Annotated in this window: 38 protein-coding genes, 1 tRNA gene and 7 pseudogenes; 12 read left to right on the top strand and 34 right to left on the bottom strand. The window is 36.4% G+C overall.

The genetic code is table 11. The annotated features are described in order from the left end of the window. Both ACFINA_RS07535 and ACFINA_RS07530 read right to left on the bottom strand, forming a co-directional pair. A partial coding sequence (locus ACFINA_RS07535) for a filamentous hemagglutinin N-terminal domain-containing protein (RefSeq protein ID WP_375615354.1) occupies positions 1-4,571 on the bottom strand: 4,571 nt, incomplete at its 3' end. A 25-nt stretch (positions 4,572-4,596) separates the two neighbouring features. Continuing rightward, positions 4,597-6,393, bottom strand: coding sequence for a ShlB/FhaC/HecB family hemolysin secretion/activation protein (locus tag ACFINA_RS07530; RefSeq protein WP_375615353.1), 1,797 nt, complete (start codon positions 6,391-6,393; stop codon positions 4,597-4,599). A gap of 957 nt (positions 6,394-7,350) precedes the next feature. Between ACFINA_RS07530 and ACFINA_RS07525 the strand changes: the two are divergent. Further along, positions 7,351-7,806 (top strand): annotated as a pseudogene (locus tag ACFINA_RS07525) (type ISP restriction/modification enzyme); the annotation flags it as partial. Positions 7,807-8,745: 939 nt separating this feature from the next. Here the strand turns inward: ACFINA_RS07525 and ACFINA_RS07520 are convergent. From ACFINA_RS07520 to ACFINA_RS07500, 5 genes and pseudogenes are all read right to left on the bottom strand, one after another. Next, positions 8,746-9,216 carry an SMI1/KNR4 family protein gene (locus ACFINA_RS07520; protein WP_375615352.1) on the bottom strand — a complete coding sequence of 157 codons (471 nt, stop codon included), beginning with the start codon at positions 9,214-9,216 and terminating at the stop codon, positions 8,746-8,748. A gap of 271 nt (positions 9,217-9,487) precedes the next feature. Beyond that, positions 9,488-9,838, bottom strand: coding sequence for an HNH/ENDO VII family nuclease (locus tag ACFINA_RS07515; protein WP_375615351.1), 351 nt, complete (start codon positions 9,836-9,838; stop codon positions 9,488-9,490). A gap of 87 nt (positions 9,839-9,925) precedes the next feature. Then, a pseudogene (locus ACFINA_RS07510) lies at positions 9,926-12,479 on the bottom strand (DUF6990 domain-containing protein). A gap of 97 nt (positions 12,480-12,576) precedes the next feature. After that, entirely contained in the window at positions 12,577-12,840 is a 264-nt protein-coding gene (locus ACFINA_RS07505) for a hypothetical protein (RefSeq protein WP_375615350.1), read from the bottom strand. 883 nt (positions 12,841-13,723) lie between these two features. Next, positions 13,724-14,656 (bottom strand): annotated as a pseudogene (locus ACFINA_RS07500) (DUF637 domain-containing protein); the annotation flags it as partial. 1,028 nt (positions 14,657-15,684) lie between these two features. Between ACFINA_RS07500 and ACFINA_RS07495 the strand changes: the two are divergent. After that, a complete protein-coding gene (locus ACFINA_RS07495; protein WP_375615349.1) occupies positions 15,685-16,215 on the top strand; it encodes a hypothetical protein in 531 nt (176 codons plus the stop codon). Here ACFINA_RS07495 and ACFINA_RS07490 read toward each other — a convergent pair. Continuing rightward, positions 16,208-17,065, bottom strand: a complete 858-nt coding sequence (locus ACFINA_RS07490; RefSeq protein ID WP_375615348.1) for a hypothetical protein — start codon at positions 17,063-17,065, stop codon at positions 16,208-16,210. The two genes, ACFINA_RS07495 and ACFINA_RS07490, sit on opposite strands and share 8 nt — an antisense overlap. Before the next feature lie 244 nt (positions 17,066-17,309). Further along, positions 17,310-17,363 (bottom strand): annotated as a pseudogene (locus ACFINA_RS07485) (hypothetical protein); the annotation flags it as partial. A gap of 727 nt (positions 17,364-18,090) precedes the next feature. On the opposite strand from ACFINA_RS07485, the pseudogene ACFINA_RS07480 reads away from it, so the two are divergent. Beyond that, positions 18,091-18,262: pseudogene (locus ACFINA_RS07480) on the top strand (single-stranded DNA-binding protein); the annotation flags it as partial. Between the two features lie 27 nt (positions 18,263-18,289). Here ACFINA_RS07480 and ACFINA_RS07475 read toward each other — a convergent pair. The 5 genes from ACFINA_RS07475 to ACFINA_RS07455 all read right to left on the bottom strand — a co-directional run bounded on the left by ACFINA_RS07475 (position 18,290) and on the right by ACFINA_RS07455 (position 22,450). Continuing rightward, positions 18,290-18,856, bottom strand: a complete 567-nt coding sequence (locus ACFINA_RS07475) for a biotin transporter BioY (protein WP_375615347.1) — start codon at positions 18,854-18,856, stop codon at positions 18,290-18,292. Between the two features lie 238 nt (positions 18,857-19,094). After that, positions 19,095-19,652: a biotin transporter BioY gene (locus tag ACFINA_RS07470; protein WP_375615346.1), complete on the bottom strand. Its 558-nt coding sequence runs from the start codon at positions 19,650-19,652 to the stop codon at positions 19,095-19,097. Next, positions 19,649-20,305 carry an energy-coupling factor transporter transmembrane component T family protein gene (locus ACFINA_RS07465; RefSeq protein ID WP_375607392.1) on the bottom strand — a complete coding sequence of 219 codons (657 nt, stop codon included), beginning with the start codon at positions 20,303-20,305 and terminating at the stop codon, positions 19,649-19,651. Before ACFINA_RS07465 ends, ACFINA_RS07470 begins: the two co-directional genes overlap by 4 nt. Beyond that, entirely contained in the window at positions 20,302-20,982 is a 681-nt protein-coding gene (locus ACFINA_RS07460; protein WP_375607391.1) for an energy-coupling factor ABC transporter ATP-binding protein, read from the bottom strand. The genes ACFINA_RS07465 and ACFINA_RS07460 overlap by 4 nt, the downstream gene beginning before the upstream one ends. A gap of 40 nt (positions 20,983-21,022) precedes the next feature. Beyond that, complete coding sequence (locus ACFINA_RS07455) at positions 21,023-22,450, bottom strand: amino acid permease (RefSeq protein ID WP_375607397.1); 1,428 nt, start codon at positions 22,448-22,450, stop codon at positions 21,023-21,025. Between the two features lie 164 nt (positions 22,451-22,614). Between ACFINA_RS07455 and ACFINA_RS07450 the strand changes: the two genes are divergently transcribed. After that, positions 22,615-22,947 (top strand): hypothetical protein, encoded by a 333-nt coding sequence (locus tag ACFINA_RS07450; RefSeq protein WP_375607390.1) that lies wholly within the window; start codon positions 22,615-22,617, stop codon positions 22,945-22,947. Positions 22,948-23,552: 605 nt separating this feature from the next. On the opposite strand, the gene ACFINA_RS07445 is transcribed toward ACFINA_RS07450, so the two are convergent. After that, complete coding sequence (locus ACFINA_RS07445) at positions 23,553-23,615, bottom strand: hypothetical protein (protein ID WP_375607396.1); 63 nt, start codon at positions 23,613-23,615, stop codon at positions 23,553-23,555. 486 nt (positions 23,616-24,101) lie between these two features. Between ACFINA_RS07445 and ACFINA_RS07440 the strand changes: the two genes are divergently transcribed. After that, positions 24,102-24,177, top strand: a tRNA-Thr gene (locus tag ACFINA_RS07440). 83 nt (positions 24,178-24,260) lie between these two features. Here the strand turns inward: ACFINA_RS07440 and ACFINA_RS07435 are convergent. Next, positions 24,261-24,461, bottom strand: a pseudogene (locus tag ACFINA_RS07435) (helix-turn-helix transcriptional regulator). Between the two features lie 1,031 nt (positions 24,462-25,492). Here ACFINA_RS07435 and ACFINA_RS07430 point away from each other — a divergent pair. From ACFINA_RS07430 to ACFINA_RS07420, 3 genes are read left to right on the top strand one after another with little or no spacing between them, the layout of a single operon-like run. Next, positions 25,493-26,155, top strand: coding sequence for a lysozyme (locus ACFINA_RS07430; protein ID WP_375607389.1), 663 nt, complete (start codon positions 25,493-25,495; stop codon positions 26,153-26,155). Beyond that, complete coding sequence (locus tag ACFINA_RS07425; RefSeq protein WP_375607388.1) at positions 26,152-26,379, top strand: hypothetical protein; 228 nt, start codon at positions 26,152-26,154, stop codon at positions 26,377-26,379. The genes ACFINA_RS07430 and ACFINA_RS07425 overlap by 4 nt, the downstream gene beginning before the upstream one ends. Continuing rightward, entirely contained in the window at positions 26,312-26,527 is a 216-nt protein-coding gene (locus tag ACFINA_RS07420; RefSeq protein ID WP_375607387.1) for a hypothetical protein, read from the top strand. The genes ACFINA_RS07425 and ACFINA_RS07420 overlap by 68 nt, the downstream gene beginning before the upstream one ends. Before the next feature lie 1,527 nt (positions 26,528-28,054). On the opposite strand, the gene ACFINA_RS07415 is transcribed toward ACFINA_RS07420, so the two are convergent. Together ACFINA_RS07415 and ACFINA_RS07410 are read right to left on the bottom strand one after the other, a co-directional pair. Continuing rightward, positions 28,055-28,354 carry a hypothetical protein gene (locus ACFINA_RS07415; RefSeq protein WP_375615345.1) on the bottom strand — a complete coding sequence of 100 codons (300 nt, stop codon included), beginning with the start codon at positions 28,352-28,354 and terminating at the stop codon, positions 28,055-28,057. After that, positions 28,355-28,519, bottom strand: coding sequence for a hypothetical protein (locus tag ACFINA_RS07410; protein ID WP_375607385.1), 165 nt, complete (start codon positions 28,517-28,519; stop codon positions 28,355-28,357). It abuts the gene before it with no gap. Between the two features lie 429 nt (positions 28,520-28,948). On the opposite strand from ACFINA_RS07410, the gene ACFINA_RS07405 reads away from it, so the two are divergent. Beyond that, complete coding sequence (locus ACFINA_RS07405) at positions 28,949-29,071, top strand: hypothetical protein (protein WP_375607384.1); 123 nt, start codon at positions 28,949-28,951, stop codon at positions 29,069-29,071. A 1,071-nt stretch (positions 29,072-30,142) separates the two neighbouring features. Here the strand turns inward: ACFINA_RS07405 and lldD are convergent. Together lldD and ACFINA_RS07395 are read right to left on the bottom strand one after the other, a co-directional pair. Further along, entirely contained in the window at positions 30,143-31,294 is a 1,152-nt protein-coding gene (gene lldD / locus ACFINA_RS07400; RefSeq protein WP_375615344.1) for an FMN-dependent L-lactate dehydrogenase LldD, read from the bottom strand. Positions 31,295-32,317: 1,023 nt separating this feature from the next. Further along, positions 32,318-33,406 (bottom strand): 2'-deoxycytidine 5'-triphosphate deaminase, encoded by a 1,089-nt coding sequence (locus tag ACFINA_RS07395; protein ID WP_375607382.1) that lies wholly within the window; start codon positions 33,404-33,406, stop codon positions 32,318-32,320. A 280-nt stretch (positions 33,407-33,686) separates the two neighbouring features. On the opposite strand from ACFINA_RS07395, the gene mutL reads away from it, so the two are divergent. After that, a complete protein-coding gene (gene mutL / locus ACFINA_RS07390; protein WP_375615343.1) occupies positions 33,687-35,540 on the top strand; it encodes a DNA mismatch repair endonuclease MutL in 1,854 nt (617 codons plus the stop codon). Between the two features lie 109 nt (positions 35,541-35,649). Beyond that, positions 35,650-35,886, top strand: a complete 237-nt coding sequence (locus ACFINA_RS07385; protein ID WP_375608064.1) for a DUF2093 domain-containing protein — start codon at positions 35,650-35,652, stop codon at positions 35,884-35,886. Between the two features lie 19 nt (positions 35,887-35,905). Here the strand turns inward: ACFINA_RS07385 and lpxK are convergent, their stop codons facing one another. From lpxK to ACFINA_RS07345, 8 genes are all read right to left on the bottom strand, one after another. Beyond that, complete coding sequence (gene lpxK / locus ACFINA_RS07380; protein ID WP_375615342.1) at positions 35,906-36,946, bottom strand: tetraacyldisaccharide 4'-kinase; 1,041 nt, start codon at positions 36,944-36,946, stop codon at positions 35,906-35,908. Continuing rightward, positions 36,936-38,258: a lipid IV(A) 3-deoxy-D-manno-octulosonic acid transferase gene (gene waaA / locus ACFINA_RS07375; RefSeq protein WP_375610838.1), complete on the bottom strand. Its 1,323-nt coding sequence runs from the start codon at positions 38,256-38,258 to the stop codon at positions 36,936-36,938. The genes lpxK and waaA overlap by 11 nt, the downstream gene beginning before the upstream one ends. A 2,125-nt stretch (positions 38,259-40,383) precedes the next feature. After that, entirely contained in the window at positions 40,384-40,629 is a 246-nt protein-coding gene (locus tag ACFINA_RS07370; RefSeq protein ID WP_375614747.1) for a DUF4170 domain-containing protein, read from the bottom strand. Between the two features lie 45 nt (positions 40,630-40,674). After that, positions 40,675-41,478 (bottom strand): 3'(2'),5'-bisphosphate nucleotidase CysQ, encoded by an 804-nt coding sequence (locus ACFINA_RS07365; RefSeq protein ID WP_375607339.1) that lies wholly within the window; start codon positions 41,476-41,478, stop codon positions 40,675-40,677. Continuing rightward, entirely contained in the window at positions 41,465-42,796 is a 1,332-nt protein-coding gene (locus ACFINA_RS07360; RefSeq protein WP_375607338.1) for a TldD/PmbA family protein, read from the bottom strand. Before ACFINA_RS07360 ends, ACFINA_RS07365 begins: the two co-directional genes overlap by 14 nt. A 1,112-nt stretch (positions 42,797-43,908) precedes the next feature. Then, positions 43,909-44,358: a hypothetical protein gene (locus ACFINA_RS07355; protein ID WP_375610790.1), complete on the bottom strand. Its 450-nt coding sequence runs from the start codon at positions 44,356-44,358 to the stop codon at positions 43,909-43,911. Positions 44,359-44,902: 544 nt separating this feature from the next. Then, positions 44,903-45,469, bottom strand: a complete 567-nt coding sequence (rsmD, locus tag ACFINA_RS07350) for a 16S rRNA (guanine(966)-N(2))-methyltransferase RsmD (RefSeq protein WP_375607336.1) — start codon at positions 45,467-45,469, stop codon at positions 44,903-44,905. After that, entirely contained in the window at positions 45,450-46,850 is a 1,401-nt protein-coding gene (locus tag ACFINA_RS07345; RefSeq protein WP_375607335.1) for a pseudouridine synthase, read from the bottom strand. Before ACFINA_RS07345 ends, rsmD begins: the two co-directional genes overlap by 20 nt. 269 nt (positions 46,851-47,119) lie before the next feature. Between ACFINA_RS07345 and ACFINA_RS07340 the strand changes: the two genes are divergently transcribed. Next, positions 47,120-47,566, top strand: coding sequence for a nucleoside deaminase (locus ACFINA_RS07340; protein ID WP_375607334.1), 447 nt, complete (start codon positions 47,120-47,122; stop codon positions 47,564-47,566). Between the two features lie 666 nt (positions 47,567-48,232). Here ACFINA_RS07340 and ACFINA_RS07335 read toward each other — a convergent pair. From ACFINA_RS07335 to ACFINA_RS07310, 6 genes and pseudogenes are all read right to left on the bottom strand, one after another. Beyond that, entirely contained in the window at positions 48,233-48,718 is a 486-nt protein-coding gene (locus tag ACFINA_RS07335) for a hypothetical protein (RefSeq protein ID WP_375607333.1), read from the bottom strand. 178 nt (positions 48,719-48,896) lie between these two features. Continuing rightward, positions 48,897-51,812, bottom strand: a complete 2,916-nt coding sequence (gene ileS / locus ACFINA_RS07330; RefSeq protein WP_375615341.1) for an isoleucine--tRNA ligase — start codon at positions 51,810-51,812, stop codon at positions 48,897-48,899. A gap of 248 nt (positions 51,813-52,060) precedes the next feature. Beyond that, entirely contained in the window at positions 52,061-53,938 is a 1,878-nt protein-coding gene (locus ACFINA_RS07325; protein WP_375615340.1) for an outer membrane beta-barrel protein, read from the bottom strand. Positions 53,939-54,621: 683 nt separating this feature from the next. Next, positions 54,622-54,985, bottom strand: a pseudogene (locus ACFINA_RS07320) (hypothetical protein). Then, positions 54,921-55,403 carry a hypothetical protein gene (locus ACFINA_RS07315; RefSeq protein ID WP_375615339.1) on the bottom strand — a complete coding sequence of 161 codons (483 nt, stop codon included), beginning with the start codon at positions 55,401-55,403 and terminating at the stop codon, positions 54,921-54,923. The pseudogene ACFINA_RS07320 and the gene ACFINA_RS07315 overlap by 65 nt, the downstream one beginning before the upstream one ends. Further along, a complete protein-coding gene (locus ACFINA_RS07310) occupies positions 55,345-55,653 on the bottom strand; it encodes a hypothetical protein (RefSeq protein ID WP_375615338.1) in 309 nt (102 codons plus the stop codon). The genes ACFINA_RS07315 and ACFINA_RS07310 overlap by 59 nt, the downstream gene beginning before the upstream one ends. Positions 55,654-55,751: the final 98 nt, after the last annotated feature.

The raw sequence follows: 55,751 nt of genomic DNA, 5'->3' as shown, positions 1-55,751 counted from the left end.
TCGTTTCTTACCCCTATTGTTACCTCCCCTTTCGCGCCAAGAGCAACATTACCCTTGGCATCTATATCGGAAGCAGCCATATGGATATCTTTTCCAGAGAGAACAGTGGTCTCTTTTCCAGAACTTAAATGAGAGCCATTGTGTAAAGCAACATGAGATGTTTCACTCCCACTCTGATTGTCCATGCTGTTGCGTGTGGCATCAATCGAAACATTCCTCTCAGCTTGCAAGAGGAGTTTATCCGTTGCTTGAACATCAGAGCCTAAGATATTCAAATCTTTTCCAGAGGAAAGCGTTGTCGAGCCTCCAGAGTTGACTTCTGATTTATGATGCATGGTGGCATCACCCTGCTCATCATGGTAATGGGTTTCTGCTGAACCGATCGTCAAGTTGCCTTCTTCTGTAGCCATGGCAAGATCACCTCCGGTAGTGATCCCCACCCCTGAGGCGGTTATATCTTGTTTAGCAATCACCGTTGCATTACCACCAGCAGAAAGCGCCTCGGTGTTTAATACGGTCTCCACGCCGTCAACCGTTGTGCGCCCTGCATCCAAACGAATATTCTTCTCCGCAAGGATAACAGCATCACCACCAACAGCAAAATGCCCTCCTTGACTGAGGATATCCCCACCATGCACATGCAATTGGTGGTTTGCCGCAATACGCCCTGAATTGGTTATTGTGGAATTGCTCGTATTCTGGCTGGTGATATTGATATCATCGCCCATGATCAAAGCCCCAGCAGAAACAAAGGAGGCTCTGTCTTTTTCAGGGATATAAAGCACCGGTGCATAAACATCCATGCCCTTGACCTGTTGGCGCACATAAATCACCATCGGGGCTTCTAGGGATGCCAATTGTTCTTCACTCAAAGCCTCACCAAAGGGGAGATTGTGGGCTTTTGCATAGTCTGCCCCGACATCCAGCAAGGTTTTGACTTGTTCAATGGCATCACTTCCAGGAATAAAGGAGCCTTTGCCCAACCCTTGACCGACCAGATCACGCATTTGTTTCTCAATCAATTCCTTTTCGAAATAAGCATCGCCTAAGAAAAAAATCTCTCTGTCAGGATTGTAACCAATTCTGTTCAAATAATAGGCTGAGCCATAAAACTTGCCGACATCAAGAAATTCTGCCCGCGTTTCATAAATGAAATTTTGATTGGGTAGCGTGCCCCCAACCCCACCCGATTGGGGCTTTGGTAAAGGGAGCCCCTCAGAAAGTTCCCCTGCATTATTGAGATCCACTTTTGGTGTAAAGAGAGCATCAACCCCGGTTAAACCACTTAAGGACTCCAGTGGTTTACGTTCAGCTGCTTGTGCTTTAAAATGCGCATCCCCTGTAATGGAACCTTCCGCTGCCGTGTTATTGAGTTGATCGACCACCAAATTCAACGTGCCACCCGCTTGGACAAGACCAGGAACGCTCTCCAAAGCTTCTGAACCAATCTGGCGATCCTTGCCATTGGCTATATCTAAAGAAACATCGCGGCTTCCATCAGCTTTATAACCATAACAACTGTCTGTATTAGCCTGACAACCAAGATAAGTGTTTTTATAAGCCGTTGCACCTAAATTGGTCAGCACATTGGCGTGGATATCGGCATTTCCCCCCGCTCCTATAGAGCTATAATGGTTATCAATGGTATCAGCATTAATGATGAGATTGCCACTAGATTGTATTACCCCCGAAACAGTTGGTTTATGCGAAAATGCTTGTGTGACAGTCTTTTCTATCATGTGTGACCAATTTTCGTTTATTGACCAGCCCCCTCCTGCCTTCCGCCGAGAACCATTCCATTTATATGTCTGCATATGATCTCTACCATGCGCCCGTCCTTTTACCCAAGTAAAAGCCTTGTAGACTGTTCCATCTTTCAATGTTGCTTTGCCGTATGATCCTTCCTTATTATCAAAAAGTACTTCGTCCAAACTAAATAATGTATGCTCGATGTTAACACCAAGAATTGAGTCTGGCTCTTCAATGTGCCCCTTTCCCCAAAGATCTTGCTGTGTATTATGATATAACAACCCATCTCCGCTACCATGAAAATCCTCTGGTTTTTGGAAAGAAATATCGCTATATTTGGTTTTTTCCGTGATGACAGGCGTGCTATCAGCTTCGTTTTTCAGGGTGTTGGTTTGGATATTTAAGTTTCCACCAGCTTGAATAAAGCCTGCTTTGTTAACAAGGGAAAGGCTTTTTCCGCTGCCAGCTGCATTGGTAAAAGATAAATCACCTTCTGCCATTATGGTGCCAAAATCATTCAACAAAGCCCCATCAACTTGTAAAGCACCATTGCCCTTCACATAAATTAAGCCCGTTTTGTTGTTGGTCACATTGCCCGTCACGCTAAAGACTAAATCCTGCCCCGATGCCAATTGACCGCTATTTCCAAGCTCCCCCGTTTTGATCACGAAATCTCTGGCTGCTAAAACCGACGTTGTCTCATCAATCATAACGCTTGGAGCAATAAAAAGAATATCTCCAGTCCCACCGCCATCTCTTACGGCTTGTAGCCGCGCATTGTGAATATCAAGGGCATTGGTGCTGTTAAAATCTAAACCGCCATAAGTCAATTTACTGTCTGAGACATCAATATGATCTGCAATTAAATACAGCGTTTGCGGCGTGTAAATATGAGAACGATTATTGCTTAAATCGAGAGTGTTTGCCGTCAATCTCACATCCCCCTCAGCAGACAACACATTCTCAACACTGATCTCTCCTGATACCGATGTCAATGTTGCGTTGCCATAGCCAATGACCTGATCATAATAGATGTCGTTGCCTGCAAAAATTTCAATATTGCCACCACTGGCAATCTGACCAACCTTCACCCCTTCTTTTGCTGTAATCAAAAGAAAGCCCTTTTCATCTAAAACAAGATCCCCTGAACCGCCCGTAGAAACGACACCTGTCATCAGTGTGCCTGCATCAAGGCTGCCAACCTTTAAAACAGCTTCTTCACCCGTCATCAGCGAAGAAAAGTCAACCGCCCCACCCTCAATATTTGCCTTGCCATAGGCTAAAAGTTGCCCAAAATGAACGGGAGCATTTGTTGCTGGTTGTGCTTGAATGGCAACATTTTGATGCGACAGAATTGTTTGAGAAACAGATAGCCCGTTATGAGAAACCAGGGCGATATCTCCTGCCCCATAAACACTTTCAGCGACAATCGCACCTTGACTGCTCTGGAGATCAACATCCCCTTGGGTGCCAAGAACAATAACACCAGCAGCACCCGTTGCCGCCATATCAACCCCACCGGCTAAAAAATGGGCTTGTATATCACCACCGGCATGCGCCTTGAGATTCCCTTGCGCTAAAACAATCCCCTCAAGCTTCAAGTCTCCACCCGATTCAAGAGCCATATCAGCACCTGACCCTAGCCCTGAAACTTGAAGTGTCTGGCGCGAAGACAGCTCCATATCGCCCCCAGAGGTTGCCTTACCGGCAATCGATAAAAGCCCATCCTGCGCCTCTATTTTCAAATGACCATCAGCACCAACCGTTTCTAACGTCACATCCTTATGGGCGGCAATATCAATATGCTTTTTCGAGGTGATGTGCTTTGCCAATACGCTCTGGCTTTTCGATTTGAGGACAACACCCCCATGACCAAAAACATTCTTCAACGAGATTTTCCCGTCAGCAGAAAGATGCAACTGCCCCGCATTGGCTGCCATATCATGGCGCATGCGAACCCCAACACCTTTTTCGGTTGCCACAAGTTTAATCTGATCCGCTTGTAGAGCCCCCAAAGCAGAACCATCTATCGCATATTCCGGTTTACCGGTAATATCGGTCAGTTCTTTCATTTCCCGTGAAGCATAATCAAAGTGACCCGTCCCTGCTGTCACACCAATTTCTCTGCCCGCAACAGCTCCTTCAAAATGCACTGTGCGTGAGACAATATCGACAATATCAACCGCCCCTTGGCCTGAGAAAAAATTGGCTCCCTTGGCGCCAAAGGTGATGTCCCCACCTCGCACCTCAAAGCCTTTCAAAAAACCACTCGCATCAATTTCGGGAACACCTGTGGTTAAAGTCGCATGGGGCGTATTGATAAAGCCACAACCATCACAGCTTATCCCATTGGGATTGGCTATAATCACATCGGCTGGGCTCCCAAAAACCTCTCCTGGACCATGAAGCGCACTGCGCTTGCTGCTGGTTACTTCATTTAAAATCACTTTCGCCGAACCCGTGAGGCGCAAATGCGGATTGCCCGGCATAATGCCCCCCAACTGCGATTGCCCCACTTCTTGTGCATGATTGTTCCAAATCACACCTGCATTGCCAATATTAAAATCGTAATATTTATTGTGTGATAAGCCCTTGCCATTGGGGGTAACAATATCAATCGAGGGAACCCCATTGGGCGCTGCCACTATATCTGGACGATGGGCGGCATTCGCGTTAGGATCCACAGTAATTTGCGCCTGTAACGCTGAAGATGCGAATAAACAAGAAAAACCAAGTCCCCCAAATAAAACCTTTTTGAGCATCGTACTGGAGACTAAAACACCTAATAAAGCTGCTCTTTCTGCTCTCTTCTCATATCTCATACTTTAACTCCCCAATAAAAAATGCTTAAAGTTCCATTGTTAATGTCATAAAAAATGTTCCTGATTTTTTGTGCTTAACTGTGCTCCAAAAAATACTGGAATAACTGGCATCAAGAGAGACCATGCCTCCCGCAAGCTTGACACCTGCTGTCCAACCGGCAAGCTGGTCACTCTTAATCCCATAAAAAGCTTGCGAAAACACACGCCCATAATCCAAACCAACATAAGGGCGAAGTTCACCAAAAACCTTTTTGAAGGTCGCGTGATTGCTCCACGGAATGGTGCGTAGCAACAAATCATTCCGGCTAAAAAAACCGTTATTGCCAAAAAGCAAACTCTCACGCGTGCCACGAACATTGGAAGCGCCCCCCAACGAAATCTGTTCAGCACCCAATAAATTATGTGGTGAATATTGACCACTCAAAAGATTGCTCAGTATAAAGTCCAAGCCCCCTACCTTAAAAGGCGTCATGACACTAAGCGTACCAGTAAATTTGGCAAATTGTGGCTCCGCATCCCCTGCCCCTGGCGCATGTTTCTTTACTGAATGAAACAAAGGGAGCCCTTGCAAATAACTCACATCAAAGGTCCAGGTCCCCCCCAACATCTGGCGCGAATGCGAAATGCCAAAATTGGCGACGCTATATTGACGGCTGCCCACTTCAATCTTATTACCAAGGAGGTAATTGTTGGTTCTTTTATAAGAAAGACCCAAATTCAAAGTTGTAAGGGAAACACTATCACGGTAAAGAACCCTGCTTGTACTGGCGTGCAACTCACTGGAATCCCCCGTCGTCTCAATATCTGTAAAATTGCCAGGGATAATGCTTTGGTAATTATAAACAGTGCCATTCAATCCAAAGGTCCAATAACCATACGGAATACTCACACTCGCTGAAATGTTATTACTATGTCCTTCTTGCTTGCTCCCACCCCAATAATCGGGCTCACTGCGTTGATAGTTAAAATCCCACGCATCATTCATCCCTAAAATATTTTCTACCCTCAAGCCCGCACTATAACGCGCATAACCCGTGGAAGATTGTCCCATATTGTCATGAGAAACAGTAACCTTGAACGTTTTATCGGGATGATTGTTAATATTGACAATGGTGCTCCCTTCTTCACGCCCTGGAAGAAGTTCGCTTTGAGCGTGCGCTGAACTCAAACGGTTGATCTGATCAAGCCCCTGTTCAATATCGCGCATGTTCAAAACATGACCTTGAAGCCCAGGAAAAGCACTCCATACAACATTATTATAACGAGACGTCGGTGAACCATTATAGTAAATCTCTAAGAGCTTGCCCTCAACGACAACAAATTTGAGCGTCTTGCTGTTTTTGATATCCTGATCAGGAATGTAAAAACGCGCCGTTACATAGCCTTGATCCAAATAAACTTTGGTTAACTGCTTGATTAAAAGCTGGATATCAAAAAGACCAATACATCTTCCAACATAAGGCTCTGTTACGGCTGATATAAAGCGTTTTTTGACATGATGCACTCCCTCAACAACAACAGCATGAATGGGAAAACATTGCTTCCCACCCAAAAGCATTTCTGGATTTTGCTCTGAAGGCGTCTTGATCCTTTTAGGCGTTAAAGACTGTAATTTCTCAATTCTTTCTAATTGCTGCTTTTCTGAATACCCGCGAGAAAAATTATCGGTTGGGGAATGAAAAATAGCTGAGGAGCGCGCATAAACATTTACACCACTAAACAAGCCAAAGAAAACAACAATGGCACGAAAAATTCTCAAAAGAGAACTTTGGCGTAAAAATACACAAAACAATACAGACTGCCCCCGCTTTGCATTATTCATGAAGCACTCTTTAAAAGAACTTCATGGAACCTCTAACAAGTCCACTCAAAAAAGTCACTGCTCTATGACGCTTTTAACAAAAGCACATGCCTCTGTGACCAAAAAAGTGACACTAGAAAAACTACTTTATTTTAATTGCTGAAGATCTCTCCCCCACATTTCTATGGAAAAAGACCTTTAAACAAAACTGTTTAACCCGTCAATGGTTAATACATCAATATCCCCAGTTTAATGCTACAATATATTTATCAATAATTAGAGATAGATTCACTCTCCAGCTCCTCTAAGCCACTCAACACGCATATAAACGAGACATCATGCGATCAAGAACATCCTGTCGTCAAAAACCATCATAGAAAACAATAAAGAAACCTCTTTTAAAACTTTCTACTCAAATAGGCAAAACTCTCTGTACAGCGCATTAAGCAACCGTTCTCCAAAGACAATGATCTGAGTGATCTGAACAGAAGAGTTTTGTCCAGTGCTGTCAGTGTTGTCAGTTCTTTTTAGAGCCTATATTATTTTTTTAAATGAGAGAAAATTAAAAACATTATATTTCAATAGGTTAGAGTTTTAACGATACAACCTATATCGACAATACAATCTTAAATACAATCAATAATATATTATTTGTCAGTTTGTGTCAGTAAATTGAACTGACAAAATAGACTATTTTAGTGACTCATAAAACCTATCAAAATACTCATTATGATATCTTAAAAGCACATATCAAATTTGTCTTTTTTCCATAAAACGAACAGCAAATTTCACTAGTTTGCTGATCTTATCCCATGTCATGGGCTGTGGATAAGTACCTTTAAAAACCCCTTTTGAAAAAAAATATCGGTTTTTTAGCATTTTTCTGCATTTTTTCTCAATTCGTTCAAAATGGATTTAATAAGCTTCGTTTTGATTCTTTTGATAAGAATTAACCAACTCATATGAAAACGGAGCCCTGTTGTAACAAGGCGTGAATTGGGGTATTTACACGTGAGTTATGAAAAAGTAGAACCTTATCCCGTGACCTTTAAAAAGGGTAATCCAAAACTGACTGATATCTCTAATCCCGAATAGTTTTATTATGTGACTGAAATGAAATTCGCTGAGAATAGTAAGGAAAAGGATAAAACCACTGTTATTTACAATAGCAATATCATCATGACAGATATCCCTCTTGAAGCTTATGAGTATATCGTCAATGGCAAGCCCGCTCTTGAATGGGTTATGGGGCGTCAATGTGTAAAGACAGATAAAAAGAGTGGCATTGTTAATGATGCCAATCACTATGCTGTTAAAACCGTTGGAAATCCTGCTTACCCATTGGAGTTGTTTCAAAGGGTTATTAGCGTAAGTTTAGAAACAATGAAAATCGTGAAAAAACTACCAAAATTAGAAATAAGAGGAACTGAATAGACTTGGCATGCTAAACTCACAAAGGGGTATAAGGTTTTATACCTATAGGCTCTATACCCCCTTTATAAATAGCTTACATACAATCTTTAAAAGGATAATTTATCATGCGTTATTCTAAAAAGAAATCATTTGACTTTTAAAACACTGTATTTTGGATTGCTTTAAAAGCTAATATCGTAATCTAAAATGATAGCTTTATTGTTTTCAAAAGCTTTGTTAAAGAGAGTTATGTATATTCATTTTCTTATATTACTTATAGGCTTTGAAGGTTTCTTAAACCCTCAAAATACCTTCAAAAATATATCGTGGGTTGTGTTTATAGGTTGTTTATTAAAAAAATATATAAACGGGGTCAAAAGGAATACTCAAAAACCTCAAAATTCATAACCATAATGATCTTGATCGCATTTATTATGATTATAATCCCTTTCTTTTAAAAGGCTTTAAAGGATCACATGATTTTCATAAAGCACATTTTAATCACTCACTAAAATCATAAGTTTATCTATTCAAATGAACTTATAAAAATTCATAAAAGGGATTTTGATAACGTAATCAGTTTTTACTTTAATACGCTTTTCATAAGACACGCGTTAATTACTCACTAAAATAATCTATTTTGTCAGTTCAATTTACTGACACATAACTGATAAGTTTTATTCAACTCACATCATTGGTTATCTTTAAAGATTGTACTCTTGATATGAGTTATGTTTTTAAAATGATAACTTATTGAAATATAAATTTTTTAAATTTTCCTTATTTAAAAAAATAATATAGGCTCTAAAAAGAACTGACAACACTGACACGGTCTATTAAAAGGGATTTTGCTAATCTTTATAATGATCAATCTCTTTTTAGATGTTTTCATAACAAGCAATAAATCGCAATTATCCTATTTATCAACTAGTTGTATAACATCATCTAAGGTATAAGTTTTCATGAATCTTCCCCTGCATACTCTTTAATTCTTTTGCAGAGAAATTCATAAAAATTACTTGCGTAATATTCGGAATCTTCAGATGTATACTTGAGATAGAGTGGGCATTCACCATCCCGAAACTGCGTATAATCAAAATAAAATGTTTCACCAAAATCAGTTGTGCAGATAACAAGTTGTTTGGGGTCCGTAAAGCCATCTCTTCTATCGAGCAAATTTCGGTAAACAATATCACCAGCAGGAATACCTGCGCAGATTTCATAAATACTGAATATTTCTTCACCTCCAATTTCTCCTCCTCCATAATTTTTTAAAAAATTCTTATAGGAAGAGGTAAATTGTAAACCAAGAGCGTTCTCAGCTGTTTTAATCCGCACCTCATCAGGTGCATTATCTTGAGTACCAAAATTAATAACATGACTATGCATATCAACATATTGTGCAACATCCGATAAAGTATAACTTTTCATAAATTTTTCTCCATAAGTCACAGCGTGTTTTTACTCATAATGAGTGTTTCTAATGATCAATCTTTTTCTACTATAGCCAATGGAATTGGGATGAGATTGATAAAATCATAAGAGATATGTTCTTGAAGGAGCTCTTTTCTTATCTGTCTCTGTACAATCATCTCGCATTTACAATATATGATGGAATTAAAGGAGGTGATCATTAAAGTTTAGAGAGCGCCTTTTTGGGACATTACTCCAATATTTGCAATAATTACTTTTTCTTTTTTTCCTACTTAGGAATTTTTTTTGAAATCCAACAAATAATTTTTCTGATAAAATTTGTCTTTGGATTCATAGGAGTAAGCAAACTCCTGCCTTGATAAAATGAGTAGAGAACCTCAACAAGAGGACTATCTTGTTCTTGTGTCACAGGATGTAACATAATAGGCCTACAATCGACTCCAATAGGAGCTCTTCCTAATACCATTCTTTCCACATTTGTACCTGTTATTATGTGTCCTTTTTCTTTCCAAGAAGAAACTGTTTCAGGCTTAAACATTTCATCTTCCTGATAAACTTTTTGACCTTTAAATTCCACCGGCTCAGCTGCCCCCATACTTTTTTTCTTTATCCATTTCATGATTCATAATCCCCTCGATTTTTTCAAAATAATCAATTTATTCTTTGTTCTAATAGACTTAAATAAACTCTCCTTCCAAGAGCGAGGTTATTCCTCGCTAGAAAGCTCTGAGTGATCATCAAAATCTTTTGCTACCCGTTCAATCAAAGCGTAACTCAGTTGCTTCACCTTTGCTACTTCTTTAGCTAAAGCTAATGCACGTTCAAGGTGGGTTTTGTTGATGCTCTCATCAAAGCCTAGGTGGACCCTGTCGTAAAGCTTTGCTGATAAGATTGCAAGGTCTCAAAATCACCCAACAAAGCAAGAGCGCCAAGATGAAGCAAAGCATAATCCGTATCATCTCCCTTATCCGTTGCATCCTTTTCCCAAGGAGCTATACCATAATCAGAGCAAAACCTTTGAGAAAGGTTAATCTCTTTGAGAGCCCACTCTAGCGCATCATCAAGCGCCTGCGTTAAACGATCCGTAGTGACTTCTGGTTCAAAGATTTCCAGTCCCTTGGCTTCAAAATTAAGCTGTATATCTGGGATATCTTCCGTGTGGGTAGGATCAATGAATTTACAAGCAGCGGAAAGAATACCGGTGCTAATCAAAAAGGCGCTATCAAATTGCGGGTAGTCTTTGGCAATTTCGTCGTTATAAAGAATGTCTACTTCACGATCAGCCAATTGATAGGTTGCCATATGGTCATTCTCATTGATTTTCTCGGTTGACCAACCTAAGCTTTTTAAAAGTGCATGAGCACTTTCCATGGTGAGACGATCATCAATGTCATCTGCTTCCTCTGTCGCCTCAACAGCAATAGTTTTGGAAGCAACATATGCTGTTTGCGGATCCAAGCTTAAAATCGGTGCATTTTTCGGAAAACCTGCTCGATAACCCCGTGCAAGAGTGAGGAGATTATCAATTCTATATTTTGAGATTTCTTCCACAAAACCTAAAGGATTTCCCTTTCTAAAATTCTCCTTATAAGATTTGAGCTTTTCAACATCCCCAATCAAAACAAGCGCAATAAGGTGACGCGCTACAAGATCAAGTTCACTGTCTGGGGGAAAAGCTACATAATTATAAATGATCTGATTGACATTTTGCCGATCAGCCCACTCAAGTATATCTGTACAAATCTCCTTTAGCTTGCCTTCATCCAATTCAGTACTAGAAACTGTATAAACTTCTTCTGCTTCTTTGATGGCTATATATTGAGGCATATTATAGAAAATCTCTCTATGAGCCGTAGAAAAACTAAGTGTTGAAAGGGAAGCCTTAAATACAACAATCGGCTCTTCTTCATCACTTTGAAGGTTATACATTATATTGATGATACGGTCTTTACTTACAAAATAAGCATTGCGATTGTAGTTTTTATCACGATAAACTGTCCAACCCATTTCTTTTAATTGCTCTGCAACTTTATTGAAAGTAATCAAAACTTGTGGACTAAGATGTGCTTCTGCTGCCTCTCGCTCATTAAGGATTTTCAGATGTTTTTCAGCAAATTCAACGGCATGGTTAACATATTTTTCTACTTCATCATCATCCAAATGTTCAGAAATCGTACCAGCTTCTAGAAAATTTTTATAAGATTTCAGGATATCAATTCGACCTGTCAACGCTAAACAAGCCAAATGCCAGACTATATCTATATTGTAGCTATACTTTTGAACACGTGTTTTTCTTTCTATTGATGCTTGTAAATCTTGGGCACGTGCCCACTGTATTATCCGCTCAGAGATTTTTGTTAACTCTTGCTCATTCAATTCCTCTACACAAATATCAATTTCCTTGCCAAAACCACTAAAAAACCTCCTCCAATTGTGTTAAAAGACCGATAAATATTCGTAGGTCGTATCCAATTATATTCTCTCCTATAGTGAATATATTTGCAAGCTACAGAAATCTCTTCATTAGATATTTCAGCTTCAAGACGAACATTGTAATTATCATGAAGACGTATAAAGCCAAAATCAAATTGAATAAAACGGTCTGGCAAAAAGAGAAACATTCTCTCAGGTTCCATAGCAATCCATCCTCGCGTTTTGAGGATGCGACTTGCTGCGATGAGATTTATCGAGCGCTGTTTTGGCTTATTGCGCGTTAGAATATCGTCTAATTCCCCATTTTTATAGGCCTGTGCAAAAAGAAGCAAGCGTTCATTCCACGTCATCATTTTATAATCAGAAAATTCTGATACGTTTATTTTGGGCGTAGACTCATAACTCCTTAAAGCTTCTATCTCGCCGAGAAGAGCCTTTGCAACAAGAGAATGATTAGCAGCTTCTTCATGTAATTTTTGTTTAATATTTCGTGTTTTTGCCCAAGTAATGACTTTGTTTAAAGCAGATTCAATATGACTTTCTGAAAGATCCGGTACAGTAACCCCGAAATCACCTATTTCTGGATAGAGTATATATCCATACCGTGACTTTTGCCCCCTAGAATATTCACAAGCAAGACTATAAAAAGCAGTTGTGAGACTAGCTAATAACCAAAATTTTTCACCATCCGTTTCATGTTTCACACCATAGCTCAAATCCACAATGCGATCCGGAAGATAATAATAGGCAAATGTATCGCCTACTTCATCACGATAGAGCTCACAGCCCAGACTTTTTAATATTTCTGCTGCATCTTTAGTTTGCATAATGTTTCACTCTTCTCCAACCGCCGGATAACAGCTAACTGTATAAGGAATTATTCTATTCCACTCTTTGTTTATTTGATTTTCACTCCAATTGTCTCTAAACTTCTTTCAGAAGCTCTGCATCTCCTTCGAATTTTTTCAAATCTTCTTGGTATTTATTAAGCTGTTCCTTATTTTCCCCTAGATAGCGTTTCATAATTTTTCCAAAAGGTTTTGCATCTCCTGTTTTATACGCTATTTCAAAATCTTTTTGACATTCTGTTAATTGAAAATTACCAGTTTTTATATCAATAACTTTTAATACACCTTTCTCCACATAAATAATATCAGGGCGATGTATTTTTTTTAACGAAAAGTTCATAGATTATTCTCCATAAGTCGCAGTTTATTCACGCTAATACTGTTCTACCACTGTAAATAATAGTTGATCTTTCGTCTCCCAGCCAAGCGTTTTTAAAATCTCTGTCACGTCTTTAGTTCGCATCGCTATTCACTTTCATTCAAAAAGTCCTGGATAATGAAAAACGTTAACGTCAGTTTTGTCTAACTTATTATTCAATTGTCCTTTAATCCATTCTTTACTAGCCTCGTTTAATTCTTTACCATTTCCTTTAAAATCTTTGAACGATTCTTGATATGCCTCTAATAACTCTTTGTTCTCTTTAAAAAAATTATAAATTTTTCTTTTGTGGACTCAGCATTTCCTTCTTTATATGCCTCTTTCAAAATCTTTTGTTCTTTACTTAATTTAGCATTCTTTCCCGTTTTACTTCTCTAATGTTTATTTTACCATCCTTTATATAAACAAAGTCCGCACGAGATTTTACTACCCCTTACCCGTCTTATTTTTGAATACTATTTCTGTCTCGCATACTATACATCCTTCATCCTTTAATTCTTATTTTTTATCATGATGCTTCCTGACTTGTTCAAGTATGTTACCCTTTCCATCATTATTGTTTTGTGTTTCTTTTTTGTGTTTCTTTATTGTTTCCGTTTTTTGTCTTATTTTTACTTTCCTTCTGAGAAGCTTTGTTTTTTTCTTCTTTGTTACTTTGGTTTGTTTTTTCGCTGTCTTCTTCTGCATTTTTCGATGCAAACAAATAACCAAGGAAATCCATTATAGCCGTCCCATTGCTAGAGAATCCAATAATAGTTGCTCCGCCAGCCATAAAAAGAGACAGAGCTGCCAACTCTTCTAGTGTAAGCGACACAATGAATGCTGTTAATGCTGCTACCGCAGGAAGAAAATTATTCTCCGCAGCATTTCCAGCGGCATCCGCGCCAGTATTGACATCACCACCAGCAAGAGCAGCAGTAAAGCCCCCCACAGCCCGTGCAACATCAATGGTGTGATCTCTAAAGTCAGCAAACTGCGCATCAATCTTTGCGTTTATACGCGCTTGCTCTTCCGCAGTTGGAGTGCGACCGTTTAGATCCCCCATTTCCTCTTTCATAATGCCTTGCACCCACAATTGAAACTGGAGCATAGCTGTGGTTTCGCCCACAGCCCCGCCAATAGCACCGGTAGAGCAAGCACCGTTCGAAACAGCGCCTTTTAAACAGCCAAGACCAGCATGAGCAACAATCTGTGTTACCGTATCTATTTTGCCTTCAGCCTTGGCGGTACCGATTTCTTCCGCCAACAATTTGCCAACCGTATCAGACAGGGCAATGCGCAGATTGTTAAAAAAGTTCTTGTCAAGAGAGCCACCCTCAAGAGCCGTTTGCACGCCTGTGCCAATGGCGGTTTTAATCAGGTTCTTTTCCGCTTCACTGGCGATACGATCGACAAAAGGAGCGGTTTTTGGCAAAGATTGTCCAACACCTGCCATTTCCGTTATTTGGCTGGTTAAGCCCGCCGTTAACATCGACGAGACAATACCTAAAATATTTTTTGAAGAGCCTAACTCATGCAAGGCACCAGCAATATTGCCGCGATTATTGACAGGAGCCACAGCGCTTTTGTTAATCAGTGCTTGGACACCTGCCTGTATCGCCGCATTCATGGCCGTACTCGAGCCAAGCCCCAAAGCACCGGTAATGGCACTGGCAGCGCCCGAGGCTGCTCCGCCCGTAACCGCCCCCGTGACTGCCAAGGCCACGATAGCCGCACCGGCTTCTGTCAGCCCTTGGGTTTTATAATCCCAGTCTTTAAACTCAGCCTTAACTGCTTGCTAATCAACTTTCCTTACAAATCTTAATCAACCCAAAGTAATAGCCTGAAATAGCCGTGTGTCGTATGGAAAATTAAAAACAAAAACCGAATGAAGAAAATGCACTTGAGACTTGCCTATGGCTTCACAAGTTTATTGCTGTAAAAGCTTCAAATGATGATATCTCTAATACTTTTTCGCTTGTTCTCTTGTGGTAGCTTCCACAAGCGAAAAGATATGGACGACGACACCTCTTCTCAAGCTTATCAAACTGAACTCAAAGGTATTTCCTTATTGATTTTGAAAGAGTCCTTAAAACGCATTTTGCAGAGCAACGTAGAAAGCATGTCTAAAAAAATCATTCCAAAAGCAACAGATTTTTCTAAATATTGTGAAGAAATTGAAAAAGATCTTCTTTCACGAATCAAAACTCTTCATGAACTAATAATAGGAGAGTTTAAAATAGATTTCTAAAAAATAGCAAAATAGTGAAAAGTGCTGATCATTTTTGGATTGGATATGTATTTAAAGAGTGATTAAAAAGTTTTTTTAATGTACAATATATTTCTAGAAGCCAAAATGGCTCTATAGTATCAAATTTATAAAGTAAATAAATCCATTAATACAAATTAAGGATTTTAGGATACACGAATTTCAAAATATTTGTTTTTTAAAACATGAATAGCCAGCATCAGCACAAAAAATGTTGCGGCAATTATGAGTTACTTTCATGTATTTTTGAAATAACAGAGCTTCTCTTTAATGTTTATGAAAGGGTTGCCAGTGCTATGGGCTTTTTTGAAAGGTGAATTTGAGTATCAAAATGCAAGCCAGAGTTTGGGATTATGGAGCTCTGTGTTTAAAGCTATCATCAAATATAGATAAATCATAGATGAGGTTAACTAAAATATTAAAAGCAACTGGATGCAATAGAAGACATTGCTATTAAAAGAAAAGCGAATGCTAAAAGAACTAAAAGATAGATTGTATTTTTATATCAGAAAATAATTTAAGAAATTGAGATCATAATTTTTCCACAGGAAATAAATATGTTTACAAATAAGCAGAGAAAAGCCTTGTTTGGCGTTATAATTTTTATATTTGTATGTTTTTCAGGAATAAGAAAAAATCTTGACTTTATTCAGAGTATTTTGACATTTGCGTCTATTTCTTTGGTGATAGTCACAACTGTTTTTGCAATTTTATGCAATTCTAATATACCCTCTGAATTGCAAAACAACCCACAATATAAATGCGGCAATACAACAGGTTGGAAGAAATTAACATGTGAGTTACAACAGTATATGCACAGTCTCCTAAAGTTAATAATTTTAGCGCTTGTCGTTTTAATTTTCCCAAGTAGTTATAAAGAAACTATTTCTTTGCCTGTCATTTCTAAGTACGTGGAGCACAAGTTTTCTTTTTCACTAGACACCGTACTTTGGTACTTAGATATTGCTCTTGGATATGCAAATATTATACTTTGGTACTTTTTTTTAGTCTGTGTATTCTTTCTTATGTCACGTACACGCAGTTTAATAAATCTATCTATTTACACGCTACAGAGCTCTATTAAATAGATACAGTAAAATTTAAGATTTCATGCTTTAATTTTTCTTTTATATTTACTTCATTATACATACCATTATCATTTTTAATTGTTTTAATAGCAAATTTATGTTGAAAATTTTCAGTATTAAATATTATATCAAAATTATTATGTGTCTTTCCAACAAAACTTATATTTTTAAATACGGGATTTACTTCATATCTTTTAAAAAAGTTCAAAAAAAACTCTTTTAAATTATTTTTTTCTTTAAACTTTATATCCAAGCCGAATTCTATTTCAGTATAATCATCCGTGGGAAATTCACCCAACACAAGTTTAGCCATCTTTAGCAAGTTGCCTTCTGATTGCATTGCAAAAAAGTCTGATTGTTTTGGTTGTGTATATTTCAGTTTTATCTCTTTAATTAAAAGCAATTTTTTTTCGAACTCTTCTTTACCAATAATATCAGCTGAGATATCAATCATTTTCGAGGGGAAAGATTTTTTGTAGTGTAGCTGCAAGAATTTATTTAACTCTTTATTTGAAGAAAAAAGAGTGAACTCTACAGGAATCAAAACTCCAAAATATTGCTTATTTTGTTCAATATATTTTCTAGGACGTGGGTTAGGAATATTCTGAAAGTCGTTTTCAGAATCAATTACTTCAGGATTATAAGGGCTATTTTCTCCCGTTAAAACATAAATCCAATAGCAGATCTTTGAGTTCACAGAAAACTTTTCGATTACTAAGGTAGCACATTGATTATCACGGTTAAAATAGTACGTTCCTTCCTCTAAAAATTTATCAGCACCACTGTTATTAACTAATTCTGGGGCTGGATCTATTCTATATTTATAAGAAAGGAAGTTAAGGGTATTCATAAAGTTAACATAATTACAATGTCTATAGTCTTATCAGATAGTAGGTGCTGCCAAAGTTATCTTAGTGGTTATGAGAAGGTAGTGTATCCAAAATATATTTCATTGTTTAGAATCGTTTAGCTGAGAATTAAAGCTATAAAATTTTAATTGCAGAAGCAATACGAGTTTTAGAGAACTCTGCAGTGAAAGCTGCTTAGATTTTCAGAGTATGACTCCCTTTCCCTGCTTTTAAGTGGAGGAAAAATTAAAACATTAAACGAAGCATGCCATCACGTAAAATGGCGTTAATCCGCATTTGATATCCTTTCCCTTGACTTTTAAAGTCACGCTAGCACATCTGAATCCACTCGCACTGTTGTGACAGTTTTGGGTGGTTTATAGAATGGATTGAAAACGGCGTTTTTCCAGAACACATCATTGAGTGACGGAATATCTCTATGATCAATTGCACTATCCGACATTACAGCCAATTTATCAATTTCAAGTCTCTGTTTATCTGTCAAAACTGATAAGTTACCTACCTCAATTTCATAACGAACTTTCTTCTTTATAACGTTTCCTCTCTTTCAAATTGGCTCGTCGAGCTGAAATAATACGCATTACCTCTATACCATCTTTATTGTCATGGACAGTATGCGCTACGAATAGTAATAAAAACCTCCACAAGCACTAAAGCTTGATAACCATACTCTCTATTTTCAATACGGTCTTGGTTAGCCATGGAGAATGGATCAGAAAAAACATATGCAGATATTTCAAAACTTTACATGATGCTTTCTAAGATTACTTTTTGTTTTAGCATCATCCCATTCAAATCTCATTTTTATACCTTATATTAATACATTTATAAGGGTATTATATACATCAAGAGTTCTAGATAAACACTTAATTATCCATGTTTTGGTACAATTAATATAATTTAATACTTTAAAAATTAGTGCTTAATTAACTAAAAATATAAAAAAATAATAAATTATTCTATGGCTTTATGCATATAATATGCAAATCGAATAAAACTTACAAGCATGCTAAATAAAACGATATTAATTGGCTATTTGGGAGCTGCTCCTGAAAGCAAAAAGGAATTTTGGTGCCTAAACATTCAATTTTCGTATGGCTACCTCTGAGAGCTATGCAGATAAAAATACCAATAAAAAAGTAGACAAAACAAAATGGTATTCCGTGGTGCTTTTTAATCTACAGAAATTTGGAAAAATTTGTTCTTCAGTACAGAACTGCCCCTTTTTTCGAATGAATGAGAGGAACGGTTTTTTTTATGGTCAACGCTACAAAGGATGCAATCAGCACTTTCAAGAAACCACTAACCAAAAAACCTAATGAACTTATTAAAACTGTCAGCAAAGGGACCTGTGTCATATAAGCTACCCATGGTATTCCAAAAGAATAAACTATCCCAATGCCACCCACAATATTTATCATAAATAATATTATAAAATTTAACCGCTGCCAAAGCAATTCTACCATAAAGCCAATAAAAAATGCAGCAAATGGAAAACTAATCAGATAACCACTCGTAACTCCTGAAAAAACACTAATTCCACCACGACCACTAGGCAATAGAGGTAACCCAATCGCAATAAGAACAAGGAAAAGAAGTGATGCTAAAGCTCCCCTTTTCGCTCCAAGTATAGATCCTGCTAACATCGGAGCCATAGACTGAGCTGTAATAGGGACACCCAGCAAAAAAGGAAGATAAATAGGAGGGAAAAGACTCAAAACAGCGTAAATAGCGGCAAATAAAGCAATATAAATCAAATCTTTTGTATTCACTGAATTATTCCTTCACTAGGGAAAATATTTCGTTATTGTTGTACAATTAATAAAAAGTATCAGATTTATAAAAGTACACTTTAAATACATTAGATATAGAGAAAAATACTATAATAATTTATTTTAATAATATCACTTATATGAATCATATTAGATTCTACAATTTTTAATTACATCATAAATTACTATAGTTAAATTCAATAATAGTGATATATGAATATTATATAATGCATTTATTTTAGTTATTATGCTTTGAATAAATTAGAGGAACAGATCTTTTAATCGCGAGTGCAATAAAGGATGCAATCAACACTTTTAAACAATCGCCTATCAAAAAAACTGATGAAGCCATTAAAACCTTCAGTAAAGAAACTTTGGTCATATACGCTGTCCATGGAACACCAAAAGAATAAACTATCCCAATGCCACCAAAAGTATTTATTATAAATAATGTTATAAAATTTAACCGCTGCCAAAACAACTCTACCATTAAACCAATAAAAAATGCGGCAAATGGAAAACCTATTAAATAACCACTTGCAATTCCTGAAAAGACACTTATTCCACCACGACCACCAGGCAACAGAGGTAATCCAATCGCAACAAGAACAAGAAAAAGGAGTGACGCTAAAGCACCCCTTTTTGCCCCAAGTATAGACCCTGCTAGCATCGGTCCCATCGATTGAGCTGTAATAGGCACCCCTAGAAGAAAAGGAAGATAAATAGAAGGGAAAAGGCCCAAAATAGCATAAATAGCGGCAAATAAAGCAATATAAACTAAATCTTTTGTATTCATTTGATTCTTCTTTTATTATAAAAACTTTTATTATTATGAGATGCTGTATCAATAGTATCAGCATCATAAGAACGCGCTTCCAATGCTTCAGCCACTTCTGAAGCCATTCTTATAGTCCGTATAATTAAAGGTATCGCAAGAGCGACAATGTTAGTATTAAGTCCCCTTGCTTGCTGTGCTTCATGTACCTCATTAAACTTTTCACTCAAAAGAGGAATAAACCTGATCGCCATAGAGATAACCATACTCACTTTTGATGGATTTATACCAAAACAACGAAAGGGCTGGAGGCCTGCTTCAATTGCATCTACCATATCTGAAACTTTTGTTGTGAATGAAATAACTGATGATAAAGAAAAGAGGATAACAAGACGTAATATGACCTCAACCCCCGTAAGCCAACCGCTAAAAATAGTTTGAAATACAAATAGAAGAACTAAAAGCAATCCCATCGATTTAAATTGCTTTATCACAGTTTTGAAAGGGATTTTGGCGACTCTATAGAATAAGATGACCAACAATAGAAATAACCCAAGAAGCGCTATGGAAGAAACCATTATTATAAAAGTTCCACAGGCCGTAAGAAATAATAACTTAACTCCAGGACTTAACCTATGAATAAATGTATCCCTCGGAATATATAAACCGATCATGACATTCTTCTTATATACTCCTTTATAGCAACAAAAGGTACATCATCAATTGCTATATCCCCCTTATCAAAAACCAGCACTCTATCAAATTTTTTCAAAAACTCTAAATCATGCGATACAACTATTGCCGTTTGTGGTAATTCTTCTATCACTTGCGTAACGCGATGCTTATTTCGCAAATCAAGTAATGTCGTCGGCTCATCAAAAATAATGTAGTCTGGTTTCATTGCAACTACACTGGAAATAGCAACGAGTTGTTTTTGCCCACCACTTAATAAATGGACAGCGTGATTTCTGAAATCTTGAAGTTCATAGCGCTGTAAAATTTCATCTACACGCTCCTTAATTTCATCTTTATTAAGCTTTAAATTTTTGAGACCAAAGGATAAGTCCTCTTCAACTAATGGTAAAACAATCTGATTATCGGGATTCTGAAAAACAAATCCAACTTTACGCTTTACTGCTTTTGCGTCGCGTTTTGTATCAAGCCCATCAACGCTTACACAGCCATGAGATGGTAATTGGAGCCCATTAATAAGGCGAACAAATGTACTTTTTCCAGAACCATTCGCACCTATAATAGCAATTCGTCTTTCGGTAAGCTGTACAGTAATATTTCTTAAAACACACAAATCACCAAAAACTTGTGTTACCTCATCAAATTTTATAATCCCCAAGGCTTATTCCAATCAATCCCTTTTATTAGCTCTTCTTTCTCTATCGTTTCAGTTTATAACCTAAAAGTAATAACAAGCACCATAGAGGAATAATAATGACTGCCAAACTCATATCAGGCATCTGTACAGGAATATATGCTTCAAGAAAAGGCAAGCTTATTCCTATCATATCAAAAAGTCGAGTCATCAATCCATTTTTCCCAAAACCACTGACAAACATAATGCAAAATAATAAAGCAAGAAAGCAGAGGCAAAGATAGTTAGCGTAAGGATATAAACCAAACGCATAAATAAAATCGCCCTTTCTGTTCTTATGGGCATTGCGAAATTTCAAATGAACAATAACAATAATAGCCCAAGTAATCACTGCTGCTGCAGTTGCAAGAGCCATGATCCGCATGAAACTATTATCAGGAACAAGAGCATTAACAACGACAATCAACGCCGTACATAATGATGAAAAAAGGATAGCAATATAAGGAACACGAGCAGCACTCAGTTTACTAAAAATATGTGGTGCATTTTTTTGTACAGCTAAACTATAAAGCATACGGCCATTAGAATAAATGCCACTATTGTAAACAGAAATAGCAGCCATAATCACCACAAAATTCAAAATATGACCAGCAGCAGGAATTCCTATAGTCTCGAAAATTGTGACAAAAGGACTACCTTTTTTTCCAATCATATTCCAAGGGCTGATTATCATAATAACACTGATAGAACCAATATAAAAAATTATAATCCTCCACATAACTTGACGAATAGCCGCTGGAATTGTTTTTTGTGGATTAGATGCCTCTCCAGCAGCAATACCAATAAGCTCCGTTCCTCCAAAAGAAAACATTACTACAGAAGTTGCTAAAACAACCCCTACTGCTCCATAAGGAAAAAAACCGCCATGGTCCCAAAGATAATGAATATTCGCTTGATTTTCCCCTAGTCCAGTGACAATGAGAAAAATTCCAAAAATAATCATACCAATAACAGCAGCCACTTTGATCAAAGCGCAAGCAAATTCAAATTCTCCATAAAAACGAACATTAAACAAATTAACAAATGTAACAAATAAAAGAACAATGAAAGATGTCTTCCAATGATCAATCAAAGTCCAATGATCAAGGTAAAACCCTATCACTGTAAGTTCAGCCATGCTCACAAGAATATAAAGAAACCAATAATTCCAACCTGTTATGAAACCAGCTAATCTCCCCCAATATTTATAAGCAAAAAAACTAAATGCTCCTGAAGACGGTTCTTCTACTGACATTTCACCAAGCATTCGCATAATGAAATACATAATAAGCCCGCCGACAAGATAAGATAAAATAACTGAGGGACCAGCTAATTGAATTGCCTCGGTTGACCCATAAAAAAGTCCTGTCCCAATAACGCCACCCAAAGCAATCATTTGAATATGGCGATTTTGAAGGCTACGCTTCAATTCCTCGTGCTTTTTTTCAGACATCATGCCTCACTACTTTTGTTGAACTTAACCTCAACTTTTATTGAAAAATTAGGCACCTCTTTCAAAAAACACAAAACAAACGTAAACTTATTTTCTTATCATAATGCAACTCCTTATTTTTTTGTGCATTATACGTATGTCCCGTTGAAGTTTTAAGAAAAAATATGCTCCACCCTTTATTTAAATTAATGTCCTTCATTTTCGTTACACTAACCATTATAGCATTGGTCATTGATAACGCACACTCTGTAATCACATCACATTGGACAACAACCCCCTTTAATAAAATTTTAACAAACCTTCTGCAAACAGATATCTATCACCTTAATCAATCTCTATGCAAGGTAATGCCTGATTTTCTGTCCTCAATTTGCATTACTCTTACTTATTTACCCGCATGGTCTATCTTTGGGGCTTTAGCAATAGTATTTTGTATCTTAAATTACGAAAAACAAAAGCCTTTTCACAAAATATCATATAATAAAGAGTCCATTTGATCTTGAAAAAAACTTCTAGAGCTCTGTGTACTATAACATAATCGATGTTGCTTACCCCCCCTCACTCTATTAAAACAACTGAAAATCACTTAATCATCAGAACAAATTAAAACGCTTTATTATAAATATAGGCGCTCACTTATGATTTCTATAGATAACGATAACATCACTTTATTTGTATCAATTTTAAAAAATTAGCGAATAAATCTACCTCCCACCTATAAGAAAACTCTGTACAGAAAAAACTTAAAATATTGCAGTTCATATATTCTTCTACGGCTGCTTCTTTATACTCTACAAAAACTTTTCTTAATTTTCGTACTAGAAACCCCATATAAAAAACGTCTTCTAATATCAGCACTCCTTATAAGATTAGAACTTATTAAAATTAATGAAGAAGCTTATAAAAATTATTCTACAAGTCTAACAAAATGCGTGAAATAAAAACTCATCTGTAAATAATTGCAATTGTGATAAAAAATATTTCGCACCTTCTCCCTATTGAGAAAATGGTAAGATAACAGCTTCAGTAACACTCTGTTCTTTTAAATCTGAAAATCGTCTCGCTAAAATATCAACTTTTTAGATATCTCATCCAAACTTTTTCATTGATTAGTTACCTCTCGAGAAAGTTCCTCAATGAATTTTTCTTGGTAAGCTAGCTTCATTTCTAGTTCTATCAGCCGATCTTCATCCGACATGATTTTTACTTCCCCTTAAATAAAAAAAACGTGATTAATGTTATTAATCCTCCTCCCTTCTTCTTCCCATAAAAATGAGAAGTAACTTTTCAACTAATTCTACTCATCTATTTACATTATAAAAGGTTTATGATGATCTTTATTTTCCCAATCACTCTATGCAACAAATTTCTTTCTTAAAAATCAGAAAAGTTTTTTATCTTGATTAAGTTATCTTAACACCATTTTCATTCTAAAGATCTACATTCCCAGCTTCTTAATTTAAGTGCTATCATAAATTGGAAAGCATTTTATAGCATTAAGGTCAAAGAATAATTTTCTCTGACTTTTACATACTTCTCCTTCAAATTATTATCATATGTATAAATTATTGAAAAAATGCATTCTTGCTTTTATACGTACTTTTAGCTATTACCCTCAAATTAGTTTTGTCTCATTGACTTACAAACCTATGCCGCATTAGCTCAGTTGGTAGAGCACATCATTCGTAATGATGGGGTCGCTGGTTCGAATCCGGCATGCGGCACCACCTTTATTAAGATGTTGAAATATATATATTTTTTATTTAACTATCTGTTTAAAGACCACCTTCTAGGATTTATACAATTTTATCTAATCTCTTGTTATTTGCTCCGTATTTTTCTCTGGAGTAAATGCTAAAACCTCTTTCTTTCTCCACCTCACTGCTCACCCTAGCTTATATGGCTCCGGCCCCCTCTGAAGCATCTAATTGCGAATCGTTGTTGTGGATATACTAAAAAGCTGTGCACACTCATGGATTGTTACATATCTATTGCCATCATCAAATATCATCCATTGCCTTTTTATTTTTTATGTTATGTAAATGGGCTGGGATGCTATGAGGAGAGAACTTCCTATATTTTCAAGCAGCTTTTTGTCAAAATCTTTTGTGTCTCTTGTGCTATTGCCTCTAAAAAGATTTCAATAGCTTGATTGATTTGTTTAAGAGGCTGCTGGAAACGTAGCCAATACAACACCAGACAAAGATGACACCATTGGACCCAAACCCAAACGCCCCACCAAATGCTTCATATGAAAAAGAAAATATATGAAACCGAACTACTTGTTCAAAATTATTACAGTACAATATTCTTAAAAAAACTATCAAATACCATTGGTCTATATATTGAATATGCTCCACTAATATATTGTTTCAGTTGGAAACAGACTGTAAGAGAGGAGAAATATCCATTATGTTGTTATGTAACAGTTTATTTAAAACCCTTCGTAAAGGTACTTTTTAATGGAATTAAGCAATTAGGGGAAAAAACAAAGAATAGTTAATTTAACTATAGATTTTTTTATTAAATATGTATAACACGTTATGTATACGCTTTATTGATTCTAAGATAATTTTTAGATATATAATGTTAAATTATAATGTTTTTTTGTTTTTATAAAAAAAATTCTGTGGTGCAATTTATGACTTTTGAAATTACTTAAAAATCAACACCTAATTATTTCATTAATTATTATGTCTCTTATTTTTTATTAAAAATGCTTTTTGTCATCGGAATTATTGAAGTTTTTTCAAGTAAAGTTCTTCTAAATCATTCTAGATCAACTGTAAGAATTTATGAGTGAAATCTATCTGATTATAAATGGAGTTATTATAAAGTTATTGTCTTTAGATGGAGATCAATTACTGTAAAATGAATAGTATTTAGCATAATCTTTATTCAAAAAATGATATGGATCTTAAAATAATTCACTATGGATATTTTGAATTTATTATGCCCTTTCGCTGTTCTGTTCTTAAAAATGAGTAGATGTAAGTTTTTAATTCATATCCTGCTTTGTGTAGTTTTTTATAGGTAAAAATAATGCGAAAAATATCAAAAGAAGGGCTTGTATTGATTAAGCAATTGGAAGGCTTGCGTTTATCAGCTTATGAAGATTCTGGTGGTGTCTGGACAATTGGTTATGGACATACAAGTGCTGCTGGTGCTCCAAGCGTTCACAAAGATATGCAAATTACGGAAAAAGAAGCTGAAAAAATCCTTCGTCAGGACTTGAGGGAGTATGAAGCTGTTGTTGAAAAAGCCGTTACCGTTCCTTTAAACGATGAACAATTCGCGGCATTAGTATCATTTTGCTATAATGTAGGAATCACAGCATTTCGCAGTTCTACACTTTTGAAAAAGCTTAATAAAGGTGAATATGAAGCGATACCAACCGAATTGCAAAAATGGACAAGAGTGGGAGGAAAACGTATCCAAGGTCTTGTCAATCGCCGAGCAACCGAAGCAGGATTGTGGGCAAAAGGAGCTCATGTTGCCCCCAATTATCATGTAGTAGAACCAGAAGGTGTAACAGGTATTTGCAAAGTAGAAGCTCTTGCACCAATCATAGGTTCTTTTTCAGGGCTTGGAGGTCTTTTTGCAGGAAATGGTCCTGTTCAATGGGTTCTAGCAGGCATTATGGTTTTAGCTGCTTGTACAGCTATGATATACATTGCTAAACGTTTTCAGGAACACCGCCTATGATTTTATGGATAAAAAAATATCTGACAATGACGTCAGCGCTCATAGCAGCTTTTCTTATAGCTTTAGTCAAAGCCTTTTTTCTTGGGAAAAAAATTGAGAAGCAAAAGCAAACAAAAGAAGATTTCAAGATAGCGACAACACGGCTTGAGGTAGAAAATGAAATTAATAAGAAAAGTGATGCTGATGTGCGCACTAAGCTTTCTAGCTGGTTGCGCGACGAATGAACGAACTTCTTGTATTGGATGGCTGCCAATTTATTTGAATCGACAAGATATCAATGTCATTAGTTCAAATTTGGCGAGAGATATTTTAAAACATAACGAACAAGGTGAACGTTTATGTGGTTGGAGAGATAAACGGAAAATAAAGTGATAAAGATACAACTCCTCTGAAACATTAATTAATGAAACGATTTGAAAAAGGTGGATATATTCAGACTAAAAGTAAAAGAACTTAAAAGGTTAAAACACTCTGGTGATCGATTGGATTTTATTAGAGTAACGGAGATGTCTGAGTTGAAGCGAAAGGATTCAACAGATTATGTTTGTGTAAAATGATTGAGTCTATTGATGTATTCTATGGGCATCTTTGTTATCCTATCAAAAGAAGGTGAGAAAAGATTTTATGGATTGCACTACTATCGTCGTTCAAAGAACTGATCATACACAAAGGTTCTGTTTTCAACAAAAATAACATCTAGAAGCTTGCATGCTTGAAGAAAAGCAATCTATGGAGCTATATAATGAATAATGGTAAGGCTTTTATGTGATTTGTAAATGACGTTGCTTCAGCTTCCTAATTATAATAATGATGTTGACGATAAGGAAAATACTTTCGCACTTTATCTGCTTTTTCATGCTAAAGTGGCGGGAAAACATTGTGAATGATCTTGGCTGTTAATTTTTCTATAGGTAAATTCCCTATATGGGAAATGACATGCAACTCCAATTGAGAAAACCAACAACCATTTTTGCTTTTATTTTTTAACTTAGCTTTTTTACTTTCAAAAGTTGCCTAGCAATTTCTTGAAAAATATTGCTTTACTATTTTAAGATAATTTTTTCCTGAAATAAAATCCTTCTTTTAAAATATTACTGTAATATCTTGCAAACTCATGTACTGCTTTTAGAGAAAGTTTGTAATAGGACCGTTTCTTTCACGGCGTTTATTGTGATGTGTATAACGGAAAAGTTAAGAGCGCGTATTATCTTTTCGAACATTCAACCACAATCTTATTTCATCCCAATATTTATCTTGAGAAGATACTTTTATAAAGATACTGATAATCTATAAATCACTCTCCCCTAATTCACCTTCTCACTCATCCTTCCATGCATTGCCCGTCCACCTTTTAAACCACCTTAAATTTTTGATATAGAATTTTTTCTTTAATTTTTATTTTTTATTGAATCATAAAATGATATGTCTCAATCTCACCTCTATGCATCTTTATACGCTTTGATTCTTATTTCTAAAGCCCAGACATCCTGCATATCGCACTGTTTTTATATTTAATATATATTTCTAGATTTATTCCTAACTTGTTAGAAAAGTTTTTATATTCTGATAGAAATATCTTCTATCAGTTCACTTTTTTCAAAAGATTCTGAAAGGATTCTCAAAAAGTCTGCAAGTTAAAGACTATTTAATACGTATTGTTTCTTTTCTAGAAATCAAAATTGGTGATGCCACATTCCTTACCAGAAATTGTGTTATTTGCAGAGCAGTCTGTATAAGATGGTGTAACCTCTTTTATGAAGTTAACTAAAGTTTTTTGAATTTCTAGCATATTGTTTAAAGACAAAAAACTCCCTTTTAATTTATACAAGCAGCTTAGACATCGGCTGATAATCCTTCCACTTATAAAAATCTTTTCTTTAATAACCCTCAAAACCACAATTAAAGTGGTGAAAGATAAAACAAGATTTTTAGGCGATCATAACGCACAATAAAATAAGACCAGTCTAAATGTTCAATGCTAACACCTGCTAAACAGTGGAAAATAAGTTTTAGCACGCCTTCAAATTGGAAGAGCTTAAGCCCCCGCGCGCTACGATGGGTTTCTACTCTCATCGTACGATTTACATTCCCTCTAAAACTTAATCGCTGTAAATATAAAAATCTTGAAGCCCATTCTAAATCCGTGAGAGTTTCTGGATCTTGCTGTATTAAACGTTGAAATTCCTCACAACTGCTCATCTAAAATGCTAACATTTTTACAAAAGGACGATAGTGGCGTTGTAACATCCCTAAAAAGTTTACGACATAACCTGAGAGATTATTGCTGATTTCAGGGGATAGAATCAATTTTTGTTCAAAGAAAATATCACTCATACCAACAAAAAGGTTTAGTCTACATGCCATGAGGAATGTCCTCAAATAATTTTGATATTTTTTTGATCGAATTTCTTTTGTCACCAATATCAGCAGCAACTTGTGTGGAATTAACAAAATTATAATTTTTTATCTTAAAATGTATCCATCATTTTTTACATTCTTTCATCTATCTAGCCTTCTTTTCACAGCTTCAAATGATAAAAAGTAACTGCAATGTTAAGTCGTTTTGCATCGAACAAATTTCTCGCAAACTATCCCGATTGGCTAGATGACAATCCATCCTCTATTTAAAGAGAGAAAAACTTTTCTTTTTTATTCAGCGATAAAGTAAATATTATCCAATTACTTATGAGTAGTAATTCGATCAAATGGAAACTGTAATTCTTTCTACTCTAAGTAATCTTGTACCCATTTATATAGGTTTAGGAAAGCGTTCTGTTATGAATATTCATAAAAATGCTTCAAAAATTGATATCAGCAAAACTTCTGTTTAAAAAAGGAAAAGATGTTCTCTTACCTGCTACTGAAGAAACTGTTCAGATTTGTCTTGATGTTGCTGAAGAGCTTCAAAAAACATGAAGTTATCCCAACGCTTACAAGTGTGCCAACAATTCAACTTTGAGATAATAGATCAGTGCTAGAGTTATGCCAATCTCAACAATCTGTTGTTGTCTGTGAAGAGCATAGTATCAAAGGAGAAACTTGGAGATGCAATTGTTAAATCGCTTATGGAACAAAACATTCTATGCCAATTTGTATCATTAAGCCCCCCCACCATCCCCATCTGCAATAAAAACGAACTGGATATTTTAACAAGTTATAAAATCAATCGAGGACGCATAAATAGTGTTAGAAATGACATACTATACAAAAAATATTCAACTGCTTCCTAATATGCTCGCCAGTTCAAAAACATCATAAATCATTGAGGATGCAAGAAAATAAGAAAGAAAAGCACATTAATTCACGCAGTTTTTCTCTCAGTAAACGAGCTTTTTTAAAGATAGTACGGATATTTTTTCATTGCTTAAAAACGTACTCCATAAAAACAATATCATATCCATATAATATATTATCCAATGAACTTAATATAAATAATATATAGATTATAGAAATATTATTTATTAGATACATTTTTATTATAATTATAGATTAAAATAAATACATATTGACATTTTTGGTAGTTTTATTTATATACAATAACTAATATTATTCTATATTAAAATAAAACTAAATGGATTTTATAAATTTACGTTTTATGCCAATGTGGAAAAGAAGTAATTAATATATTATATTTTAATGTTTTTTTATATACAGGAGGGAAAAATGCTCACAGCATTATTTATAGCTACTTTTTCTATATCAACAGTTGTTTTACCTTTAATATCAGCGCTTGTTCCTTTTTATCCGTAGAATGAGCTTTTAATAAAGTAAATAAAATATGTATGCAATGTTATTATTGTTTTTTTTCGTGTTTATTATTATTAATATTTAATATTACTGTAGTTACTGAGTATTTTCTGTGATTTTATAGAGGAGCTTATTGATATTTTCTATTTAACTTTAACTGTCAACATATTTTTAAAATATATAATTATGCTCCTCTATAAAAATACTTTCTTTTTCTGAAAGAAGTATAACATATTTCTTTCATTGCTTAAAAACATCTATATTTACTAAACTCTTGCGTGTAATATCTTTGATTGTCTGAGTACCAGTCAGTGTCATAGCTACCCGCATTTCATTGGCAAAAAGATCAAGGAGATGCATAACACCTTTCTTACCTGCTGCTGCAAGCGCATAAACAAAAGCACGGCCAATCATAACAGCATCCGCACCTTGTGCTATCATGCGTACAACATCAAGACCAGAACGAACACCAGAATCCGCTAAAATAGTCAAATGATCCTTTACAGCATCTGCAATTTCAGGCAACGCTCGTGCTGTTGATAATACACCATCAAGCTGGCGTCCACCGTGATTGGAAACAACAATACCATCAGCACCAAATCGTACGGCTTCTCGCGCATCTTCTGGATCAAGAATACCTTTCAAAATCATTTTTCCTTTCCAAAAATCGCGAATCCATTGTAGATCATGCCAACCAATTGAGGGATCAAAATTTGCACCAAGCCAACCAACATAATCATCCAATGCAATCTTCTTTTTGAGATAAATGGAAACATTTCCAAGATCATGAGGGCGCCCCATAACACCAACGTTCCAAGCCCAATATGGATGAGTCAAAGCTTGTAAAAAACGACGTAAACCAGCATAAGGACCAGACATACCCGAATGCGCATCACGATAACGTGCACCAGGAATTGGCATATCAACTGTAAAAACCAACGTGCGTACACCAGCCAACCAAGCCCGTTCTAGTGCATCACGCATGAAACCGCGATCTTTGAGAACATAAAGTTGAAACCAAAATGCACCTCCAATCGCTTCTTGCACTTCCGCAATAGGACAAACTGAAACAGAGGATAGTGTAAAAGGAATCCCTTTTGCCACTGCAGCACGCGCTGCTTTTACCTCTCCACGACGTGCATACATGCCCGTTAGCCCAACAGGTGCGAGCACAATCGGTAGACCAAGTGTCTGATCAAAAAGCTTGATTGAAAGATCAACTTCACCAACGTGGCATAGAATCCTTTGACGCAGTGCAAGTGCTTGAAGATCTGTACAATTATGTCGCATCGTTTCTTCAGCATAAGCCCCACCATCAATATAGTGAAAAAGAAAGGGAGGAAGACGACGCTTTGCTGCCTTACGATAATCAAGTGTTGAAGAAATAATCATTGATGGCACCATTATTCCTAAATGAAAAGAGAAAACATCCTAAAACGCATAAAAGCGAATCCATGTACCTACCTATTCGCTATTCTCCCAAAGCACTCTATTGAATAGATAGAAGCAACAGAGACTGCAACTTTCTAAAAAAACTAATTGATAAAAACAACGTCTTTATTGCTCTTATCCAAATTTAAAATCTCACAGTATGAAGTATCATTAATAACGTATCTACTCATATATTCTTCATGTGCAATTAAAATGTTATACTCTCTTTAAAGCAATCCCTCTTCGAAAGCGATTGCTCCGTAGCTTAATTAGTTATAATTTAAAGTCGCGTCTCTCCCCAAAGATCCTTACATTATCAGTTATTAAGAATATAGAGTGTCATTAAGTATAAATCATCCCCCCCCAAAAGATGAAAAAATCCTTTATTAATACTGGAAATAAAGCTGTCGCATACATGCAGAAATCTTCGTATATCAATATTCAAAATTGAGATATTTTACTTATTCATAAAAGTTTATAAAAATATATAGTGCCTAATGCACATAAAGCATAAAAACTTTTAATGTTCATACCAATAGAAACTATTCATATTTAATTGAATAATTTTCTAGCAATATTATATCTTGAGGCTATAAATGAGTTACTAAAATTAGAACAATGTTTATTGAAAATAATTGTTACTAAACTGGAGTAAAAATTTATTTATTAGCTCTATTGAATTTTAGTAACCTATTGATTTATTATAATAGTAAATATGAATAACATATTGAATATAGTAAATTTCTTTCATTGTAAATTTTGTCATGATGAAATAATCAAAACTATTCTTTTGCACAATCATAAATGGAGTTCGTATAGATAGAATCTCTTGAAAAAAGAAATAAAAATGCCTCTCATATCCTCTCAAATACAAAGCCCTAATCTTGGAAAATGCATGGCGCCGGTTTTTTAAAGAACAAAAACTTTTCTTTTATTCACAATATATTTCCTGCGTACATGTTATCAAAATTTGTGGTTTCCAACTCATTTAAAATGCTTAGACAACTTTAAACCCTGTGCTTGATAATGTGATCCAACATCATGTCCATAAAGGGTTGAGGGCCGATTAAGCATATGTTCATAGACCAAACGACCAATCATTTGGCCATGCTCTAAGATAAAAGGAACTTCATGGCTTCGCACTTCTAAAACCGCTCTTGCTCCTTTTCCACCCGCTTCCATATGCCCAAATCCTGGATCAAAAAAGCCTGCATAGTGCACCCTAAACTCACCAACTAAAGGATCAAAAGGAGTCATTTCTGCGGCATAAAGCGGAGGCACATGAACAGACTCTCGTGAAACTAAAATGTAAAACTCATCAGGATCAAGAACTAGCTCTCTGTGATCTCGATCAAAAAGAGGTTCCCAAAAATCTAAAACGTGAGCAACGGCGCGTTTATCAATATCAATAACGCTTGTATGATGTTTACCACGATAACCTATAAGCCCGTTTTCATCTCCCTTTAAATTAATGGAAAGTCCAATACCATCAGCACTAATATTAGGAAGATCTTCCGATATCAGTGTTTCTTGCCTTTGCAAAGTGTGCAACTCAATTTCATTTAAATAACTTTGCCCTTTTCTAAACCGAAGCTGTGATAAATGTGAGCCAGTACGTACCAAAATTGGAAATGTTCGTGGACTAACTTCCAAATAAAGTGGACCATGATAACCAGCACAAATTTTATCAAATTCCTGAGCATTATCCGTAATGACACGTGTAAAAACATCTAACCGCCCCGTGGAACTTTTGGGATTGGCAACAGCAGATAAAAATTCTGGTAAAGCTAAAGTTTCCAAAAGAGGAACAATATAAACACACCCCGTTTCTAAAACGGCTCCGTCTTGTAAATCAAACTCATGCAACTTTAACCGTTCAAGCTTATCCAAAACTTTTGCATCAGAACCCGGCATAAAAGAAGCACGTATACGATAAGCTTTCTCCCCTAAACGAAGATCAAGGCTTGCTGGTTGTATTTGAGATCTATCAAATGGATACTGAGCCTTGAGAAAGTTATTATCAATCAAAGCTTGTATATCACTATCTGCTAAAATACCGCTTATACGCGCCATATATTGCCTTCCCTTTTTACTGTATTTCTTTTTGACCTAGATGATCCCTTGGTGCAAGCCATTTTTAAGGTGATAAAAACTATTTTTTTTGTTTTTTTCAAACTGATTTGTTAACATAAAATAAAATACTTTGAATAATGAAGAACATTTTGCCTCTCTTTAAAAGTAAACAAGAGGTATTGTAAAAATAATATTTTCATGCTCTCTTATTCTTGAATGTCGCGCAAATGGTGTTATCATAATTTCTTATAAACCCTTAAGATTCCTGTTAGAATTTATTATGATTATACGCCATCTTAGCGAAAATATTATTAATCAAATCGCCGCTGGTGAAGTTATTGAACGACCAGCAAATGTTGTCAAAGAACTTGTTGAAAACGCTATTGATGCTGATGCAACGCGCATTGAAATCATTACAGCAAGTGGTGGAAAAAATTTTATCAAAGTTAGTGATAATGGTTGTGGGATTCCTGCAGATCAGTTAACTCTAGCAGTTTCTCGCCATTGTACCTCAAAGATTACCGATGATGTACACAATATCTGCTTCCTTGGGTTTAGAGGAGAAGCCCTCCCCTCTATTGGTTCTGTTGCAAAACTTAAACTCACTTCACGAACAAAAAATGCTGAGAGCGCTGCTGAAATTTCCGTTACTGCAGGAAAAATTGTAGGCCCCAAGCCAGCTGCTGCAAATCCTGGAACAATTGTTGAAGTTCGTGATCTTTTCTTTGTCACACCGGCACGATTAAAATTTATGAAAACTGATCGGGCTGAAACAAATGCTATTAGCGATATGATTAAGCGAATTGCTATCGCATTTCCACATATCCGCTTTTCTCTTTCAGGACTAGACAGAACATCTATAGAACTGCCTGCTACAGAAAATAATACTCAAGGACAATTACAACGTATTACGCAAATTATGGGAAAAGAATTCGCCCCTAATAGCATTGCGCTGAATGCTGAACGCGAAGCAGTGCGCTTAACGGGTTTTGCTTGCTTGCCATCTTTTAACCGAAATAACAGCCTACATCAATTTGCTTATGTTAATGGGCGTCCCGTGCGTGATAAATTTCTATGGAGTGCACTCCGAGGTGCTTATGCTGATGTTATGCCCCGTGATCGTTATCCTGTCGCTATTCTTTTTATTGATCTCCCACCTGCTGAAGTAGATGTTAATGTTCACCCAGCTAAAGCTGATGTACGATTCCGTGATCCAGGATTAATTCGTGGTTTGATCGTTGGAGCTATTCGTGAAGCATTGCAGCAATCTGGTATTCGTCCGACTTCAACCCGTTCTGAAGCAATGCTTACTGCATTTCAAATACAACAACCATTGGCACAACAACCATCAGGCAATTTTAAGAACACTCACCAGTTCTCTTCTTATAGCCCACAGCCTCATCATTTTACCAGCGCTTCAATGATTCACAAACCCTTAGATATTACTAGTTCTTTTGGTTTAAAAGAAGATGCTACTCCTATTATGGAGGGCTTAAATATACCAAGTGGAGATGCATACATTCCAAGCACGATACCTTCATCAGAAGAGTTATCTTATCCACTAGGAGCGGCCAGAGCACAAATTCATAAAAACTATATTATCGCCCAAACACAAGATAGTTTGATCATTGTCGATCAGCATGCAGCTCATGAACGATTAGTTTATGAAGCACTCAAAAATGCACTTTATTCCAAACCACTTCCTTCACAGTTATTACTTATTCCTGAAATTGTAGAACTCTCTGAAGAGGATGCAACATGCCTTTTAACGCATAAAGATGCTTTGCAAAAATTTGGATTAGGAATAGAACCATTTGGGCCAGGAGCAATTGTTGTGCGTGAAACCCCTTCCATGTTAGGAGAGATCAACGTCCAAGCTCTTATTAAAGATCTTGCAGATGAAGCCGCTGAGTATGATACAACAAACAATTTAAAAGCAATGCTTGATTATGTTGCAGCAACGATGGCCTGTCACGGCTCAATACGGTCAGGGCGCCTTTTACGCCCCGAAGAAATGAACACACTATTACGACAAATGGAGGCAATACCTAATACAAGTACATGTAATCATGGACGCCCTACTTATATTGAACTCAAATTGGCAGATATAGAACGGCTTTTTGGCAGAAAATAAGCTCTTCATCATTTTTACAAGAAAAATATTTTAAAATTAACTCTCGACTTTATAATATATTTTATGGCACTTTTCTTGAATCTCTTGTATCAAGTAAAAAGGAGTTATAATGTTTCCCAATGGTGAACGCGAAGCAAAAATTCATTATTCTAATAACGGATATGACATTATAGAATATGGTACCTATACCATTTGTGCTGTTAGCGGGCAAAAAATCCCTATAGATGATTTAAAATATTGGAATCATCACCGCCAAGAAGCATATGCTAGTTGTGAAATATCCTATCAGCGTGAACTTGAGTGCAACCCATATCTCAAGCAATTATTAAAAACAAAAGAAAAATAACCTCTCGAAAGCTACAAATTTAGCCTTTGCCTTTTAGACAAGAAAATTCAAGGGAACGTTTTCTAAAGCGGGTCATGACCTCTTCAAGGACCATACGACAGAAGTCTTTTTGAACAAAATCGACATTCACATCAAAGACAATAAGATTTTTCAAACCTTTTTGCGTGTGAATTGTCTGTATACGGATATAATCTTTAGCTGTTGTTGCTAGCCATAAATTGTGCATTTTAGCTTTTTGTATAAGGCTTTTTAAATTTTTATCTGTGAAAAAATAGTGGTCTGGATATATGTAAGTTTGCACCACATGACCGGACAATTCTTTAATAGATTTAAAAAATTTATCTGGATTGCCAATACCAGCAAATGCCAAAAATGATTTTCCTGAAACCTCATCAGAGGCACTGGCTTTAAGATGAGCACGATATAAAGGCTTTCCAGTACGCGAAACAAGAAAAGCGACATTATCAGGCGCATCGGAATGACCAATCAATAAAACACTATCCATAAAAGAAAACTGCGTTTTTAATGGTACGCGCAAAGGTCCTGCTGGAAAGACAGCTCCATTACCAAAACCGCGCATCGCATCAACAACGAGTAACGCATAATCTATATAAAGACGGCGACTTTGAAATCCGTCATCCATTAAAATAAGATTACATCCCTCTTGTTTAAGCCGTTGTGCTGCTGCATAACGATTAGGTGATACAGCTACAAAAGCATGCTGTGCAAGTAAAAGTGCCTCATCTCCGACACTATATGGAGTATCATATTTCTCATTTACAAGATGTACCCCTTTAACTGATCCACCATAACCACGAGATACAATACCAGGTACGAAACCAAGTTCTTTAGCCACTTTTGTAAAAGCAATAACAACCGGCGTTTTACCCGCACCGCCACATGTAAAATTTCCAATACACAAAACTGGCAGATCAATCACGGGAGGCTGTCTTGTCATAAAACGACTTGAAAAATAACCATACCCCCATGAAACTGGAGCTAACACAAAACGCAAAAAGCTTTTATTTTTCCACCAAAAACGAGGGGCGCTAATATGCATATCTACCCTGACGCTGACGTAAACCTGTTTGTATTACAAGGGGTTGTAAAAATGGATCTAAAATCTTTAATGTGCGCTCAAATGCACCTGCCATACCTGTCGCCACTTCATGAGCCTTATCAACCATTTCTTGCCGCAATGTTTCATTTGTTAAAAGCTTATACACCTGAATAGCAAGCTGTTTTGTATCTTGAACCATATATGCTGCATCATGTGTTAGAAATTGTTTGAACATCTCTTGAAAATTTGAAACATGGGGTCCTGTCAAAATAGCGGAACCAAGCAAAGCCAATTCCAATGGATTGTGTCCACCATTTCCACATAAGGATTTACCAACGAAAGAAACTTTCGATAAGCGAAGAAAAAGTCCCATTTCTCCAATGGTATCTCCCCATAAAATATCGGTATTCATGTTTGGAACAGCATCTCTACTCCTACGAATAAAACTTAACCCCTTATTATCGCATTTTCTGATAAGATCTTCTGAACGTTCAGGATGACGAGGCACAATAATTGTTAATAAATCTGGCAAATAATTTTTAACAATTTTATGGACCTCAAAAGCAATCTCCTCTTCCCCTTCATGCGTTGAAACAGCAGCCCAAACTGGGCGATTGCCGATAGCATTACGATAACGTGCAAGCAATTCTTGATTTTCAACCAGAAAAACATCAGCCTTGAGATTACCAGAAAACGTAACAGATTTTACGCCAAGTGTATGGTAATAAGCTACATCTCTTTCATTTTGACCAATCGCCAAATCAATATCCTTAAAAATATGTTTGGCAAGAACACGTCGTTTTTGCCAAGCTTTAAAAGAACGTTCAGACATATGGGCATTAACCAAAATCTGCGGAATACGCATTTTTGCAAGTTCTTTAATACGAAGAGGCCAAATTTCTGATTCACAAATTAAGACGAGATCAGGCTTCCAATGACGAATAAAACGGCGCACTGCAAAATCTAAATCCAAAGGAGCATATTGATGAATCAACCGATGACCAAAATGTTTTTTTACAAGAGTGGAAGATGTCACCGTCCCAGTTGTCATTAATACATTGATTCCTAATGATAAAATATAATCAATAAGTGGAACAAGCGCAAGTGTTTCTCCAACACTTGCTGCATGCAACCAAACTAACGAACCTTGGGGACGGGCATGAGAACTTTTGCCTAAACGCTCTTTTTTGCGACACCACTCTTCTTTTCCACGGATAGAACGAAAAAATAAATAAAAAGGAATAACAGGACATAAGCAAAAACCAATTATTCGATAGGTTAAAAGAGCCGCATGTGCCTTTAATTCTACCATTTAAAATCACCTCATCCAGCTATTTTAAGATATCTATATACTTATTTTGTTAAAAAATTCATCAACACTATTGGGTGCATCAATTATTTTAAATACCACACGTATCTTGGATAAAAAACGCTTCCGCCATGAGAAAACTCAATACACAAAGAAAAAAGAAACGTAATTTTATCCCACGTTTTTTCAAAAATCTTCCTATAAGAATAACATATACACATTATTTGAATTCCCTTTAATGAAGTTTTTTCAATTATATCGATTTATCATTTCAATTTGCACCCTATAAAAAATTTACTCAAAAATAACAAAACTACAATTCAGTTGATTATAATTTTGAAAATATAAATGATAAACCTATGACATAGATTGTATCATTTTTTTCAACTCACTGAATAAATACTTCTTATGATTTTAGTGAGACTTTGAATTTTGCACGTTGGTATTTTTGGGGAAAAACTTATTTTTAAATATGTTAGATGTTGTCAATTTTTCAAAAAAAAAAAACAACAGACATTACAACCTGTATAAATACAACAAATAAAATATGTTTAAGCGGTAGCTCAATCTTTATGATTTTATCCCAATGCAGCAGCATGTTTAAAACAAAATTGAGGCGGTTCAATGCAGTACGAGCTACTCCAAGCTTTTGTATGCCAGATAGGGGCAAGTGTATTGTGTATCTCTGTTTGGGTAATCTCTGAAACGTGAAAATAGCCTAATTTAGGGAGAATATGAAAACGTAAAGGTGCAAACCAGTTTCCATCTTTACCATCATTTTTTAATTCAGCTTTAGGATTTTCAAAAGTATCTAGAGTAATGTCTTTTCAATAATGGAGATTACGCATTGCTTCATGCTTTTGTTTTTCACGTTCTTTAATAGAGTCACATCCGTTATAAAGAACAAAACGCTCCAAACAAATAATACACTTGAGTTGCATATTCCCAGGCTTTTTAAAGAAACATACCCCAATGCCCGCTCCCAAGCCCGTTTCACAACGACTCCCACGAAAGGCATAGCGTAAAATCTATTGAGCCTTTACGCTTGCTGCAATAGCACACCGGCATCATCACACTATTTTTCAACTCCTAATGTCGTGACAACCCTTAGCTCCTAAGACGGTTCATTATAGGCATTTTTGCTCCTTTCTTAAACAATTTTTATTCATATGTTGGCCCCACTTGTGATGTGCAAACACGTGATTTTGATTGATTCAACATAAACAAGTTTGGAATGAGAAAAATCTACGATATTCGGGACTCTCACCCAACTTGCAAAACGATAAATTATATATATAAAACTAATCTTTAAACAAAAATTTTGTAAAATATAGAGCTATCATTTTAAATTGTGAAATATAATCTCTTAAAGGTAATCCCGAAAAATCTAATCTTGTTTAATAGAGAATTTCTTAAAAGTATTAAAACAATTTGAATAAGAGTTTTCAAAACTTTAAATCCTCTCTTTTGAAAAGAAAGCGCAATATATTATTCCTTTTAAGATTGTATATCATCAACACAAAATGATTAACTTATAGATTATAGCTTTAAACAAATACTCAAAAAAACTTATAAGGTAAATTAACTGCAGAAATCTATTTAGTTTCTCTAAATTTCTAATTTTGGTAAGCTTCTAATGACTTTCATGGTTTCTAAGCTTATAGTAATAATTCGTTGAAACAATTCTCATGGATAAGTAAAGTTGCCAACGTTCTCAACAGGGCAGTGATTGGCATCATTAGCAATGTTATGCTTTTTATCAGCCTTAACGCATTAATATCTTATACCTCATTCAAGCACAGGATGACTATTCACACTATAATTATGAACTTTGAGAAAAACCTGTCATGATAATATTGCTGTTGTAAATAGTTTAATGGAGCTATCTTACACTTTGTATTAAGCGTAAAGATGATCATGCGAAATAGATTTATATCTTGACAAGGGCACCATTATGAAATGAGCTGAGAGCTTTGAAAGATATTTCCTTAAGAAAACATATAGGTTTTAAACAACATGAATATTCTTTGCTACGGCATCTTTTTTTACCCGAATAACAATGCCATGGAAGGGACGATCACAAAAGTATGAAGCAATCTACAGGCTATAATGACCAAATATTTAAGCTTTATTCTGCATTGCTTGATTCAGCATCAAGAAACTGATGCAAATCTACAATGTAATAACGTTGCAATGCATTATCTACACTGCTTTGTGCCTTTGCCTGCCATGCTTCTTGAGCGGATTGATAATCTGAAAAAATACCAACCACATCTAAATCATCAGGATTCTTAAATTGATTACTGTTAAGACTTTTTAATTCCCCACCAAATACAAGATGTAAATATTGTTTTTTTTCCTTTGTTTCAGTCATATGTGCCTCCATATCATTCAAATGATTTTAGCGCTTTTTATGTGATTAAACTAACTTTGCTTGACGAACAACATCTATCATATCCTGACAGCAATTATTTTTACCAGCAATTAAAAGCCCATATTGGTAAGGTTCAATTCCATAAGATAGTAAAGGAGTATCAAGTGATAAAAAACACCCTCCACACTCCTGCAAAATAAGATCAGCAGCGGCAATATCCCATTCATGACAATTTGGACGAACTAATACGATATCAATTTCATCTTGAGCAACAAGAACAATACGATAAGCAAGAGAAGGAAGATAATGGTAAAGACTGACTTGATTGAGAAAATCATCTGGTAATTTTTGTGCGAGCGATTTATCAAGTGAAATTTTATATTTTCGATGAACCTCAAAGGCTAAACGAGGAAGTTTTATTCCATTTAATGTTGCTCCTTCACCCGTTACAGCTGCATAAACATCCCCTTGAGCCGGACATTGTAAAACGCCCACAATAGGACGCCCATTCTCAATAATAGCAACAGAAATACACCAATAAGTACTGCCAGAAAGAAAACCACGTGTCCCATCAATAGGATCAACGACAAAGGAGCGCTTATAATCTTGTTGTTCTCGATTATCTTTTGTTTCTTCTGAAATCCATCCATAATTTGGACGTGCTCCAAGAAGCTTCTCTTTCAAGAAATGATCGACAGCAAAATCTGCCTCACTGACCGGGGAATTACCTTCTTTAATCCAGACATCCAACGTGCATCCAAAATACCGCATTGCTAAATCTCCTGCCTCTCGACAAACGTCACGCAAAAGATTTAAATCAGAAGAATGATGCATGTTATTTTCCTGCAAGTGTCATCCCTTCAATTAACAATGTTGGAGCTGCTGTACCATAACGCCGATCAATATCATTGGCAGGTGTTAAATGTGCTAACATATGAAGCAAATCAGAGCCTAGGGTTACTTCACTCACCGGATAAGCAATTTCACCATTTTCAATCCAAAAACCGGAAGCCCCACGACTATACTGACCAGTAATAAAATCAATGCCATGACCGAATAATTCGGTCACATAAAATCCATTTCGCAAATCTTTTATCATATCGCAAGGCGATACTAAACCCGGTTCAATAGCAAAATTTGTACTGGTCGGCTGCACTAATGATGCCGAACGCATACCGTGTCCATTTGTTTTAAGTCCCAATTCACGCGCTGTAGATGATGAAAGAAGCCAATTTTTTAAAATACCATTTTCAATAATATTGAGTGTTTTACCCTCTACCCCTTCTCCATCAAAAGGATGAGAAGCATTTCCACGTAATCGCAAAGGTTGATCGGTTACATTAACATTAGGCTTCATCACTTCCTTGCCTAGGAAATTCTGTAAAAGACTCGTTTTTCGAGCCACAGAGGCTCCATTGACCATAGATGCGATATGCCCTGCAATTCCACGAGCCGTACGCGGATTAAAAATAACATCAACGCCCCCAGTCGCCGCACGAACTGCACCCAAACGTCGAACTGCACCAAGCCCTGCATTCTTTCCCACAGTTTCTGCTGCCTCTAAATCAGAAAAATGTAAGGCTGTTGTATAATCATAATCCCGCTCCATCTGTGTTCCTTCACCTGCAAGAGCACTACAAGAACGTGAAAAACAACTGGAACGATAGGCTCCACAAAAACCATCACTGGTCACAAGAATAAGTCCACTACGGCCATAAGCTGTTGCAGCGCCACCAGAATTGCTTACACCTTTAACATCAAGAGCTGCTGCCTCCGTTTTTAAAGCATCTTCTGTTAAAAAATGACTGCTGGGTATAAAATCATCAAAAAGATCAAGATCTTTAGGGTTCTTAACCAAACACTCTTTATCTGCCAAACCTTCAAATAAACTATCGGGAGAAGCTTTAGCCATTGCAATAGCACGTTCCGCAAGTTCTTGCGGATAAGATCCTAAATTAGCAGAAACACTTGCTACTTTTTTTCCAACAAAAACCCTTAGAGTAAAATCATTGCTCTCTGCAGATTCTGTCGATTCGACTTTCCCAAAACGAACAGATACACTGGTGGAATGTGCATGAACAATAACAGCATCAGCAGCGTCGGCCCCAGAACGCCTTGCTGCTTCAACCAATGAAACAGCTTTCTCAATCTGGTTCTTGTCAGTCATTATAGACTCCCTAAAATATTTTATTATTTACATTGATAAGCATTCTGACAAAAGATTATGCACATTTCATGCATTCTTTTTCTTTTAATGCATTAAATCATTTCCTTTTTCGCTTCTTTATGAAAAGATGCAATATGTCGTAAAATCTCTTTAGTTGCAAGATTGCTCATTGGACCTTATCATTTTAGAAGCCAAATCTCCACTGACAATCAAATCAACAGAACATTGACAATTAACAAAAGTCTTAGCAATAACACTTGAATTTAAGCCAAAATCCTCAAAAATTCGAAAAGCATAAAATGATCTAAATCACAGGTCTTCCTTCCTCTGGGTAGTAAAAAACCTACCTCATCTCTTTCCTATAGCATTCTTTAATTTCCAAGCAAGAATCAAGAAAATGCCTTATATTTGTATACACTTCTTTTCTTCTATAAACTCTCTCATAATGAGACGGCACTCTTGTAAATGAAACAAAACTTAAACAGAGTAAAAAATATTTCCTTCCATTATGGTTTCAACAAAATGAGCAGTCATAAACTTCTTTACCCTAATGGACGTAATATCATAAAGAACTCATTTTTTATATTTAAAAGTAATCAAAGAAATTATATTGTAATCTTTCAATAAAATTAATATTTTGATTTATACTTATAATTTATTGTTTTGTAATTTGTATAAAAAAGCCTAATAGCATAAAATTCTCTTTGTTTCGAACCTATTCATGTTGAGTCAATCGCAACTATTTGCGAGCATATCATGAATAAGGGGCATATGAATGAAAACTATTTAAGAAGAAATCAAAATGCCTCTTATGAAGGTTTTAAATGCAAAAGCTATCGCAACATTAGAAACCAGCAAATATCATGACGATATTGGCCTACATCATAAGAGAAACAATGAGCTTCTGAAACTTTCTCATTTTCAATGAATTTCATAAGATTTTTAGCGCAAAATTAATCCCGTAAGATGATTTGAATCGATTTCAACAGCTAACTAAAAAATGCTCCGTAGCTCATTGGGTTGCCGTATACTCATAACTGATTCCGTTCTAATAATAAGTTACAATTTCTGCACCTTTTTTAAGGTGTTAACTTCTTTATAAACGCACACCCTTACAAGATGGTTTTGTTTTCAGTAAGAGCACGCCTGCTCATTTCAATCATTGCATCGCGAAGATGTAACTTAATTTTTGATCCAATAATCATTCCAAATAAAGGAGCAAGTAAGCCAGAAATAATTACAGTATGACGAATTTTGTTATTTGAAGAACCCGATTTTGTTGAACAAATATATTCATGATTAAAACTCATACGTGTAAAAGGAAGTTTAGCATAATCAGAAAAGCAAACATTTTTTATAACTTTATCAAGTGTAAAAGTTACTGTAGGTCCTTTTTTAGGTTTCATGCGTCCTATAGCGCCTTCTTTGAAAGGACCAGAAAGTTCTACCCACTCAAGTTCACTATCCCAGCAAGGCCATGATGCCACATCTTCCCATATAGCCCAAATTTTCTCAGCACTTGCTTCTGTACTAATTTCTTCACTATATATCCATTTAAACATGATAATCTCCCCTTTTTTATAAATTACTTATCTTTAGTGATAAAAAATAATATAAAAAAGTATCCTTAAAGCTGCACAACGATAAGATACTTAATACTCTCAGATCTACTTAATATGTAATGATTAAATCAACAAGCGATACTACTAAACTAAACACACAAATATTCAGGATAAATGAACAATATTTTCAATACTAAACAAAATATCTTTTTTAAGTTTAGACAATAACAAAAAATAAAAGTTACGCATCATTAAAATATAAATGCAGACTGCATAGCTTAAAGCTTTCAACTGCTGATGAAATGTAATGATTAAGGTATAGCAGAAAGAAATTAGACAAAAAAGATCATAACTATTATCGAGGATATATATATCCTATTGGAGAAAAAACATCCTTCTGTAGTAAAGCTAATAAAACTTCATCAATTCCTTTAACATTAGAATCTTTTATTTACTTTCTGCTTGACCTTTTAAAAACCATATAAAATGAAGAAAACTGTGAAAAAACATTTTTTTATCTTATCGGATAAAAACAAGAACTTTCTCAAGATGTAAGCAATCGTAATTTATAAAGACGTATTGCTGTCTCACCATAAAAACGCTCATCGTCTAGATAAAAAATATCTGGTAAATGAATAATCGTATCTTTCTTTTCTTCGAGCACGAAGAGTGTATCAGCTTTTGCCCAACCTCCTCGCAAAGCTTCTACAAAAGCACGTTCACCTAAACAACGGCTATAGGGAGGATCAGCGCAAATAACATCAAATGGAAGCATTGTTCCAATATTGCCAAGTTTGGTTGCATCACGACGCAAAATCCGTCCAATCCCTTGCAATTCAAAAGCTTCGATATTTTTTTGAAGTACTCCACGCCCCTCAACTGAATTTTCAACAAAAACAGCAGCCTTTGCTCCACGTGAAAGTGCTTCAATGCCTAAAGCTCCCGTACCAGCAAAAAGATCAAGAATGCGTTTATTGGTCCAAAATTGTTCTTCACGGCTAGAAAGAATATTAAAAAGGCTTTCACGTGTACGATCACTCGTTGGGCGAATCGACTGATTAACAGGCGAAAATAAAACACGACCAGCAAATTTACCGCCTATAATCCGCACGTGGACCTCCAAATCGCTTCGAAGTTTTTGCACCATCACTCTGTGATTTAGATTTTTTCATAGAACCACCAAATGTTTTTACTTTTTTCTTTCTCTCAAAAGAACGCTCATCATGACCACCTTTTATCATTTTCTCTTTATCCTTTAAAAAGCGATCTTTCTTACCAAAGGGATGCGTCTCGTCATAAGATATTTTGCCACGTTTTTGAACAAAACTTTCCCTCTTCTCTTTGTGTGACGAACTTTCTTTTAGTTTTTCCTTGCCTCGATGAAAGGACTTTCTACCATCCAAATCGCTCTTATAACCATGCGATTTCTCCTCACTATAGGAAGGCTTTCTACGTGCACTTTGCGGACGTGCACCAGGAGCCATCCAAACATTAGCACGGCGAGAACGCGGTAGAAAACGCTCTACTTTTCCTTCTTCACTTTTCTCCTTTTTTACATTTTCATGAGATTTTGTACTTAATCGTGCGCGACTATGTTCAACAGAACCATCTCTTGAGCGACGTCGTATCACCCTTTCACTTGAGAAAACCCAACCATCATTTGCAACAGAAAGATCTTTCTGGCTTTTCTTTTCTGCAACAACTGCAGAATTTGAAAATGGCTTAAGAATAGGAGCATCAAAATCTGCATTGGCTTGCATAATCAAACGCTCTCCCAACTGATCTCGTAACATCCGCCCTTTTAACTCTTGCACAGCTCCTTCTTCTAAATCAGAGAGATGAAATGGACCATAAGATACACGTATTAATCGATTAACTGATAATCCCAATGCCCCTAAAACATTCTTTATTTCACGATTTTTTCCTTCTCGCAAAGCAACAGAAAGCCATATATTCGACCCTTGTTCGCGTTCAATTGATGCTTCAATTGAACCATAAAAAATACCATTAATCGCAATACCATTTTTAAGGTTATCCAGCGCACTCTGTTTTACTCTTCCATGAGCACGGACGCGATATTTGCGGACCCACCCCGTTACAGGAAGTTCTAATACACGCGCTAAGCCACCATCATTGGTTAAAAGCAAAAGCCCTTCCGTGTTAATGTCAAGCCTTCCTACAGAAAGAACACGCGGCATTCCTTTTGGTAAATTACTAAATACTGTAGGTCTACCTTCAGGATCACGGTTCGTGGTGACAAGACCTGCTGGCTTATGGTAAAGCCATAAACGCGTTCGTTCTATAGGAGGTAAAGGTTTGCCATCAACTTTAATAACATCAGAGCGGCTAACATTAAAAGCTGGCGTTTTCACGACTTTACCATTCACAGAAATACGACCTGAAACAATCATCATTTCTGCATCTCGACGCGAAGCAACACCAGCACGCGCTAATCTTTTAGCAATTCGTTCACTCTCATTATTTTCATTCATTTGCGTTTCAAACCAATCTTTGCAAGTATGTTCAGAAAATTATTCACATGCACCATACCGCTTATCCTGAAAAATGAAGTAGCATAATCATTTATCATTTTCTATCCTTTAACGACAATAATGTATCTGTTGACTTGCAAGTTTGTTTTAAACTCTTAAAAAAATAGAGGTATTCTTTTCATTATAAAAGCGTAATAAATTATTCATTCCATAGCATTCCTTATCGAGATAACCTTTAGATTTTCTATACCTTCAGTAGGAAGAATATTATGACTTTGACGCCCATGGAAATAGCCCTTTTAGAAGCGCAAGAAGCTGCAAAAAAAGATGAAGTTCCCGTAGGTGCTATCATTACACGTGGAAAAGCTATCATTGCACGCGCTGGTAACTTTATAAAATCTGCATATGACCCTACAGGACACGCAGAAATACGCGCAATCCGTATGGCTTGCAAAACATTGCAAAGCGAAAGGCTTCCTGATTGCGATCTTTATGTAACACTTGAACCTTGTGCTATGTGTGCTGCTGCCATTTCATTTGCACGCATACGACGTCTCTATTACGCAATAAATGATCCCAAAGGAGGTGCTATAGAAAATGGTCCACGTTTTTATCAGCAACCAACCTGTCATCACAAACCTGAGATTTATTCTGGTTTTAAAGAAAAAGAAGCAGCTCAATTACTTAAAGATTTTTTTGTACAAAAGCGATACTAAAAACAATTCTTCTTCCATAACTTTTACTCTTTAGAAACTATCCTATTTCTTAAAAAAGATTATTCATCCTTCTGATATAGCGAAAGCTATTTTGAAATATTTTTTCTCTCACACTCTTTTAATATTGAATATTATTTCTATTATACAACATATTGATTTATAAAAATAATTCATTGCTTTTTATATAAAATATTTTTATATAAACTATAAAGCTCAAAATATCGTGGAATATTCTCATTTCAAATGACGTTGAATCAATAAAATCTCTTTCTTGGCACTCATAAGTGAGGTTACTGTCTAGATAAAAAACGATTTAGAAAAGACTAAAAATGTCTTTTATGAAAGCTCTCAAATGCAAAAATTGTCACAACATTGGAGTCTGGAAAATAAAATGATGGTATAAGTTCTCTCCTTCATAAGAATAAAGCTGCTAATTTTCAATGGCTTTCACGTTATACTATCCACACAAACAACGTTGTGAAATGGACTTAAAAGATATTTCTGTTAAAAAAGTGACGCCGAACCACTCTCTCGATGCTATAGCCATATTGCTATTTCATGGAAATAACAACCAGCTTGCAGCAGCATTATAACGCTGCATGAACGAGAACTTGGTGTCATAAGTAATGAGAAGAATACTTCGCATACTTTTATTTTGTCTTTTTCTTATCGACCAATAGGTGCAATTTTTGCCGGTTGGCGATAACTTAAAGGTGGTTCAGTGAGATAGCGACGGTATTTTGAACTTCCAACTTGTGCTCTCTGACGACGTAAATATTCTTGTCGTTGCTTCGCACTCAACTGTGAAGGATCTTCTGAACCAGCGCCATTAACTAATGATCGCTTGTGAGGAAAAGGAGTACTTTCCCGATGCTGCTTCGATGCTGCTATTTTATTGACAGATTTATCTTGTTGTGGCACCGGTAAAAACCTGCGTGAACTAGGACTTGGTATTATAAGCTTTGGATGGGGTTTCATAACAATCTGGCTGCTGTTATTTGTTGGTGTTAATGAAGTGATATTAGCAACATCTTCAAAAAACTGTATCGAAACTGGTTTATTGGTACCATAGGTAGGCGCATTACATCCCGTTAAAACAAAGCATATACCTAAAATTCCTATTGGAAATATTTTTACTTCACATTTTCTCACTGCTTATCCCATTTCCTAAGTATATGGCTGATTAATATTCCCGTTATTTATGAGAGAACGGTCCATATACAAATTTCCCCCCCCTGCAGATAAAACAACGGAATTTTTTCGTACCACAAAAAACTATATTCATCAATACGAGAAATATACTTGCATTTCTTTCCTTTGATCTAAAACTTTAAATCTTGCCAAGAATCCGCAATTCCCGCAAAGCAGCTGCATCACGAGCAGATACATCCGGATAAGCTGGATCACTTCCAACATCTTGTGTATAACGCCATGATCGAGCACATTTTTTTCCCAACGCTTTCTTTGGATATACACTAACACCTTCAACATCATCCAAAGTAAACGCATCGGAAGGCATTGTATCCTGCGTAATTGTGAGTGCGCTGGTAATACAGATCTCCGCCATATCCACATTTTCTAATGCCTCTCGTAAAACCAGATTGGAAATAAAAACAATAGGCGCAGCTTCCAAAGAGGATCCAATACGCTTATTAGCACGTTCAAGTTCTAAAGCACCTGTCACAACTTTACGGACCTGCCGAATTTTTTTCCAACGCTCAGCCAAAGATTGGTTTTGCCATTCTTCTGGTACAGAGCGAAATTGTTCCAAATGCACTGATTGGCTTTCTGGGTAACGCTCTAACCAAGCTTCCTCCATAGTAAAAGGCAACATTGGAGCAAGCCATGTTACCATACGCTCAAAAACCTCACGGACAACCTGCAAGGAGGCCTTGCGTTTTTTTGATGAAGGCGCATCACAATAAAGAGAATCCTTTCGGATATCAAAATAAAATGCCGATAACTCAATGATTGAAAAATCCAATAATGCACGCATAATCTTTTTAAAATCAAATTCATCGTAAGCGCGATTAATCAACTGATCAAGTTCAAAAAGCCTATGCAATATAAATTTTTCAAGATCCGGCAGTGCACCATAAGATATTTCTTCTCCATCATCATGTGCTAAAGTTCCAAGCATCCAACGAATTGCATTGCGTAGTTTACGATATGAATCCACATTTGTCTGAAGAATTTTCTTGCCTAAACGCTGATCTTCCCAATAATCTGTTGTCATCACCCAAAGACGAAAAATATCAGCTCCAGATGTTTTAATGATCTCTTGCGGAACAACCGTATTGCCTAAAGATTTAGACATTTTCTTACCATTCTCATCCAAAGTAAAACCGTGTGTGATCACTGCCTTATAAGGAGAGCAAGCACGCGTACCACAGCTTTCCAAAAGAGAAGATTGGAACCATCCACGATGTTGATCAGAGCCTTCAAAATAAACATCTGCAGGCCATTTTAAATCAGCCCGATCTTCTAATACAAAGCTATGGCTTGCTCCAGAATCAAACCAAACATCCAAAATATCATGAACCTGCATCCAAGGCTCATGCGCACGGTCACCTAAAAAACGTTCACGTGCTCCTTCAGCAAACCATGCATCTGCCCCTTCTACTTCAAAAGCCCGTAAAATACGTTCGTTCACGCTTTCATCTTTCAAAACAACACCATCCTCATTCGCAAAAATACAAATAGGAACTCCCCAAGAACGCTGACGAGAAAGAACCCAATCAGGACGATCTTCTATCATAGAGGCTAGGCGGTTTTGCCCAGAAGGTGGTATAAAACGCGTTTTTGAAACAGCATCCAAAGCCCGACTGCGTAAAGTTGAACCATCCCCAAGATCTTTATCCATTGAAATAAACCATTGCGGCGTATTACGAAAAATAACGGGTTTTTTCGAACGCCAACTATGGGGATAGGAATGTTTCAAACGACCGCGTGCAAATAATCGATCTGCTTTAATTAAAGCGTTAATGACCCCTTTATTGGCATCACCCATTTTCCCATTATCATCAATAACACGTGCTGCTCCCCCTTCACGATCCGGTCCCAAACCCGGAACATCTTTCGTATAGAAACCCGCATCATCGACAGGAAATGGTATAGATGAATCAATCCCTGCTTGCTCCAATAGAGGCTTATAAGCATTCCAAATTTCAAAGTCCTCACGCCCATGACTTGGTGCTGTATGGACAAAACCTGTACCAGCATTCTCTGTCACATGCGACCCCTCAAGCAATACTATCTTATAATTATACCCTCCCGCCAAACCTTTGAGTGGATGAGAAAGAGCAAGAGCTTTCAATTCATCAGCAGAAATAACACGCAAACGCTTCAAAACAAGTTTGGCTTTTTCTGCACAACTCATCGCTAGAGCATCTGCAAAGAGAAGCTTTTCTCCCACTTGAGGACCAAAATCATTTTCAGCACTTTCAACTTCGTAAATACCATAAGAAATCTGCGAAGAATAACTCACTGCACGATTGCTTGGGATTGTCCACGGTGTTGTTGTCCAAATGACGACATAAGCACCATATAAATCATCAGAATTTGCTTCAAAAACAGGAAACTTAACCCAAATCACCTCTGATTCATGATCATGATATTCAATCTCAGCCTCTGCCAAAGCCGTACGCTCCACAACAGACCACATCACTGGCTTGGAACCACGATAAATCTGATCTGACATAGCAAATTTTATCAATTCACTAGCAATGCGTGCTTCTGCATGAAAAGCCATTGTAGTGTAAGGCGTGTTAAAATCTCCCACAACACCAAGGCGTTTAAATTCTTCGCTTTGAACGGTTACCCAATGTTGTGCAAATTCACGGCATTCTTGACGAAACTCATTCAGAGGTACCTCGTCCTTATTTTTTCCCTGTGCTCGATATTTTTCTTCAATTTTCCATTCAATTGGAAGCCCATGGCAATCCCAACCAGGAACATAATTTGCATTAAAACCGCGCATTTGGAATGAACGAACAACCACATCCTTTAGAACTTTGTTTAAAGCATGCCCGATATGAATATGACCATTTGCATAAGGTGGACCATCATGAAGAATATAAAATGGACGATCTTTTGCTTGTTGGCGCAATTGCGCATAAAGCCCTATATTTTCCCAATGCGCCATCAATTCAAGCTCTTTTTGTGGAAGACCTGCACGCATGGGAAAATTTGTCTGTGGGAGATAAAGAGTTTTTGAATAATCTATTGTTTCATTTTTCACAGTCATTGTGAAATATTCCTGTCCACTTTTACGAGTTTACTTTTGCATAACTTCCCTGAACCCTGCAACTCTGGTTTTTATCTATAGGGAAAGCCGAGCTTATCATTCGTATTAAGCAGCGATCAGGAAAATATATCATCACACTCTATGGGCTTTATCATGAAATTCACAAGAAAAGAAACCAAAAAGTGATCTTTAAAAAAATAAAGGCTCCACTAACAGTGGAGCCTCTTAGAAATTTACTCTTTAAAAAATTAGAATTTATAAGCTACACCAACACGGAAATCATTGGTTTTGTAGTTAACTTCAAGTTTTTCCTTTGCAAATTTCTTTTTACCAAAATCAGAGTAACGATATTCTGCACGTACAATCACATTATCCAGAAGCGAGAAATCAACACCACCACCAAGTGTGTAACCAATCATGGTTTTTGTTTCATCAGCTAAGTTCTTAGAAGAAACGACTCTTCCATCCTCATCCTTAACGGATATTGATACAGTGTCTTGGAATTGCCCATAAGCAATACCACCAGCGAGATAAGGCATAAAGCGATCAGCAGCAAAACCAATACGGACCCGTGTAGCACCACCCCAATTTTGCTTGAAAGTATGATTTAAAGTTTCAGCTTCATCCTCTTGACCAAGACCAAGTTCAGAAGCCATCTTTTTTATTTGTTCTATACCATATACACTGGAATTGTTCTTATCCACCGCTTGTGTACTTTGTGCACCGTGTCCAGCCATATTCTGTCCACCATGAGAACGAGAAGCATGTGGATTAGCACCAGAGCCATGCCCACCTGCATGAGATGCACCATGCGGATTAGCATTTCCGCTACCATGGGCGCCATGATGACCTCCCTGTTGAGCTCCGCTTGTTCCATTGGAAGCTTTTGCTGTTTCAGAAGATGATCCTGATCTCGCGAGGACAAATGTCCCTCCGCTCGGTACTGTTCTTTCTTTTAATGATGATTGTTCCGATGCAGGTGCTTTTGCTGCTGGCTGACTTGCTTCTGTTCCCGTTGATGAGATAGAGGGCGCGGGTTTTACAGCAACCGATTTTGTTGGAGTAGCTTGCACTTGTACAGCCCCTGCTGATACAGATGATGTTTCTGCAGATTTTGCAGACGCAGTTACTCCATTTGTTCCTCCTACTGATGGTTGATCTCCTGTGTCTGATCTTGCCAATAGAAGCGTTGACTGCTCTGGTGAGCTTACTCCTGTGGTAGAGGATATTGATTTAGGTGCAGGTGATTTTAATCCATTTACTCCGCTTACCGATGTCGGTCCTGTACCTGATCTTTCCAATGAGGACGATGGCGATTGCACTGAACTCACCGTCTGTTTAGAGGATGCTGATTGTGGTATTGGCGATGCAGATGGCGTTTTTAATGATGGTGTTGAAACTCCTGAATTTCCCCTTCCCACTACCACTGTTTTTTCTACTGTTGAATTGACATTGCCAGAACTTCTAGTTGTTGCTACTTTATTTGATTGTGTTGCTCCTGTTTGTGGTTGTTGAACTGTATTTACTGATTTAGTTAGTGCTTGACTGGATTGCGTTGCAACAGATTTTTCTGACGTGGATCCTGCTGTTGGAGTCCCTCCTGTTGTAGTTCCTGTACCTGCAGGTGTTCTTGAAGTGTCTTTTTGCGTTTGTACTCCTGTTAATGCTGTTGCTTGTGAGGTTGGAGATGTTTGTGGTTTTGCGGATCTGCGGGATCTTACGACTGCATTTTCTACTGTAGTGTTATCAGCCGCTCCTATAGTAATGGTCTTTGTGTGTTTTTTTCCAGATATCATTAAATCCGTATCGATGCCAAAAATAAAGTTATCACCGAGATCAATATTAGAACCTGCATAAAAACCACCTACAAAACCTGAAAGTTTAGGAGAGAACTCTTTATCCAGTGGTAAACTCTTTTCTTGACCAACAAGAGCCATATCCGCTTTGCTCGAAAAACCACCCGCTTGGACACCTAAATAAAGACCTGTCCATGAAAAAGTAGGTGCAACAATGGTAGAAGCAGTCGATGATGCTGGCTGATGAGGAATCATAACATCAGCAGCTAGTGCTGTAGACGCTGAAATTAAAGAAAAAATAGACGCCGTTATTAAACGTTTTGTATTCATAAAATCTCTCCAAATATCCAAAATGGAATATATATAGAGCATCTTTTTTGAAAGATCTGTAGCAAAAATGACACACTCACAAAAAAATAAAGAATTTTTGCAAATAAAGCTTCTTAAACTTTTAATATTGCATTCAATAAGAATTTTTAAACTAAATCACACTAAAATTATGTGTATTAAAGTTGGATTCATTTTCATTAAAGTTTCGCATAACTGTTAATGATAATATTCTTTATAAATTTTTGTACCGAAATCTGAATAACCGTATTCTGCATGCAATAAACTATCATCTGCCATTGCAAAATTAATGCCAGCGCAAACAGTGAAATCAAATATTGCCTTTTTTTAAAACCAAGCGCCATCAAAGTTTCGTCTATTTATCATTATGATCTACTTTTAGTACTTTAGCGTTCGTATTTTGTATCTAAAATTAAGAAAAACAAAGAACTTCTTAAAACACTCGCAAAAAAACTTTTAGATTCTTTGCATAAATATCTTCATCATGACACATCAGTTTGATTTATAAGGATAATTTATTGTTTTCATGTTGAAGGAAAAAATAATACTGTAGGATTCTATCATTTAAAACCTGTTCCATGTTGTATTAATTAAAATCACTTGCTTGCACGTTACAAGCGAAATTTTCGTAAGGACGGACAAGACTTTCTCTGCTGAAGCAAGACTTAAGATTTGCATTCAAGTTGTTCTGAATGCTTTTTACAATAAGGGCTATTTAAGCGTTTCTTGACACTGCGCTGTGATATGATAGCACCTGGACGACAAATGGGCAAGTTTTCGGCTTTATGATTTCCACAGGAGCATGTAAGCATCAATGGTTTCATTTGCATTGTAGCTGAGCTTTCTGCTTTCTGGAACCTTATCATAAGGAGTTGGCATACCACATTCTAATAATGCTTTTGCTACCTCTGTAAAATCTGCTCCTAGTTTTTCCCATGCCCCTATAGAAGATGTGGGAGTTTTATTAAACTGGCACCCAGCTATACTCAATAGAGTTATCACACTTAATAATTTTAAGGTTTGTTTCATTTTTTGCTCCATGAATTAATTGAATCAATTTGTATAGAATTATCGGTTTTTCATAACTGTCTTTGATAGGTTTTACATTTTTATCTGTTGCATAGATTACATTGCCATTTTCATCATGCTCAACTTCTCCCTCAGGATGCTCTTTGACATTTGCGATTTCACGCACTTTGTCCCAGTATCCAAATATTTTATCCGATAAATCATTGATCATGTCTAAGCGATTATGCACGATGCCCTCAAGCGCGATATGGCATCTATCGGTGTGACAGCCCTGATGGGCTCTGTGCTGCGATGTTGTTATTGAAAGAGAGCCTATGATTTGTCCAGCATCTTGCCCCATCGCCCTCTGTCCAGTTATATCAGTAAGGATGATGGTGCACCGCTGATAGCGGATTTGTATATTCTTCCACTTCATCATGGGCTTTGCCGTGATTTAAAACATTCTTGGCAATGTTTTTTATCGTGTCATTCCCAGAAATGCTAAACCCTTGACTGCTGGCTGTAGCATGCTCACTGTTGGTGATATCACTGGTATTGATACTTCCTGTGGTCAGGCTGTTTTTGTTCGCCGAGGCTGTGCTTTCAATAATATCTCCGGTCAAAGTTGTTTTATCTTTAACAGTGATATCAAAACCGCCATCACCAGCTTTAACCCCTGTTCGCTCCACAACGCTGTGATAATCTCTGGATGTAGCTTGCCAGCAGGTTTTGTATATTTTGCCACTAGGTTTTGTACCAATTCATTTTTTTTCAAAGAGTTTTAAAG

This window comes from Bartonella sp. AC10YNML (assembly GCF_042196825.1).
Classification (GTDB): Bacteria; Pseudomonadota; Alphaproteobacteria; order Rhizobiales; family Rhizobiaceae; genus Bartonella.
This window is presented reverse-complemented; position numbering and strand designations above follow the sequence as displayed.

Excerpts from the sequence above, each read along its gene's own strand:
- ACFINA_RS07405 (WP_375607384.1), top strand. The coding sequence starts at position 28,949 with ATGCTTCAAAAATTGATATCAGCAAAACTTCTGTTTAAAAAAGGAAAA.
- ACFINA_RS07520 (WP_375615352.1), bottom strand. The coding sequence starts at position 9,216 with ATGAAAAGTTATACTTTATCGGATGTTGCACAATATGTTGATATGCAT.
- ACFINA_RS07490 (WP_375615348.1), bottom strand. The coding sequence starts at position 17,065 with ATGAATACCCTTAACTTCCTTTCTTATAAATATAGAATAGATCCAGCC.
- ACFINA_RS07495 (WP_375615349.1), top strand. The coding sequence starts at position 15,685 with ATGTTTACAAATAAGCAGAGAAAAGCCTTGTTTGGCGTTATAATTTTT.
- ACFINA_RS07425 (WP_375607388.1), top strand. The coding sequence starts at position 26,152 with ATGATTTTATGGATAAAAAAATATCTGACAATGACGTCAGCGCTCATA.
- lpxK (WP_375615342.1), bottom strand. The coding sequence starts at position 36,946 with ATGCATATTAGCGCCCCTCGTTTTTGGTGGAAAAATAAAAGCTTTTTG.
- ACFINA_RS07430 (WP_375607389.1), top strand. The coding sequence starts at position 25,493 with ATGCGAAAAATATCAAAAGAAGGGCTTGTATTGATTAAGCAATTGGAA.
- ACFINA_RS07415 (WP_375615345.1), bottom strand. The coding sequence starts at position 28,354 with ATGAGCAGTTGTGAGGAATTTCAACGTTTAATACAGCAAGATCCAGAA.
- ACFINA_RS07370 (WP_375614747.1), bottom strand. The coding sequence starts at position 40,629 with ATGACTGAAACAAAGGAAAAAAAACAATATTTACATCTTGTATTTGGT.
- ACFINA_RS07395 (WP_375607382.1), bottom strand. The coding sequence starts at position 33,406 with ATGGCGCGTATAAGCGGTATTTTAGCAGATAGTGATATACAAGCTTTG.
- ACFINA_RS07325 (WP_375615340.1), bottom strand. The coding sequence starts at position 53,938 with ATGAATACAAAACGTTTAATAACGGCGTCTATTTTTTCTTTAATTTCA.
- ileS (WP_375615341.1), bottom strand. The coding sequence starts at position 51,812 with ATGACTGTGAAAAATGAAACAATAGATTATTCAAAAACTCTTTATCTC.
- ACFINA_RS07515 (WP_375615351.1), bottom strand. The coding sequence starts at position 9,838 with ATGAAATGGATAAAGAAAAAAAGTATGGGGGCAGCTGAGCCGGTGGAA.
- ACFINA_RS07315 (WP_375615339.1), bottom strand. The coding sequence starts at position 55,403 with ATGATGAAGTGGAAGAATATACAAATCCGCTATCAGCGGTGCACCATC.
- ACFINA_RS07410 (WP_375607385.1), bottom strand. The coding sequence starts at position 28,519 with ATGGCATGTAGACTAAACCTTTTTGTTGGTATGAGTGATATTTTCTTT.
- waaA (WP_375610838.1), bottom strand. The coding sequence starts at position 38,258 with ATGGTAGAATTAAAGGCACATGCGGCTCTTTTAACCTATCGAATAATT.
- ACFINA_RS07355 (WP_375610790.1), bottom strand. The coding sequence starts at position 44,358 with ATGTTTAAATGGATATATAGTGAAGAAATTAGTACAGAAGCAAGTGCT.
- ACFINA_RS07470 (WP_375615346.1), bottom strand. The coding sequence starts at position 19,652 with ATGAATACAAAAGATTTAGTTTATATTGCTTTATTTGCCGCTATTTAT.
- ACFINA_RS07345 (WP_375607335.1), bottom strand. The coding sequence starts at position 46,850 with ATGAATGAAAATAATGAGAGTGAACGAATTGCTAAAAGATTAGCGCGT.
- lldD (WP_375615344.1), bottom strand. The coding sequence starts at position 31,294 with ATGATTATTTCTTCAACACTTGATTATCGTAAGGCAGCAAAGCGTCGT.
- ACFINA_RS07530 (WP_375615353.1), bottom strand. The coding sequence starts at position 6,393 with ATGAATAATGCAAAGCGGGGGCAGTCTGTATTGTTTTGTGTATTTTTA.
- ACFINA_RS07360 (WP_375607338.1), bottom strand. The coding sequence starts at position 42,796 with ATGACTGACAAGAACCAGATTGAGAAAGCTGTTTCATTGGTTGAAGCA.
- ACFINA_RS07340 (WP_375607334.1), top strand. The coding sequence starts at position 47,120 with ATGACTTTGACGCCCATGGAAATAGCCCTTTTAGAAGCGCAAGAAGCT.
- ACFINA_RS07450 (WP_375607390.1), top strand. The coding sequence starts at position 22,615 with ATGCTCCACCCTTTATTTAAATTAATGTCCTTCATTTTCGTTACACTA.
- ACFINA_RS07505 (WP_375615350.1), bottom strand. The coding sequence starts at position 12,840 with ATGAACTTTTCGTTAAAAAAAATACATCGCCCTGATATTATTTATGTG.
- ACFINA_RS07465 (WP_375607392.1), bottom strand. The coding sequence starts at position 20,305 with ATGATCGGTTTATATATTCCGAGGGATACATTTATTCATAGGTTAAGT.
- ACFINA_RS07385 (WP_375608064.1), top strand. The coding sequence starts at position 35,650 with ATGTTTCCCAATGGTGAACGCGAAGCAAAAATTCATTATTCTAATAAC.
- ACFINA_RS07420 (WP_375607387.1), top strand. The coding sequence starts at position 26,312 with ATGAAATTAATAAGAAAAGTGATGCTGATGTGCGCACTAAGCTTTCTA.
- mutL (WP_375615343.1), top strand. The coding sequence starts at position 33,687 with ATGATTATACGCCATCTTAGCGAAAATATTATTAATCAAATCGCCGCT.
- ACFINA_RS07455 (WP_375607397.1), bottom strand. The coding sequence starts at position 22,450 with ATGTCTGAAAAAAAGCACGAGGAATTGAAGCGTAGCCTTCAAAATCGC.